The sequence below is a fragment of the Pseudarthrobacter sp. TE3704 genome, assembly GCF_056279405.1.
Genome location: NZ_JBWCCJ010000003.1, coordinates 169,536 through 223,807 on the forward strand (window position 1 = coordinate 169,536; position 54,272 = coordinate 223,807).

The following is a 54,272-nucleotide window of genomic DNA, read 5'->3' on the forward strand; positions in this document are numbered from 1 at the left end:
CACCGGTGATGAAGTCGGCCACCGGAATGGTGCGGCTGGTGCCGCCCGGGCCGAGGATTGTGGCGACGCCGCCGAGGCCGGCACAGAGAGAGATGATGGGCCCCGCAGGCAGCGAGGTGCACAGGTTGCCGCCGACGGTGGACATGTTCCACACCTTGAAGGACGCCACGAAGGAATCGCAGCACGGGCGGACCAGGTCCAGGCCCGGCCAGCCGCGGCCGGACACGTCAGAAGCGGCGGGGAGGCTGTACAGCTGGGCGATGGTGCAGGTGGCCGCGAGCTCGATGCCGTCATCGGTGACGGTGGCCGGTTCCCAGCCGGCGGTGCCGAGGTCCAAAAGGCGTTTGAGCGGCTGTGGGCCAAAGGCGTAGCTGCCGTAGGAGAAAAGGACCGTTCCGCCGGCCAGCCAGGCGTCGCCGTCGCGCCATTGTGCGGGGTCGGTGGTGGTGACCACCGCCTCGATGGTGTTCATGTCCATGCGATCTCCTGGGAAAGTTTTGTTGGCGCTGACTGCCGCGGTGCTTGATGCGGCGGCTGCTGCGCGGGGTGTTGATGGATGGGGCCGGAGGCCTCGCGAAGCGGAGTGCAGCTCGCGGCGCGGCTGCGGGACGCTATGAGCTCCGCCGTGATGGAGACAGCCACTTCTGCGGGAGTGACGGCGCCGAGGTCCAGGCCGATGGGTGAATGCAGTTGGGCGATCCGCTCAGGCGCGACGCCCGCGCTCAGGAGGTCATCCACCCGCTGGAGGTGGCTGCGGCGGGACCCCATCGCGCCGACGTAGGCGAGGTCCAGGGCGAGCGCGGTTTCCAGCAGCGGAAGGTCGAATTTGGGGTCGTGGGTGAGGACGGCCGCCACGGTGCGGCTGTCCAGGTGTCCGGCATCTGATTCGGCTGCCAGGTAGCGGTGCGGCCAGTCCGTCACCACCTGGTCAGCGGCGCCGAAGCGCGGCTGCGACGCGAACGCCGGCCGCGCGTCCACCAGGGTGACGTGGTAGCCCAGCAGCTTGGCGGCCGGTAGCAGCGCGGCGCCGAAATCATTGGCGCCGAACACCAGCATCCGCGGCGGGGCGAGCCGTGATTCCACCAGGATGGCGGCCGCGCCGGAATCCTGGGGCCGGTCACCTTGCAGGCGGTCCGGCAGGCAGCCGCCGGCTCCGGCCAGCCGGACCATCCCGGCGCCGCCGTTGCGGACCAGGGCTTCCACCTGAAGGAGGGACTCTCCCTCAAGAAGTCCGGCCAGTTCCGGCGACGCTGCCGCACGGAAGTTTGCCTCATGGAGTACGACGGCGGCGCCTCCCAGGGTGCCCACGCGGCGTACCAGCGCCACGGGCTGGCCAGAGCCCGCGTCCGCGAGTTGCCGCAGCGCGGTCCGGAGCGGGTGCGGCGCGGTTTCACCGGCCACAGCCGCGGGCACCGGCTCAATATGGATGTCCAGCTCTCCCCCGCAGGTGAGCCCGGCGGCGAATGCGTCGGCGGCACTGAAGCCGAAGGTCTTCCGGCGGGTTCCGCCGTCGTCCATTGCCTCGAGCGCGAGCGCCACCACGGCGCCTTCCACGCAGCCGCCGGAGAGGCTGCCGAGCACGGAACCTGATGCGGTGACGATCATGGACGTGCCCACCGGCCGCGGCACGGAACCGGTTGCGCCCACGATGGTGGCGACCGCGAACTGTTCGGCCGCACCCCGCTGCGCCCAGGAGTGGAGCGAAGGGATCAGGTCAAGCATGGCGGCACTCCTTCTTCCGCGCGGCGGTGGTGTCCATTGTCGTTCCTATCGGGAGGTTCGGAAAGCAGGGCGTGAATAAGCGTGTTGTCCGGAAAGCCTGCCGGCCCGGACATCCGCAGCCGGTTGCGGGTGCGGATGTCCGGATCGGGCGCCGGCAAGGGCTGTACTTAGGCCCCGAGCAACAGGTTGATGGGTCCGCGGGCGAAGTACACCAGGAAGCCGGCGCTGACCACCCACATCAGCGGATGGATCTTCTTTGCCTTCCCGGATGCGGCCCCGATGATGGCCCAGCTGACGAAGCCCACACCGATGCCGTTGGCTATCGAGTAGCTCAGCGGCATGGTCACGATGGTGAGGAACGCCGGCAGGGCCACGCTGAACTTGCTGAACTTGATCTCGCGGATCTGCGCCATCATCATCGCGCCCACCACCACCAGCGCCGCGGCGGCGACCTCGAGCGGCACCACGCTGGTGAGCGGGGTGAGGAACATCGAGCCCAGGAACAGCACTCCGGTGACCACGGAGGCCAGGCCGGTGCGGGCGCCTTCGCCGATCCCGGCCGCGGAGTCGATGTATACCGTGTTGGAGGAGCCGGAGGTGGCTCCGCCGGCCACGGCGCCGATGCCTTCCACGATGAAGGCCGACTTGAGCCGGGGGAAGGTGCCGTCCTTGTGGGCCACACCGGCGCTCTTGGCGAGGCCGGTCATGGTGCCCATGGCGTCGAAGAAGTTGGTGAACACGAGCGTGAAGACCAGCATAGTGGCGGCCAGTCCGCCGATCCTGGCGAACGAACCGAAGAGGTCGAACTGGCCAACGAGTGCCAGGTCCGGCGCCGAGACGAGCTGTCCGGAAAGGACCGGGGTGTTCAGGTGCCAGCCGCCGGGGTTGGTGGCGCTGGCCGGGCCGATCTTGAAGATGGCTTCCACGACGGCGGCGAGCACGGTGGTGCCCACAATGCCGATCAGCAGGCCGCCCTGGACCTTGCGTGCCACCAGGATGCCCATGGCCAGGAGGCCGACGACGAACACCAGGGTGGGCACGGAGGTGATGGAGCCGCCGTCGCCCAGCTGGACGGGGGGCCCGCCCGCCGTGGCCCGGACGAAGCCGGAGTCCACGAAGCCGATGAAGGCGATGAACAGGCCGATGCCGACAGTAATGGCGGCCTTCAGTTCCTTGGGCACGGCCCTGAAGATGGCGGTCCGGGCGCCGGTGACGCCGAACAGCACGATCAGGATGCCGTTGATCACCACCAGGCCCATGGCCTCGGCCCAGGTGACTTCCTGGATCACCGAGACGGCCAGGAAGGAGTTGATTCCGAGGCCGGCTGCGAGGCCGAACGGCAGGTTGGCCACGAGGCCGAAGAGGATGGTCATGACGCCGGCTGTGAGGCCGGTGACGGCGCCTACCTGGGCGGCGGAGAGCCAGCCCCCGGCAACGTCGGTGGGGGCGTTGTCCGCGCTGAACCCGCCGAGGATCAGCGGGTTCAGGATGACGATGTACGCCATGGTGAAGAAGGTGACCAGGCCGCCGCGGAATTCACGGGCCAGCGTTGAGCCGCGCTGGGTGATGTGGAAGAAGCGGTCAAGGATGGAGTTCGACGCCGGCGGCCTGGGGGTGCCTGACGCCGGCTGGGGGGTGCGGGGGGATGGAGCCGAATGCTCGTCGTGGGAGGAATCCAGGATGGTCATGGTGAGCCGCCGGGCCTAGTAGTCGATCCTGGATTCGAGCGTGTTCCAGGTGTTGAACGGCTCCAGCGGGGCCGGTGCCTGGGGATCGCCCAGCTCCAGCTTGGATACCGGCATCAGGGAGTCCCTGTCCTGGTTGTTGAAGTATTCGTAGAAGACGGCGTCATCGAAACCGACGGAGGCGGCGTCGTGGCGGTCGGCCGCGAAGACCACCCGTTCCACGCGGGCCCAGAGTGCCGATGCCAGGCACATGGGGCACGGTTCGCAGCTGGTGTAGAGGACGGCGCCGCTGAGGTCGAAGGTGCCGAGTTCGCGGCAGGCGGTGCGGATTGCGGTAACTTCGGCGTGGGCCGTGGGATCGTTGTCCGCAGTGACGCGGTTGACGCCGTCGAACGTTTTGCCGTCCGCGGTGACGATCATGGCGCCGAAGGGGCCTCCGCTGTTCAGGACGTTGGCCGTTGCCAGCCGGATGGATCTGGCCAAAAATTCCTCGGCCGTGACGGTGGTACTCATGATGCGACTTCCTTATTGCCGGGAAGCCTGTTGCCGCTTGCAGGACCAGTAGAACCAGGTGCGACGGTTACCAGGCTTCAGCATGTGCTGTGAAGGTTAAGTTGCGCCTGGTAGATAGCTTCCCGGGGTCCGGGTGCCCGCCTTTGGCAGAATCGAGATTAGCACCGGATTGTGGTCCGCGCCATAGTTTTTTGAAAACTTAATTTCGCGATGTGAAATTCATGTTTCGCGTTCTTCACCGGGCAGGCCGGAGGCGGTCACAATTCGGGGACGTTGACGCAGGTCAAGCTTGTTCCCTACTCTGATGGCACCCGACGCTGCCCGCAGCCGCCGGTACCTGGATCAGCAGACAGGGCCTCACTGAGCTGGAATTACCGCACCTGCGCTCAGACAAGGACAGCCAATGACCCACCCTCCCGCTCCTGCCGCCGCACCCCGCCTCTGGATCCGGAATCCACAGGCCGCCTTCACCGCAAACTCCCTGGACGCCTCCGGCGGGCTGGTGGTCAGCGGCGGCGTCATTGTCGAGGTGCTTTCCGCTGGGCAACAGCCGTCAGCCCCCTGCCAGCAGACGTTCGACGCCGGCAACCACGTGCTGCTGCCGGGCCTGATCAACACCCATCACCACTTCTACCAGACCCTCACCCGCGCCTGGGGTCCGGTGGCAAACGCCCCGCTGTTCCCCTGGCTGCAGAACCTGTACCCCGTGTGGGCCCGGCTCACGCCACGCGACCTGGAGCTCGCCGCCACGGTGGCCCTGGCCGAACTGCTGCTCTCCGGCTGCACCACCGCCGCCGACCATCACTACCTCTTCCCCGGCGGGCTGGAAAACGCCATCGATATCGAAGTGGAGGCGGTGCGGCGGCTGGGTATGCGTGCCACGCTGACCCGGGGGTCCATGACATTGGGAACGGACGACGGCGGCCTGCCGCCGCAGTCCACAGTGCAGGCTCCAGAGGTAGTGCTGGCCGACAGCGAACGGCTGGTGGGCCAGTACCACGAGCGCGGCGGGGATGCGGTGATCCAGATTGCCCTGGCCCCCTGCTCGCCGTTTTCGGTGACGAAGGAAATCATGGCCGAAAGCGCGGCCCTGGCAGGGCGGCTGGACGTCCGGCTGCACACGCACCTGGCGGAAACCCTGGACGAGGAAGACTTCTGCCGCGAAATGTTCGGGCTGCGGACCGTTGACTACCTGGACAGCGTCGGCTGGCTGACAGACCGCACCTGGCTGGGCCACGGCATCCACTTCAGCGACGCGGAGATCGCCCGCCTCGGCGCGGCGGGGACCGGCGTCGCGCATTGCCCTACCTCCAACATGCGGCTGGCATCCGGGACTGCCCGCGTCCTGGAACTGGAAGACGCGGGAGTTCCGGTGGGGCTGGGAGTGGACGGCTCGGCGTCGAACGATGCCTCCAACATGATCCTCGAGGCCAGGCAGGCACTGTATCTCCAGCGGCTGCGCTACGGGGCCGACGTGCCCGTGGAGCGGGCGCTCGGCTGGGCAACACGGGGCTCGGCCGCCGTGCTGGGCCGTCCGGAACTGGGCCAGTTGGCGCCGGGGATGCAGGCTGACCTGGCCTTGTTCCGGCTGGATGACCTGCGTTTCTCCGGCAGCCATGATCCCATCGCGGCGCTGCTGCTCTGCGCCGCGGACCGGGCGGACCGGGTGATGGTCGGCGGGCAATGGCGCGTGCTGGACGGGCAGATTCCGGGCCTGGACGTCGCCGGGCTCATCGCCGAGCACTCGGCCGCGGCACGCAGGCTGGTGAACGGCTGACGTCAGCCACTGTTATGGCTGGTCAGCCGCTGCTAGCGTGGCGGCATGACTCCGTCAAAGACGCCGGCCGAGATCCTGGACATCGAGGGTGTTGAGGTCCGCATCTCCAGCCCGGACAAGCTGGTGTTTCCCGGGCCTGGGCTGACCAAGCTGGACCTGGTGCGCTACTACCTGGCCGTCGCGGAGGGGGCACTGCGCGGCGCGGGCGGCCGGCCGATGGTGCTCAAACGCTTCCCGAAGGGCATCGACGCCGAGCCGTTCTTCCAGAAGCGTGTGCCCGAGAACCATCCCCCGTTCATCGACACCACTACGCTGCACTACGCCTCCGGGACGTCGGCCGAGGAGGCCGTCATCCGGGATGCGGCGGGGCTGGCGTGGGTCATCAACCTCGGCTGCCTGGACCTCAACCCCCACCCGGTGCGCGCGGAGGACCTTGAGCATCCTGACGAGCTGCGGGTGGACCTCGATCCCATGCCGGGGGTGGACTGGTCACAGATCGTGGACGTCGCGTATGTGGCCCAGGAAGTGCTGGAGGACGTGGGACTGGTGGGCTGGCCGAAAACCAGCGGGTCGCGGGGTCTGCATATCCTGGTGCGCATCGCCCCGGAGTGGTCGTACCGCGATGTCCGGCTGGCGGCGGAAACCCTCGCGCGCGAGGTTGAGAACCGGGCTCCCGGCCTCGCCACCGCACGGTGGTGGAAGGAGGAGCGCGGCGAGAGCGTGTTTGTCGACTTCAACCAGAATGCAAAGGACCGGACCGTGGCGTCAGCGTACTCGGTCCGGTCCCTGCCCGACGCCCGGGTGTCCACGCCGCTCGCCTGGGACGAGGTCCGCTCCATTCGGCCCGAACAATTCACGGTGCCCACGGTGCTCGAGCGTTTCGCCGACGTCGGCGATCCCCACGCCGGCATCGACACAGCCGTTGGCTCACTGGAAGGACTCCTCGCACGGGCAGCCGAGCTTGGCCCCGCGGAGAAAGCCCCGCGCTCGGGTGACGGCTCGGGCCGCCGGCAGTCCACCATGCCGCTGATCGAAGTGGCGCGTACCAAGACCAAGCTGGAGGCGCAGTCGGCCCTCGAGGAGTGGAAGGTTCGCCATGCGGACGTGGTTCCCGCCCTGCACCCGGCGGACGTACTCATTGACGGGATGCGGGGCTCGAGCTCGCTCTGGTACCGGGTGCGGGTGAACCTGCAGCACGTTCCCGAGGCTGAGCGTCCTCCACAGGAGGAGCTTATTGCCGACTACGACCCCTGGGCCGGGAAGGAATGGCCGGGCTAGCTGGAGCCAGCCCTGTTACGGCCGCCGGCCGAAGCCCGGGAGGGCGTGGATCCAGCGCGAGAAGCGGCTGGGCTCATGCACCCGGTCTGCCGGCAAGTAGAAGTCCGGGTCCGTGCCGCCCCCGAGGGGAAGGTAGAACTCCGGGACCGAGGGTGCCGCCGCGTTCGCCGGTGCAACCGGCTTCGTGTCCTGCTGGTACATCTGATCCTCCTCCAGAGGTCGCTGCTTGGTTTTTGGGATTCCATGAAGTGGAAAATAAGTTTTGCTATACGAAAAGCTTAGGGGGACGCCCCGCTTACCGTCAACGGGTCCGGTCACAATTTGATTTTTCAACTTGTGATGTACACCACCGGCTTGCGGGGGTACGCTGATAGGCAACTCGTGGCGCACGTCACGTAACCTGGGAGCAGCAGGCAGGGTCGTAATGAGCTGGCATCAATGGATGCCGGCTCTTTTTTGTTGGGTCGGCTCCACCGGAAACGCGCTTGTAACACGCGCTTAATTTCAGTGATGGAACCTATGTTCCACATACCGGAAGTTGGGAACAGACCATGAGCAGCAAGATCATCCTCGGCGAAAACCAGTACGGCAAGGCGGAGGTCCGGGTCGTCAAGATCACCCGGGACACGAACCGCCACGAGATCGAGGACCTCAACGTGACCTCGCAGCTGCGGGGCGACTTCGCCGCGGCCCACCTGGAGGGCGACAACGCCCACGTGGTGGCCACGGACACCCAGAAGAACACCATCTACGCCTTCGCCCGCGACGGCGTCGGCTCCCCCGAAGCGTTCCTGCTGCGCCTCGGCGAGCACTTCACATCCAGCTTCGACTGGGTCACCGGCGGCCGGTGGGAAGCCGAGTCCTACAGCTGGGACCGCATCCAGGCCCACGGCAGCGAACACGACCACTCCTTCGTCCGCAACGGCCAGGAAGTCCGCACCGCCGTCCTGGTCCGTGACGGCGCCACCAGCCACCTGATCTCCGGGCTCAAGGACCTGACGGTCCTGAAGTCCACCCAGTCCGGCTTCGTCGGCTACCCGAAGGACCGCTACACCACCCTGCCGGAAACCACGGACCGCATCCTTGCCACGGACGTCTCCGCCCGCTGGCGCTTCAAGACCGGAACCGACTTCAGCACCCTGGACTTTAACAAGAGCTACGAGGACGTCAAGGCACTCCTGCTGGAAGGCTTCACGGAGAAGTACTCCCACGCCCTGCAGCAGACCCTGTTCGACATGGGCACCAAGGTCCTTGAGGCCCACAGCGAGATCGACGAGATCAAGTTCTCCATGCCCAACAAGCACCACTTCCTGGTGGACCTCTCACCCTTCGGCCTGGACAACCCGAACGAGGTCTTCTTCGCCGCCGACCGTCCGTACGGCCTGATCGAGGCCACCGTACAGCGCGACGACGCGGCCCCGGCTCCCGCCGCCTGGTCCGGCATCGCCGGCTTCTGCTAAACCGCACCGCCACCGGTGGTTGAGCCGTCGAAACCCTCGACGGGCTCAACCACCGGGCCTTCCCCAAAGTTTTTGCCACACCTGTTAGCCAGACAACGTTAGCCAGACGATGACGTCTGCCATGAACCAAGAAAGTCTGCCATGAACACCAAGAAGAAGCTGGCCGCTGCGGCCGCCGGCAAAAAGCACCAGCAGGCACGCCCGGAGGACCAGCGGCTCCCCATCGCCAGCACCTTCGCCTATGGCTTCCAGCACGTCCTCACCATGTACGGCGGCATCATCGCCCCGCCGCTGATCATCGGCGCCGCCGCGGGCATGAGCTCACAGGACATCGGCCTGCTGATTGCAGCCTGCCTGTTCGTCGGCGGCCTTGCCACCATCCTCCAGACCGTCGGCGTCCGCTTCTTCGGTTCCCAACTCCCCCTGGTCCAGGGTGTCTCCTTTGCCGGCGTCTCCACCATGGTCGCCATCGTGCACGGCGGCGGGGGAATCCAGGCAGTGTTCGGATCGGTCATTGCGGCGTCCCTGATCGGCCTGCTGATCACCCCGCTCTTCTCGAAGATAATCCGGTTCTTCCCGCCGGTGGTCACCGGAACGGTCATCACCACCATCGGCCTGACGCTGATGCCGGTGGCCGCCAACTGGGCCATGGGCGGAAACAGGACAGCCGAGAACTACGGCAGCATGGCCAACATCGGCCTGGCCGCAGCCACCATGGCCATCGTCCTGCTCCTGAGCAAGGTGGGCAGCGCCGCGATCTCACGGCTCTCCATCCTGCTCGCGATGGTCCTGGGCACCGTGATTGCCTTCGCGTTCGGCATGGCCGACTTCTCCAAGGTTGGCCAGGGCGAGATCGTCGCCTTCCCCACCCCGTTCGCCTTCGGACCGCCAGTGTTCGAGATCGCCGCCATCATCTCCATGCTGATCGTCATCCTGGTAACGCTCACGGAAACCTCCGCGGACATCATCGCCGTGGGCGAGATCGTTGGCACCAAGGTGGACTCCAAGCGGATCGGCGACGGCCTGCGTGCGGACATGCTCTCCAGCGCCATCTCCCCGCTGTTCAACTCCTTCACCCAAAGCGCCTTCGCCCAGAACGTGGGCCTCGTGGCCATCACCGGCGTGAAAAGCCGCTTCGTGGTCAGCGCCGGCGGCCTGATCCTGGTGATCCTCGGCCTGCTGCCCGTGCTTGGCCGGGTGGTCGCAGCGGTGCCCACCCCCGTCCTGGGCGGCGCCGGCGTCGTCCTCTTCGGAACCGTGGCCGCCAGCGGCATCCGCACGCTGTCCAAGGTTGAGTACAAGAACAACATGAACCTGATCATCGTGGCGGCATCCATCGGGTTCGGCATGATCCCCATCGCCGCACCGGCCTTCTACGACCAGTTCCCGTCCTGGTTCGGCACCATCTTCCACTCCGGCATCAGCTCCGCCGCCGTGATGGCCATCCTCCTGAACCTGCTGTTCAACCACCTCAAGGCCGGCAACTCGGACAACCAGTCCGTCTTTGTGGCCGGCACCGAACGCGTGGTCCGGGAAGAGGACCTGAAGTGCCTGGCCGACGGCGACCGCTTCGAAGGCGGCAAGCTCATCGACTGCGACGGCAAGGAAGTCCGGGTCGAGGCCGCGGAAAAGGCGGCAGAGCACTAACCAGGCAGCCAAATGACGACGGCGGCCCGCTCCGGGAAGGAGGGGCCGCCGTCGTCAGCGTGTTGGCAGGGCCGTTACGGCCAGGGAGGTCAGGTGCGGTTCAGTTCGTCCGAGATGGCCTGGGCGGCCTCGCGGAGGACCGGGACGGCTTTGTCCGCAAAGTGTTCGTCAACCCGGGAGACCGGGCCGGAGACAGAGATTGCGGTGGGCGTGGGAGCGTTGGGCACCGCCATGGCGAAGCACCGGACGCCGAGCTCCTGCTCCTCCTCGTCAATGGAGTACCCACGTTCGCGGATGAGCTTGAGGTCGGCCAGCAGCTCGTCGATCTCGCCGATGCTCTTGATGGTGGGAGTCGGCATCCCGGCCCGGGTAACGATGCCGCGGACCACGTCGTCGTCCAGCTGGGCGAGGATGGCCTTCCCGACGCCGGTGGCATGGGTGTGGGCGCGGCGCCCCACCTCGGTGAACATCCGCATGGAGTGCAGGGAGGGCACCTGGGCCACGTAGATCACCATGTCCGAGTCCAGCACCGCCATGTTGGAGGTTTCGCCCAGCCGGTCCACCAGGGTTTTCAGCTGCGGACGGGCCAGCGCGCCCAACTGCTTGTTGGCACCTTCGCCCAGCCGGATCAGCCGGGGACCCAGGGCGTAGCGGCGGTTGGGCAGCTGGCGGATATAGCCAAGTGCCACCAGGGTGCGCAGGAGCCGGTGGATGGTGGGCAGTGGCAGGTCCGTGGACGAGGACAGTTCGCTGAGGGTGACGTCGCCGCCCGCATCAGTGATCAGTTCCAGAAGTTCGAAGACGCGCTCAACGGACTGCACGCCTCCAGCGGCTTTTTCAGCCATGTACCAGTCTCCTGTGACTCGGATTCCGACAAGTCTTATCCGCATGGTGAAAAGAATTGCCCTAGTGGTCCCAAGATACAGCACGGCCCCGCCCGGCGCGATGAAACTGTTCAAGGGCTTGTAATTCCACAAAGTAGATAATAATATCCATAATACGAAAACATTCGGACGAGCAAGCCGCCCGGACAAGGCCCAACAGGAGGACATTCAATGGCGAACCCCAGCCCCGGAAATTCGATCACCCTGCGCGTGGAAGCACCCTCGAGCTTCAGCGCCACCAGCGAACTGGCCGCGGCGGTCGGTGCTGCCGGAGCCGCGATCACGGCCCTGGATGTCAGTGAGTCCCACCACGAGACGCTCGTGGTCGACGTCACCTGCAACACCACGGACGATGCCCACGCCGAAAGGGTCAAAGACGCCCTGAACGCGCTCGACGGCGTCACCGTCCAGCATGTTTCTGACCGCACCTTCCTGATGCACCTCGGCGGCAAGCTCGAAGTCGTCCCCAAGGTAGCCCTGCGCAACCGCGACGACCTGTCCCGTGCCTACACTCCCGGCGTCGCCCGCGTGTGCCTCGCCATCGCCGAGGACCCGGCAGCGGCCCGGAACCTGACCGTCAAGCGCAACACCATCGCCGTCCTCACCGACGGCTCCGCGGTCCTGGGCCTGGGCAACATCGGCCCGGCTGCCGCCCTGCCGGTCATGGAGGGCAAGGCTGCGCTGTTCAAGCAGTTCGCCAACGTTGATGCCTGGCCGGTCTGCCTCGACACGCAGGACACCGAGGAGATCATCATGATCGCCAAGGCCATGGCCCCCGTCTATGGCGGCATCAACCTCGAGGACATCGCCGCGCCCCGCTGCTTCGAGATCGAGAACCGGCTCCGCGAGGAACTGGACATCCCGGTGTTCCACGACGACCAGCACGGCACCGCGATCGTCACCCAGGCCGCCCTGGTCAACGCCCTGCGCGTAGTGGGCAAGAAGCTCTCCGAGGTCAGGATCGTGGTCTCCGGCGTGGGCGCCGCCGGCTCCGCCATCATCCAGCTCCTGAAGGCCCAGGGCGCGCAGCACATCATCGCCGCCGGCCGCTCCGGAGCCATCCACGCCGGTGAGAAGTACGACGACGAGCACCGCAGCTGGATTGCCTCGAACACCAACGAAAAAGGCTTCTCCGGCACCCTGCACGATGCACTCAAGGGTGCGGACGTGTTCATCGGCGTCAGCGCCCCGCACGTGATCGGCGAGGAGCAGGTGGCCTCGATGGCAAGGGATGCCATCGTGTTTGCCATGGCCAACCCCACCCCGGAGATCGATCCCGTCATCGCATCCCGGCACGCCGCCGTGGTGGCCACCGGCCGCAGCGACTTCCCCAACCAGATCAACAACGTGCTGGCGTTCCCCGGCTTCTTCCGCGGCCTGCTGGACGCAGGAGCCTCGGACATCACGCCGGACATGCTGGTGGCCGCCGCCGAGGCGATTGCCAACCGGGTGGCTGACGACGAGCTCAATGCCAGTTACATTATCCCCAGCGTCTTCGATCCCCACGTGGCGGCCGACGTTGCTGCAGCTGTAGCCGCGGCCGCACGTTCCGCCAACGTGGCAGCCACGGCCGAACCGGCCGGGGATGCCGCCGCGGTTCCCGTTGCCGCCCTGGCCAGCGCCTGATTCACCGCCCCGCTTCCAGCCAAAGGAAAGGACCAGAAATGGCCATCACAGTCACAGATCCCCGGCCGATCGACCGCGCAGAGGAGATCCTCACTCCCAAGGCGCTGGCGTTCGTGGAGGAGCTTCACACGCGCTTTGCCGGCACCCGCAACGAGCTCCTGGCGGCCCGCGCCGTCAAGCGCCAGCGCGTGGCCGAGACCGGAAAGCTGGACTTCCTGCCGGAAACACAGGACGTGCGCGACGGCGACTGGAAGGTCGCACCGGCGCCGGCAGCCCTGCAGGACCGCCGTGTTGAAATGACCGGCCCCGCTTCCCCGGCAAAGATGGCCATCAACGCCCTCAACTCGGGTGCCAAGGTGTGGCTTGCGGACCTCGAGGACGCCAGCACGCCTACCTGGGGCAACGTCATCGACGCCATCCTGAACCTCCGTGATGCAGCCCAGGGCACGCTGAGCTACACCTCGGAGGAAGGCAAGGAGTATCGGCTCCGCACGGACGCGCCGCTCGCCGTCGTGGTGGCCCGCCCCCGCGGCTGGCACATGCAGGAAAAGCACATGATCATCGACGGCGCACCTGCAGTGGGCGCCCTGGTGGACTTCGGACTGCACTTCTTCCACGTGGCCAAGCAGCTGGTCCTCAACGGGCAGGGACCGTACTACTACCTGCCCAAGATGGAAAGCCACCTTGAGGCACGGCTGTGGAACGACGTCTTTGTGTTCGCGCAGGACTACCTCGGCCTGAACCAGGGCACCATCCGCGCCACCGTACTGATCGAGACCATCCCGGCCGCGTTCGAAATGGACGAGATCCTCTACGAACTCCGGGACCACGCCTCAGGCCTGAACGCCGGCCGCTGGGACTACCTCTTCAGCATCATCAAGTACTTCCGGGACGCCGGCGAGGAGTTCGTCCTGCCGGACCGCGCGTCGGTGGCCATGACGGCACCGTTCATGCGCGCCTACACCGAACTGCTGGTCAAGACCTGCCACAAGCGCGGCGCCTTCGCCATGGGCGGCATGGCGGCCGTGATCCCCAACCGCCGCCACCCCGAGGTCACCGAGGCCGCCTTCGCCAAGGTCCGCGCGGACAAGACCCGCGAAGCCAACGACGGGTTCGACGGATCCTGGGTGGCCCACCCGGACCTGGTCCCCACCTGCCGCGAGGTGTTCGACGCCGTCCTCGGCGACAAGCCCAACCAGCTGGACAGGCAGCGCCCGGAGGTCAACGTCACGGCTGAGCAGCTCCTGGACGTCACCTCCGCCGAGGGCCAGGTCACCGAGGCCGGACTGCGGCTGAACCTCTACGTCGCCGTCGCCTACACGGCCGTGTGGCTGTCCGGGAACGGTGCCGTGGCCATCCACAATCTCATGGAGGACGCGGCAACCGCCGAGATTTCCCGCTCGCAGGTATGGCAGCAGATCCGGAACAAGTCGGTCCTGGCTGACAGCGGCAACACCGTGACCAAGGAGCTCGTGGAACGGATCCTGGGTGAGGAAACCGAACGGCTCCGCACCGAGGTGGGCGACGAAGCGTTCCAGCGCTACTACCAGCCGGCCAGCGGACTGATCGCGGATATCTGCCTCTCGGACGACTACACCGATTTCCTCACCACCCCGGCCTACGAACTGGTGGGCTGAGGCATGGCGGCAACATCCAAGCCCTCACTGTCGCCCGGGGACCTGGCACAGATCGACGGGCAGCTGGCCGCGACGGACCGGCTGCTGGAACGGAACTACCCGGGCGACGACGGCTCCCGCCAGCCCGTCCACACCGTCTACGTCCCCGCGGACCGCTTCACGCCGTCGCTCGCGTCCGACTGGGGAGCGGAAGCTCAGGCCGCCGTCGCCGCGCACGGCGGTTACGGGAAGCTCGGCGCCCTGCTGGGCCAGGAGCCCGGCCTCGCAGAAGCTGTGGCGTCCCGCGTGGAAGCCAAGCTGGCCAGCGAACCCATCGAGGACCTCCGGCTGGACTTCGAGGATGGCTTCGGGGACAGGGGCGACGACGCCGAGGACGCCGCCGCGGTTGCCGCGGCCTCCGCGGTGGCCGCCGCAGCCGCGGCCGGCTCTGCGCCTCCGTTCATCGGCATCCGCTTCAAATGCTTCGAGGCCCCCACCCGGGCCCGCGGACTGCGCACCCTGGACCTCTTCGTCTCCGGCCTGGCGGCCGCCGGCGAACTGCCGGAGGGGCTGGTCCTGACCCTGCCCAAGGTCACCACCGTGGCCCAGGTCCAGGCGATGGACTACGCGGTGTCCCGGCTGGAGGAAGTGCACGGGCTGCCCGCGGGCCGGCTGCGCTTCGAGGTCCAGGTGGAAACGCCGCAGCTGATCCTCGGACCGGAGGGCACCTCCCCCGTAGCCCAGCTGCCGCATGCCGTCCCGGGCCGGATCAGCGGCCTGCACTACGGCACCTACGACTACTCGGCGTCGCTCCAGATTTCCGCGGAGTACCAGTCCATGGAGCACCCGGTGGCCGACTTTGCCAAGGAGGTCATGCAGCTGGCAGTTGCCGGCACGGGCATCCGGCTGTCGGACGGTTCCACCAACATCATCCCGGTGGGCGACAACGTCGAGAACGCCTGGCAGCTGCACGGCCGGCTGGTCCGGCGGTCGCTGGAGCGCGGCTATTACCAGGGCTGGGACCTGCACCCCGCCCAGCTGCCCAGCAGGTTCGCGGCCACCTACGCCTTTTACCGGCAGGGCCTTCCGGCCGCCGCTGCACGCCTCCGCAACTACGTGGAGCAGACCGCAGGCGGCGTGATGGACGAACCCGCAACGGCCCGGGCGCTGGCCGCGTTCGTGCTGCGCGGCGTCCAGTGCGGCGCCGTCGGTGCGGACGAAGTGCAGGCGCTGGCCGGCGTCGGACTCCCCCAGCTCACCGGACTGGCGCACCCGCGGCTCGCCACCACTTCCAACTCCTAAGTAAGGATCTCTTCCATGGGCAAGTACTACTCCCCCACCGGCGGACTGCCGCCGCAGACCCACCTGACCACGGAGCGGGCCATCGTCACCGAGGCGTACACGGTGATCCCGAAGGGCGTTATGACGGACATCGTCACGTCCAACCTGCCGGGCTTTTCGAACACCCGCTCCTGGATCATCGCCCGCCCCATCTCGGGCTTCGCCACCACGTTCTCGCAGCTGATCGTGGAGATCGGCCCGGGCGGCGGCGCGCCCAAGGCCGAATTCGAGGCCGGCGTGGAAGGCGTCGTCTTCGTGACCCGCGGCAGGGTCAACCTCACCCTGGACGGGGAACTGCACCAGCTGGAGGAAGGTGGCTACGCCTACCTGGCTGCGGGTTCCGAGTGGGGCCTGGAGAACGTGTCCGACGACGTTGTTTCCTTCCACTGGATCCGCAAGGCCTACGAACGCCTGGAGGGGTTCGAAGCCAAGTCCTTCGTCACCAACGAAAACGACGTGGAGCCGACGGCGATGCCGGACACCAACGGCGCCTGGAAGACCACCCGCTTCACGGACTCCAACGACCTGGCCCACGACATGCAGGTGAACATCGTGACGTTCCAGCCCGGCGGCGTCATCCCGTTCCCGGAAACCCACGTGATGGAGCACGGCCTGTACGTCCTGGAGGGCAAGGCCATGTACCTGCTGAACAACGACTGGGTTGAGGTGGAGGCCGGCGACTTCATGTGGCTGCGCGCCTTCTGCCCGCAGGCCTGCTACGCCGGCGGCCCGGGCGAGTTCCGCTACCTGCTCTACAAGGACATGAACCGGCAGGTCCGCCTCACCTAGGCGCTCCGCCGCCACCCAAGGGTCCCGGCCCAACTGGGTAGCAGTAACTGTCGTTTTGGAGGCTCAAAACGGCAGTTACTGCTACCTGGTTGGGGGAAGAATAGGTCCATGGGTACACACCCGGCCTGCAGGTGGACGCGGATCACAGCCGTCCTGTGCGCAGCCCTGCTGGCGGTATCCACTGCGGGCTGCACCGGAGATCCCCCGCCGCCCCCGGACCAGGACAAACCCGCTGCCTACGCTCACCTCGAGGCCTTCAGCGCCCGGATGATTGAGGAGGGCGCCCCGGCGGTCCTTATTGCCGTCAGGAACGGCGACAGTACCTGGACCCACGCGGCCGGCGTCCGGAGCGTTGAGACCCGGGAACGGGCAACGGTTGATGATCCCGTCCACATCGGCGGCATCACCGAATCGTTGGTGGCTGTCTCAGTTTTGAAGCTGGTGGAGGAGGGCAGGCTTGACCTCGATGCCCAGGTCAGCGCCTACCTCCCTGAATTCGGAACGGTGCTGCGTCCCCCCGGGCCGGTCACCGTGCGGCAGCTCCTGACCCATGAATCAGGAATCCCCGATTTCTCCATTCCCTTGCTGGCGTCAGGCAGGTGGGAGGAGACGATGAACCGCCCGCTCAACCTCGAACAGCAGCTGGCTTTGGCGGCCACCGTACCTTGGCAGGGCAGGCTGGCGAACGTTTTCGACTACTCGCGGTCCAACTACACGGCACTCGCCCTCATCGTCCAGCGCCTCCGCGGACAAGCGATTGGGCGGGTACTGGCCGCCGACGTCGCCGGGCCCCTGGGCCTGGACGCCACCCGGCTGGGGAACGGGCACCCGCCGCCCGCAATGGTCCACGGCTTCATCACGGTCGAAGGGAAGCACGTGGACGTGGCCCGGCCGGCGTGGCTCGGGGAACTGCCCTCCGCCGGCGCCGTCTCCACGGTGGAGGAAGTAAACGGGTTCTATGGCGCGCTGCTGGAGGGCAGGCTGCTGGCACCGGAATCAGTTGAGGCCATGAAGGGCAGCTACACGCAGTATTACGGTTTTGCCCTGCGTCGCTGGAATGACACCTGCAATAACCGTTTCTACTATGGGCTTCCCGGGGACGTGGACGGCTACGGCACCATCTCCATGACCAGCGAGGACGGCAGGAAGCAACTGACAGTGTCAGTTGCCTACCCGCCGGCACCGCCCACGCTGGACCTCAACCCGCTGATCCCTGAACTGCAGGACGTCGCCCAGGCGGCGTTGAACAGCCTGTGCTGACGGAGCAGCCGCCCGCCCCCTCGGGACTTAAGCGCGGGACTCAGGTACCGGGTTTGAGGACCACCTTGATGCAGCCGTCCTCTTTCTTCTGGAACTTCTCATACAACGCCGGCGCGCCCTCCAGGCCCGAACGGTGGGTGACGAGGTCCATCACACCCAGCGGATCGGCGTCGTCCTCCACGAGCGGCAGCAGGTGATCGGTCCAGTTCCGCACGTTGCACTGGCCCATCCGCAGCTGGATCTGCTTGTCGAACATGGTGAGCATCGGCATGGGGCTCGCCTGGCCGCCGTACACGCCGCTCAGTGACACGGTCCCGCCGCGCCGCACCGCGTTAATGGAGGTGTGCAATGCTGCCAGCCGGTCCACGCCCGCGGTTTCCATAGCCTTCTGCGCCAGCTTGTCCGGCAGCAGCCCCAGTGCCTGATGCGCGAAGCCGGCGACAGGGGACCCATGGGCTTCCATGCCGACGGCGTCAACGACGGCGTCGGGGCCCCTTCCGGACGTCATGTCCCGCAGTTCGTCCGCAATGGTCTTGGTGTAGTCGAACGTTTCCACGCCGTGCCGCGCGGCCATCTCCCGGCGTTCCGGAACGGGGTCCACTCCCACCACGCGGTAGCCGCGCTGTACGCCGATCCGGCCGGCGAACTGGCCCACGGGTCCCAGCCCGAAGACGGCAAGGGTTCCGCCGGGCGGGACGTTGGCGTACTCCACGGCCTGCCATGCTGTGGGAAGGATGTCGGAGAGGAACAGGTAGCGCTCGTCGGGGAGCTCTGTTCCCACTTTTATGGGGCCGTAGTCGGCGTGCGGTACGCGCAGGTACTCCGCCTGGCCGCCCGGGACGGAGCCGTATAGCTCGGAGTAGCCGAACAGGGCGGCTCCGGAGCCCTTGTCCTTCACCTGGGTGGTTTCGCACTGGGACTGCAGCCCTTGGGAGCAGAAGTAGCAGTGGCCGCAGGAGATGTTGAAGGGAATGACCACCCGGTCGCCCGGGCGAAGGTTGGTGACCGCGCTTCCCACTTCCTCCACGATGCCCATGGGTTCGTGGCCGATCACGTCGCCCTTGTGCATGTAGGGGCCGAGGACCTCGTACAGGTGCAGGTCGGAGCCGCAGATCGCCGTGGACGTGATCCGGACGATCGCATCGGTAGGCTCCTGGATGACGGGATCCGGTACTTCTTCCACGCTTACCGAGCGTTTTCCTTGCCAGGTCAGTGCTTTCACAGTTTCCCTTTCTCTGATGCTCATGCAGGAGGGCGGAAGGCCCGTCCTTCGACGCTATCGGCTTCGGGCAAAAAAAGTAAGCAGGCTGATCAAATACTTGTCGTCCCGGCCGGTGGCTTCTAGCGTAGGAAGGGCCAGATCCGAACACGCCCGAGTGAAAGAGGAACACCATGTCGCTGTACCAGCCGGAACCGGTCGAGATCTCCACACGCATGCGGCCCGGCGAATGGACGGAAGCAAGCCTCGAAGAACTCGTCAACAGCTACCGCACCAGGATCGTTGAGATGGGTGCCAGCGCGTCCGACGTCGTGACGGACATCGAACGGAACGACGACGGATCGGTGCGGGTTGCGGTGTCCTGGGACAAGCCGGCGAATGCCGGTGACGAGGACGCCGTCACCGGCGGGCAGATCGTCTAAGCCTGCCCGGGGAAGCTAGGGCTGGTCCGCGAGCAGCCGGCCGATGGCGCTTGAGGTCAAGTTATTGAGGAGGTCACGCGGCCCCTCATAGATTTCGATAGCTCCGGCATCACGCAGCTTTGCGGCACTGATCCCGCCACACGTGACTCCCACCGACGGGATGCCAAGGGCCGCGGCAGCCTTCATGTCCCACACGGCATCACCCACGAAGACGGCATTACCGGCATCCACGCCGATGGCCTCCAGCGCTGCCACCAGGATGTCCGGGGCGGGCTTGCTTTCCTTGGCGTCGTTGGCGCTGGTGGCCCCGTCGATAAAAGCGTCGGCGTCGAGCGTGGCCTTCATGACCTGCAGGTCCTTCATCCGTGCGGAGGAGGCGAGCGCAACCGCAAGCCCACCGGCGTGGCACTGGGCGAGCAGGTCCTTGGCACCGTCGAAGGCGCGCAGGGCGGGCCAGTGGGAGGCGTACAGGGCGCCGTGGCTGGACATGATGTCCCCGTCCGCCTCGCGGTCCCGGTCGGATGGCAGCAGACTGTCCACTAACCGGTCGCCGCCCATGCCCACGAAGTGGTGGATCGATGCCATCGGGATGTCGTAGCCGTACTGGCGGAAGGCGCCCCACCAGGACATGGTGTGGATGTAGGACGAGTCGATCAGCGTCCCGTCAACGTCAAAGAGAACCCCCCGGCGCAGTCCGCCAGGGGGTGACATGCGGGTGGGGGCCATCAGCTGACCGCAGCCCGCCGGGCTTCCGGAGCCTTCTTGCGCCGGGCCGCTTCTTCCTTCGGCGTGGCGACGGGCCGGACACGCTCCCGGATCACCGTCCCGGCGCCGTCGTGGCTCTTGTCCCGGATAAGCCCCGTACCGGCAATCTCGCGGGCCATCGCCACGCCGGCAGCAGCCGCCCTTTTGGTAGGAAAGGTCACCGAAATGGCCATCAGGTTCCCGGCCCCGTCCATCATCTTGACCCGATAGCCGCCATCAGGCGCATCCACGAGCTCAAAGTACCCGGCCATATAAATCACTCCTCCGTCGATTCACGGCGCTGTGCTTCTGGGAGCACTCCCATGAGGTGTTAGTAAGTATACTTATCTAATTCGCGAAGGAGAAGCCACACCCCGGCACGCGCCGCCTCAGCGCGTTTCCGCAGACTCCTGCGGTATGGGGGTATCACTCCGGCGAACCGTATCCTGATGGAGCTCCAAAGCGCTAGTCACAAGCGCGAAGTGGCTGAAGGCCTGGGGTGTGTTGCCCAGCTGGCGGCCGGCTTTGACCGCCCACTCCTCGCTCAGCAGCCCCACGTCATTACGAAGTTCCAGCAGGCGTTCGAACAGTTGCGTGGACTCCTCGTGCCGGCCCGCGCCGAGCAGGGCTTCCACCAGCCAGAAGGAACACGCCAGGAAGACGCCCTCATCACCCGGCAGCCCGTCGTCGCTCTCGGCGGGACGGTAGCGCAGCACAAAACCGTCCTCCGTGAGCTCGCGCTGGATGGCCTCGATGGTCCCGATGACCCGCGGGTCATCGGGCGGGAGGAAGCCCACCCGCGGAATCAGGAGGAGGCTGGCGTCCAGCTCCGGCCTGCCGTAGGACTGAACGAAGGTATTGCGCGCGGCGTCGAACCCGTTCTCCATAACGTCCCGGTGGATGGTGTCCCGCAGCGTTTCCCACCGCTCAACAGGGCCGGGAAGCCCGGATTCCCGGACGCCCTTCACCATCCGGTCCGCGGCAACCCAGGCCATCACCTTGGAGTGCGTGAAGTGCCGGCGCGGGCCGCGCATTTCCCACAGCCCGTTGTCCGGCTGGTCCCAGATGGTTTCGAGGTGGGACATCAGGGTGCACTGGAGGTCCCAGGCCTCATCGGTGTGCTTCAGCAGCGAGTTGCGGGTTAACGCCAGGCAGTCCAGCACTTCGCCCCAAACGTCCAGCTGGAGCTGTTCCGCCGCCCCGTTGCCGATGCGCACCGGCGAGGAGTTCTCATAACCCTTCAGCCAGGCCAGCTCCATCTCCGGCAGGCGCCGTTCACCGTGGATCCCGTACATGATCTGCAGGTCCGCCGGATCACCGGCCACGGCGCGCAGCAGCCAGTCCCGCCAGGCCGCCGCTTCGGCGGTATACCCGGCGGCCAGGAGCGCCTGGAGCGTCATGGTGGCGTCGCGCAGCCAGCAGTACCGGTAGTCCCAGTTGCGCGGCCCGCCCAGCTGTTCCGGCAGCGATGTTGTGACGGCGGCTACGATGCCCCCGGTGGGCGCGTAGGTGAGGGCCTTCAGGGTCACGAGGGAACGCACCACGGCGTCCTGGTATTTCCCTTTCACGGTGCACTGCGAGGCCCAGCCGCGCCAGAAGGCGTACGTGGTGTCCAGGACTTTCTCGGCGTCCACCGTGTGGGGCCGGCCCACGTGGCTGGGTGCCCACGTCAGCACGAACGGGACCCGTTCACCGGCGCTGACGGTGAAGTCGCTGACGGTGTGCATGTTCTCGCCGTGCAGGGGCGCGGGGGTGACAAAGTAGACGGCGTCCGGACCGGCGATGGCGTGCAGCCCGCGCTTGTCCCTGCGGACCCAGGGAATGATGTGGCCGTAATCGAACCGCAGCGTCAGTTCGCCGTGCATCTTCACCGTGCCGCTGACGCCCTCCACGATGCGGACGATGTCCGCCACGGCGTCGCGGGGCGGCATGAAGTCGATGACGCGCACCGTCCCGTCCGGTGTTTCCCACTCGGTCTCCAGGATCAGGCTCCCGTCCCGGTAGCTCCGCCGGGTGCACGGCCCGCCGTTTTCCGGCGCCAGCAGCCAGCGGCCGGCCTCGGGCGTGTCCAGCAGCGCGTTGAAGCATGCCGGGGAGTCGAAGCGTGGCAGGCAGAGCCAGTCGATGGAGCCTTCGTTGCTCACGAGTGCCCCGGTTTGAAGGTCACCAACTACCGCATAATCTTCAATGAGCGCCATGACCTTACATTGCCACAGTATGGCGCCGGTCACGGGCACAATCCGATGTAGCCTGCAGGAATGGCAGTCCACATCGGCACCTCAGGCTGGAGCTACGACCACTGGGAGAACGTCCTCTACCCGCCCAGGCTGCCTGCCAGGGACCGCCTGCAGCATTACGTTTCCCGGTTCAGCACCGTTGAACTGAACGCCAGCTTCTACCGCTGGCCACGCGACACCACCTTCGCCGGCTGGAACCAGCGCCTCCCCGCCGGTTTTACCATGTCCGTCAAGGCCCCGCGCGGGCTCACCCATGCCAGGAAGCTGTACTCGCCGGAGGTATGGCTGGAGCGCATTGAGCGGTGCTGGCATGAACTGGGCGACAAGAGGGCCGTCCTCCTGGTCCAACTGCCCCCGCAGATGGAGCGCGATGACGCCCGGCTGGACTACTTCCTGGCGGCGGTCCCCTCCTGGATCCGGGTGACAGTGGAATTCCGGCACCCCACGTGGGACTGCCCGGAGGTGTTCGCCCTCCTGGAGCGGCACCAGGCGGCCTACTGCATCATGAGCGGGGCAAACCTCCCCTGCATCCTGCGCACCACGGCGCCGTTCACCTATGTCCGGCTGCATGGACCCGACCACCAGCACCTTTACGCCGGCTCCTATTCAGACGCGGACATGCACTGGTGGGCAGACCGCATCCGTGGGTGGGAGGGTGACGGCCTGGACGTGTACGCCTACTTCAATAACGACGGCGGCGGCAACGCAGTGCGGAACGCCCAGACCCTGCGCGGGATCCTTGGGCAGGGCTGACGTCATAGAGCATCCTCCACGCTAAGGAGTCTCCTCGCCGGCTGCCGCCCTGTGGCAGAGTGGACCCATGGACAAGGCTCCGCAGAATTCGCCCCACAACGCAACACACCCTCCCCGGCAGGACCTGGACAGCGGGAACGGAGTGTCCGGCAACCAGGTCTTCCGGCTCGCGCACCGGGTTTCCGACACTTTCAACAGTGTCCGGATCCAACTGGCCAGGCGCTGGAAGTTCGTTCCGCAGACCATCGCCTACCAGGGCTACGGATCCACCACCCAGGTCAGGGTGCTGGGCCGGGTGCTGATGACCCAGAAGCCGTTGCCCGGCAGCAAAGCCGAACACGAAGCCCGGAACGGCAACCAGAACGTGCGCGGCTGGCGTGCCTTCACCGGTGTGCCGCTGCAGTTCACCGACGTCGAAATCACCATTGGCGATGTGGTCACCCACGTCCAGGCAGACCGCGGCGGCCTGATCGACACAGAGGTGGACGTCCAGCTCACGCCGGGCTGGCACACGGCGCTCCTCAAGGCGGAAGGGACCGAACCTGTCGAAGCGCGGATCCGGGTGATCGCACCGGACGTGAAATTCGGCATCGTGTCCGACATCGATGACACCGTGATGGTGACTGCGTTGCCCCGGCCGTTCCTGGCACTGTGGAACACGTTCGTCCTGAGCGAGCGCGCGCGCATGGCTACCCCCGGGATGGCCGTGCTGCTGGACCGGCTGACCATCGAGCACCCCGACGCTCCGGTCATCTACCTGTCCACCGGTCCCTGGAATGCGGCGCCCACCCTGGCCCGGTTCCTGAACCGCAACATGTACCCTTCCGGTGCCCTGCTGCTGACGGACTGGGGCCTGACCCAGGACCGCTGGTTCCGCAGCGGCCAGGACCACAAGCACCGCAACCTGGAACGGCTCAGCAAGGAGTTCCCGGACATGCAGTGGCTCCTGATCGGGGACAACGGCCAGCATGATGAGGCCATCTACTCCGGCTTCGCGACAGAAAACCCGGAGAAGGTTGCGGCCATCGCCATCCGCCAGCTGTCCGTCAGCGAGTCAGTATTTGCCGGCGGCCATTCCGAAGACGGGGACCACACTGCCTCCAGGGTGCCGTGGATCTATTCCCCGGACGGTGCAGGCATGGCCAAGCAGCTGGCCACGCTCGACCTGCTCTAAGCCTCCCTACGCGGTGGCACCCAGCGGGGCCACGCCGTCGTCGGGCGCTTCCGTAACGAGGTCATCCGCGGCTGCCGCCTGGGCGATGGCGGCACCGGCTGCGTCGGCGAGGTCGCGTTCCTCGATGAGCTCCTGCAGCCAGAAGTAGGAGGCCTTGGGCGTCCGCTCCAGGGTTTCGAAGTCCACGTGCAGCAGCCCGAAGGGCTGGTTATAGCCTGCGGACCACTCGAAGTTGTCCAGCAGGGACCACACGTAGTAGCCGCGCAGGTCCACGGACTCCGCCACGCCGCCGGGAGCCGTTGCCCGGAGCGCCGTTTCCAGGTGGTCCGAAAGGTACTTCAGCCGGCGCTCGTCAGGAATGAACCTGGTGTTGGTGGACTTGTCCCGCACGATGATGTCCTCAAAGCTGGCACCGCCCTCGGTGAGGATCACGGGAGGCAGGTTGGGGTACCGCTCCGCCATCTCCTTCAGCGCCACGGCCATGTACTCGGGTTTCACGGGCCAGCCGTAGGACGTGATGTCCGCTTCCGGCCACGTCTCCACGTGGAACGGGGTTCCGCCGCTGCCGGCTGCGCTGAGGTCGCTGCCCATGGCTTCCGCCATGCTGGCAGGGACGGCGCCGCCGCCGGGACCTACCGCCACCTTGGTGGGCATGTAGTAGTTGAGCCCGTAGAAATCCAGCGGCTGGGAGATCAGGGCCATGTCCTCCTCCGGGTGGTCGAAGGAGCTGAAGAACTTGGCCGCCCGGATCAGGTCCGGGTATTTGCCGGTCAGCACTGGATCGGCATAGAGCCGGTTCTGGGCGAGGTCCATGAGGCCGGCGCTGATCCGGTCCAGGGGGTTGATCGAGTTCGGGACCATGGGCGAGTACACGTTGGTCATTCCGATCTCGCCCGGCACGCCGGCCGCACGCAGCGCCTGCACGGCCAGGCCGTGTCCCAGGAGCTGGTGGTGGACCGTGGGGAAGGCACCCAGGACCAGTTCCTTGCCCGGTGAGTGCAGGCCCAGGGAGTAGCCGTTGGTGCTGACGGTTGCGGGTTCGTTGATGGTGACCCAGCGGGCTACGCGGTCGCCAAAGGCTTCAGCCAGGATGGCTGCATACTCCCCCAGCCGGTAGGCGGTGTCCCGGTTCATCCAGCCGTCCGCCTCGTCCAGCGCCAAGGGCGTGTCCCAGTGGTAGATGGTGGCCATCGGTGAGATTCCGTTTGCCAGCAGTTCGTCCAGGAGGCGGTCGTAGAAGGCCAGGCCTGCCCGGTTGGCCGGCCCCTTGCCCGTTGGCTGGATCCGCGGCCAAGCGAACGAGAACCGGTAGGAATCGACGCCCAGCTGCTTCATGAGGGCAACGTCCTGGGGCATGCGGTGGTAGTGGTCGCAGGCCACCACGGGACTGTGGTCCTCCACGATGGCGCCGGGCTTTGCGGCGAACACGTCCCAGCCGGCGGGCCCGCGGCCGTCCTCATCCAGGGCCCCCTCAATCTGGAAGGCTGCGGTGGCAACTCCAAGCGTGAAACCCGGCGGGATCAGTGCTGCGAGGTCCTTGGCGGTGATGTGCATGGGGCGGGCCTTTTGTTCACGTATGGATAAGTACGTCTCAGGATGGCACATCGTAAGGTTGCTGACGAGTCGCCACTGCTAGGGTCTGGGCATGGATGAAAAACTGGGGAAGTTCATCGACGATTTTGCCGATTTGGTGCAGCTGGCACAGGAAGGACGCCATCAGCGCCAGGCCGGAACACAGCTGCTGGACACACTCACGGAGCATTTGGGAGTGGCCGCGGCGGACCTGGCCATGGTGGAGGAGCAGATTCCGTTCCACCGGTTCGTGGACGCGGACATTGTCCTGGCAGAGCTCGCGGTCCTTGATCCGGGCAACAGGCTGGTGGGAATTGGCGGCGGCGGTCAGCGCCATCACGCCTCCCTCAGTGACATGGTGCAGCAGTCCCAGCTTTTCCCGCAGTTTCCGTTGTCCCAGCCGGATTACGTCAATCTGGCGGTCGGTCCGGACACGCAGCGCCAGGCGGTGGGCTTCGGGCTTCGGCTCTTGACGTTCGACGGCGGCAGGATAGCGGTCCTGCAGCGCGCCGCGGATCCGCGCTCCGGGCGGCAGACGGCATCCCTGGAGGTCGTGGCCGCCGTCGCAGAAACAGGGACCGCATTCCTTGCCGAATACCGGCGGCGGATGGACAGCCAAAGCGTCCTGAAGGGCCAGGTGGTCTCGCTGGCGATGGGCGAGTACGGTCCCAGCAGCGGCGGCGTGACCTTCCACCACCGGCCGCGCCTGGACGCCACGGAAGTGATCCTGCCGGCTGGGCTCCTGCAGAAGGTTGCCGACCATACGGTGGGCATTGCCACCCACCGGGAATCATTGCGGGCCCACGGGCAGCACCTGAAGCGGGGAGTTCTGCTCTACGGCCCGCCGGGTACGGGAAAGACGCATACGGTGCGGTACCTGCTGGGCCAAAGTACGGGCGCGACGGCGGTCCTCCTCTCGGGCGGTTCGCTCGCCAGGATTTCCGAGGCGGCGCGGATGGCAAGGGCGCTGCAGCCTTCCATCGTGGTCCTTGAGGACTGCGACCTGATCGCTGAGGACAGGAGTTTTGGCCACGGCCCGCAGCCGCTCCTGTTCGAGGTTCTGGATGCCATGGATGGCCTGGACAACGATGCCGACGTTGCCTTCGTTCTCACGACGAACCGGCCGGACCTGCTGGAACGCGCCCTCGCCCAGCGCCCGGGGCGGGTGGACCTGGCGGTGGAGATTCCCCTGCCCGCACATCAGGAACGCCTTGAGCTGCTCCGGCTCTACGCCCGCCAGGCGGCGTTCAGTTCCGGGGCCATGGAGGCTGCCGCCGAACGCACTGCGGGCACCACCGCTTCCTTCGCCCGCGAACTGGTCCGGCGGGCAGTGGTGGCGGCTGCCCTGGCCAACAGCCCCGTTGGGGATGCGCATCTCGCGAAGGCGGTGGAGGAGCTGATGGCGGATGCGGAGTCGCTGACGCGCAGCCTCCTGGGCAGCGGCAGCTAGCGCTACTGCGAGCCGAACAGGAACTCCTTGGCGTGGGCCACGGCCTTGCGGAAGGCATCGTTGCGGAGGGTCGCCAGGTGCTCGGTTTCGCCGTCCGCCGGTTCCAGGTAGCCGGTGTAGCCAGGACGCAAAACCCAGATGTCTCCGGCCGGCGGGAGGTAGAACACGCCGAAGGACCGCTGCTGCCTATCCTCGGTTGTCCATACCGGCACCACCGCCAGGGCGGCACCGGTGGCGGGGTTGATCCACTGGGCACGCGGCAGCGGCTCCTCATGCGCTTCCGGGTCAAGGAACGGTGCGGTTCCGGCGCCCCACCGCTCCTCAAAGCGTTCGTGGAATGCCGAAATCAGGTGTGAATCGTAGCGTCGCCAGTCGCTCATGCAGTTCTCCGCCTCCTTGCGGTTGTTGTTGCCAGGGCCGCGTCAAAACTAGGACCAGGGCCCGCTTTCCCAGCGCACGGGGGTGATCCTGATGGTGTGCCCGGAAGTCCCGCCGCGGGTGTGGACCTTCCAGACGGGAATCGCCTGCGGCGCCGACGCCGCCCGCTGCTTGTCGTAGGCCGCCCGCCGTTCCGGATCCCGCAGGACGTTGAACGCCTGCATGATGCGCAGCAGTTCGCCTTCGGGTGCCGCGCCGCCGTCCACATCCGGGTGGTGGCTGCGCATCAGTGCGCGGTAGGCCCGGGATATCTCCTGCTGGCCGGCGTCCGGCCCCACGCGCAGGATGGCGTAGTAATCAGGGGTCTCGGTCATCTCAGCCCTTTCCACTCCGCCCGTGCAGGAGGAATGCCGGGTGCGGGCTGTGCCGGGGCACCGCCCGCACCATGCCGCCTCGCTATGTTCCGATCTGCTGCCTCTGGGCCTGCTGCGTCTCAACCTCGATCTTGCGCGGCTTGGCGCGTTCGGCCACGGGAATCCGCAGGGTCAGGACGCCCTGGTCGTAGCTTGCCTTGATGTTGTCCGTGTCCAGGGTGTCACCCAGGATCAGTTGGCGGCTGAAAACACCGCGGGGACGCTCGGCAGCCACCAGCTCCACATTGGGCTGCGTGGGGTCCTGGCGTTCCGCCCGTACGGTGAGGACATTCCGTTCGACATTCAGGTCCAGCGAGTCGGTCTTGACGCCCGGAAGGTCAAACGCCACCACGAACTCGCCGTCTTCCTGCCATGCGTCCATCGGCATGGCGGCCGGCCGGGCTGCAGTGCCAAAAACCTGCTGCGTGAGCCGGTCCAGCTCACGGAACGGGTCCGTGCGCATCAACATCATTTCCCACTCCTTCAGCTTTGTCAGTGTTGGATCGGTTCCTAATCCGCTCACCGATCTATGGTGGCGGATATAGATTTTTTATAGCACCCGTGGGAAACTGAGGCAAGACCGCGCAACGACGATTTTGGAGGCCACCATGGCAGACCCCGGAGCAGGACGGGGGCCCCGGCCCGCCGGCGGACATGCACTCTACGCGATCTCCGTTGCGGCCAAGCTGGCCGGGACAGGACAGCAGAACATTCGGCTCTACGAGACAAAGGGCCTCCTGACCCCGTCACGGACGGCCGGCGGTACCCGCCAGTACAGCGACGACGACGTCGCGGTGCTGCTGCGGATCGGGGAACTCCTAGACCAGGGCCTGAACCTCGCCGGAGTGGCCAAAGTACTGGAACTGGAGGCGGCCAACGTCAAGCTCCACCGTGCCCTGAAACGGGCTCGGTCAAAGCCTGGAGCTTAATCCCCCGGCGAGTCAGCCTTGGACAGCTCCCCGGTGATCCTCTCCCCCGGCACCCTGGCGGTCCGCCACGTATCCACGGCTATCACGCCGCCCAGGATGATCAGGGACAGGGACACCGAAGCAAGGGCGTCGCTGAGCCAGTGGTAGCCCAGGTACAAACGGCTCAGGGCCGCCAGCACGATTCCCACCCCCGCACCGACGAAGCCGAGCACGGCGGCCCGCGGGTTCCTGCGCCGCGAGAAAATCAAGAAGGCTCCCACCAGGAGGAAGTCACAGGCACCCAGGACATGCCCGGAAGGAAATGAGAAAGTGTGGTCGATCCCGAAGAGCATCTGGTCCACCGGCGGGCGGGACCGCCGGACAATCTGGAGGATGATCTGCGAAATGATGACACCGGTGAGCATCGCCGACGCCAGCAGGATGGGCCGCCAGGCGTGCTTGGCGGCGAACCCCCATACCAGGATGACCACCAGCACAATGATGGGCAGGGCAATGGGGCCAAACACGACGGCAAGGAAGATCATGATCGCCGTAATGGTGTCGGACCGCAGGCCCAGGAGCCAGTCACGGACAGGCCCATCGGCCGCGGACAGCCCATCAGCCTGCACCACACTGATGAGGGTGGCGATGAAGAGCGCCACGCCCGCAGCCACCAGGATGACCGAAGCACGGTAGAGCGCGCGCCGGTCCCCCGGCTCCAGGTAGCGCTCCTCCACCACGAACTTGTCGTGGAAAGCGCGCCACCGGCCGTTCTTTTTGGCGGTTGTCCCGGAAGCTCTTCCAGAGCCTGACGATTCCTGCTGTCCCACTGTGACCATCCCTGCGCCGTGAAGTTTGCTTAGGGTGAAGGTTATCCCGGTTGGTGCCTGCGCGGGCGGTAGCCTGACTCCATGGGCGTGATGAATGAACTCATCGATGCGCAGGCGGTGAAAACGCTGGCCTGCATCCTCACGGCGGCTGCGCCCGACGTGACATGGGAACGCACCGCCGCTGCCGCTTCGCTGCTGGGCGATCTCAACCTTCGCGCCCGCACTGATCTTGTTGCCGGTGCCCTGGTGGATGACATCAGAAACAGCCCCGGAGGTGGATATCCGACGGCGGCGGCCAGCTTCCGTGCGGCACTGTCAGTTCCGGAGTTCACCGGCTGGACCCTCTGGCCGGTTTCCGAGGCTGCTGCCACCCTGTGCCTCGAGTCCGGTTCCGGCCAGGACTTTGACGACGCCCTGGCGCTGCTGACCGAGCTGACGCCCCGGCTTACCGGCGAGTTTGCCATCCGCCGGCTGATCGCCAGGGATCCGGACCGGGCTCTGGCAGCTGTACTGGGCTGGACGTCCCATCCGGATGAGCATGTCCGGCGACTGGCCAGCGAGGGCACCCGGCCATACCTGCCGTGGGCGGTGCGCGTGCCTGCCCTCGTCCAGCAGCCAGAGGCCACCGTCCCCATCCTCGATGCGCTCTACCGCGACCCCTCCGAGTACGTCCGGCGTTCGGTGGCCAACCACCTTAACGATATTGCCCGGCACGCCCCGGACCTGGTGGTGGCAACCGCCCGGAAATGGCTCGGGGCAGCAGACAACAACACCAGGTGGGTGGTGCGTCACGGGCTCCGCACGCTCGTCAAGAAGGGGCAGGCCGGTGCCCTGGAGGTGCTGGGCTTTACGCCGGCGTCCGTGGCGGTTACCGGGCCCCACCTGGACCGGGACGTCCTCACGATTCCCGGGGAACTGACGTTCGCCTTCGAAATTTCCAATACGGGTGCCCGGGATGCGCGGCTTGCCCTTGACTATGTTGTCCACTACCAAAAGGCCAACGGCACCCAGTCCGCCAAAGTCTTCAAAATCTCGACCCTGACTCTGGCGCCGGGCGAGAGCAGGAGCCTCTCCAAGCGCCACGCGTTCCGTCAGATGACCACCAGGGTCCATCATCCCGGCCTGCATGCCCTGGAACTGCAGGTCAACGGAGCCCTGCACGGCCGCGCGGAGTTCCGGCTGGAGACGGGCTAGAACGAGCCGGTGGCGAACTGCCAGGTACGGGTGGCCAGCTGGTTGCCCGCGAGGTCGCGGACTGCCGTTCCGCCGCCGGTCACCGTCACGGTGTATTTGGTCTTGGCTCCCAACGACTGCTGCGGATCGAGGATCCACTGGTTGGTGGTGCCGTTGCGGAAGACGGCGGCCGCCACCACCGCCCCCGTGGCTGCGTTCTTCACGGTGAACGTGGTGCCGTTGACACCCTGGACTGCCTCGTTGAAGGTCACGCTGATGTTGTTGCCGCGGCGCACCAGCAGCGCGTTGCTGCCGGGGGTTGTGCCGGTGACGACCGGAGCCGGGCCCGTCAGGAAGGTCCAGCCGACGGAGGCCAGCGGGGTTCCCGTGGCGCCGCGGATGGCCGAGCTTCCGCCCACCAGCGTTGCGGTATAGGTTGCATCCGCGGCCAGGCCGGCGGCGGGGTCGAGGGTGGCCGTCCGGGTAGTTGCGTTGTAGGTGACGCTGGCGGGGACGGTGGCGCCGGCAGCATTCTTGAGCACGAACGTTCCTGACGTCAGTCCTTGTACTGCCTCGTTGAAGGTAGCGGTCACGTTGGCGCCGGCCGGCACGGACGTGGCGTTGGCCCCGGGACTCAAGGCACTGACGGTGGGGGCTGGCGCGGGAGTGGGGGCAGGCGCGGGAGCGGGGGCTGGTGCAGGCGCTGGAGCAGCAGCCACGGCGCCGGCGTAAAGCAGCCGGTTAGGCGTTCCGCCGGTGGCGCCGGTGACGGCCCCGGACGTTGCACCGGACACCAGGGTGCCCGCAACCTGGGCCGGCGTAAGGGCCGGATTCTGCGACAGCAGCACGGCGGCGGCCCCGGCTGCGTGGGGCGCGGCCATCGAGGTCCCAGACATGGAGGCCGTTGCGGTGGCGGAGGTGTGGAGCGCGGAGGTGATCCCTACGCCCGGGGCGTAGAGGTCCACGCACGTGCCGAAGTTGGAGAAGGAGGCCTGGCGGTCGGCGGAGTCGCTGGCGGCGACGGTGACGGCGCCGGGAACCCGGGCGGGGGAACCGCCGCACGCATCCACCGCGGAGTTGCCGGCGGCAACCACTGCCGTCACGCCGTCGTTCATCACTGCCTGGATGGCTGCGTCCACCGAGGTGCTGGCGCCGCCGCCCAGGCTGAGGTTGGCCACGGCCGGCACGCCGGCGGGGTGGTTGGCGGCCACCCAGTCAAGTCCTGCCACCACATCGGAGTTGTAGCCGGAGCCGTTGCAGTCGAGAACCCGGACCGGCACCACGGTGGATGCCTTGGCTACCCCGTAGGTGGCACCCGCCACCGTCCCGGCAACGTGGGTGCCGTGGCCGTTGCAGTCGCCGGAGCCCCTGCCATCGGCCACCGCGGTCCAGCCCGCCGTCACCCTGCCGCCGAAATCGGCGTGCGATGCGAGGACTCCGGTGTCCACCACGTAGGCCGTCACTCCGGCCCCGGCCGCTGTCCAGGAGTACGAGCCGGAGAGCGGCAGGGGCCGCTGGTCCACCCGGTCCAGGCCCCATGGCGCGGGCTGCTGCGTTGCGGAGATGCTGACGGGGGCGTCCGCCTCCACTGAGAGCACACGGCCGGAGCGGGCAAGCGCCTCGGCCTGGGCAGGATTGGCGGTGACCACGGCGCCGCGGAGGGCGTGTTTGAAGGTACGCCCGACGGCGAGGCCCTGCCCGCGCAGTTGGGCAGCCTCAGCATCCACATCGGCATTGGCGGCGTACTGCACGATGTAGCGGCCGGCTGCCCCGGCATCCGCTTTTGGCGCGGCGGCGGCAGGCACGGCGGAAACGGAAAGTGCGACGGCGGAGACCAGCGCTGCGGCGGCGGGCAGCACAAAGGATGAAGTGCGAATTTTGGGGTCCTTGGTGTGGCGTTGGGAGCTGCGGGGGGCGGGGAAATCCACCGCTCTACCAACAGGATAGGAGCCCGGAATGCGCCGCCGGCGGGTGCTTGCAGGATCCTGTGGGAACCCTTGGGGATTCCTGCGGCCGGGACTATTCCCGGTGGTTCCGCCAGCTGTGTTCAGGTTCGAAGCCCAGCAGCCGCCGGGCCTTGTCGATGGACAGCATGGTCTCGTGCCCGCTCAGTTCCCGGGTGACCTTCACATCGGGAAACACCTCGGCAGCGAGGCTTGCACTCGACCGGCTCATGACGGTGTCCGCGTTTGCAATGATGAAGGCTTCAAACCCCGGCCTGCCGTTTTCCAGGGCCCGCACCACTGCCTGCGCGCCGTCCCGGCCGTCGATGTAGCCCCACAGGTTCCATTTTCGAAGACTCGGGTCAGCGTCGAAGGACGGGAACCTGGCGTAGTCCTCCACGTCCATGACGTTCGAGAACCGCAGCCCAACAATGCTCAGTTCCGGGTCCCAGCGTGTGAGTTCCGCTGCCATCTGCTCCTCCAGATGCTTGACCAGGGAGTAGGTGCTTTCCGGCCGGGCGGGGTATTCCTCGTCCACGGGGATATAGGGCGGGTCCGTGTCGAACGGCAGTCCCAGCACCGTCTCGCTGGACGCGTACACCACTTTTTTGATGCCGGCCCGGCGGGCAGCCTGGAAGACGTTGTAGGTGGACAGCATGTTGTTCTCGAACGTCGCGGCGTCCGGAAGGATCCCCGGCGCCGGGATGGCGCCCAGGTGCACCACGGCGTCAAAACCGCTGTGCCTGTCATCCACGCCCAGCAAGGCATCCAGAACCTGGCCGTAATTGCGCAGGTCCACCACCAGGAGCCCGGGACTCCGTGTGCCTTCCCGGTCCAGGTTGAGGACCTGGTGGCCGTCGTCCACGAGCCGCCGGACAACGTGCCGGCCCAGTTTTCCGCTTCCGCCGGTGACGGCAATTCTCATCAGGAGGTCCTTCTGTTGGAGGGGCGCACCGGCTCAGGCTCCGGTGCGGGTGGCCAGGAACTTTTCGACGGCGACGATCGCCAGTGCGGTAATCTCGCCCGGATCGCCGCTGCCGTTCACGGAGACAAGGATCCCCCGGCCGGCATAGACCGAGACAACTTCATGGGTTTCGCGGTGGTAGAGGTCAAGCCGGCGCCGGAACACGTCCACGGTGTCGTCCGTCCGTCCCTGTTCCTCCGCCCGTTGGCGCATGCGCTGCTCCAGTTCGGCGTCGGGGGCACGCAATTCAATGACGGCGTCCAGGGCGACGCCCTGGGAGGCGAGCATGTTGTCCAGTTCCATCACCTGGGGCGCGGTACGGGGGTAGCCGTCCAGCAGGAAACCCGACTGGACGTCACTGTCCAGGAGGCGGTCCTTTACCAGGGCATTGGTGAGGTGGTCCGGGACGAAGTCGCCGCCGTCGAGGTACTCCGCGGCCTGGCTGCCCAGTTCTGTCTGCTGGCTGACGTTGCTCCGGAAGATGTCGCCGGTGGAAACGGCCGGGACGCCGAAGTGCCGGGCAAGGTGCTCGGCCTGCGTCCCCTTGCCCGAGCCTGGCGGACCGATGATGAGCAGTCTGGTCATGTTCCTGTCCCTCCACGGCGCAACGGCCGCTGGTTTCCGGGTCCTCCGCCGGCAGCCCCGGCGCCTGCTTCATTCTGCCGGTTACCCCCGGCCGGCGCCAGCGGCCCGCCCGCCGGGAAGCCCCAAATGACGCTTTCACGCGCCAGGGGATGTATATACTTCTGGGTATCGGTTTAGCAGCAGGCCGTTGGAAAGTTCGTCGATCCAGCGACCTTCACCGGCTCCCCGCCTCTCGGGCGGGACGGTTGGGTGTTGCCGGCTCGTTTTGACCTGAGCGAATGGCACCAAAACCCGTGGCCAGCGAGTCAACAGCAAAATCCGATACATCCATAGCCGAACACCTGAATGAACTGGTCCTCAACAGCTCTGACGTTGAGGACTTCCTTAACGAACTGGCACAGGTGTCTGCGCGCAACCTCTCCGAGCCCGGAGACGAGATCCTGTGCGCCATCACCCTGCTCCGGAAGCGGAAAGCCGCCACTGTGGCCAGCAGCAGTCCGGAAGCCAGGGCAATCGGCCAGCTTGAGAACGAATTCAGCGAAACACCCAGCATGACGGCCTACACGGCGCAGGAGACCATCCACGTCCCCGACGTGCAGGACGACGGCCGCTGGCCCGAATACTCGTCCGCCGCCTTCACACAGGGTGTCCGCTCCGTCCTGGCACTGCCCTTCGAGCTTGAAGGCGAGACCAAAGCTGCCCTGGTCCTGTACTCGCGCCGCCCCCAGCGCTTTGAAACGCGCGACCTTGAGTTCGCCGAGGATTACGTCAGCCAGACGTCCCTCGCCCTGCGGCTGGCGGTGCGCTTTGCCCACTACAGCGAGACGGCGGCCAACCTGCGTGCAACCCTGGAATCCCGGACCGTTATCGACATGGCAGTGGGCATCATCATGGCCCAGAACCGGTGCAGCCAGCATGACGCCTTCGAGATCCTGAAGACCGCGTCCAGCACCCGCAATTCAAAGCTGCACGATGTGGCCGCCGCCGTGGTGAACGCCCTGGGCCAGGGCCCGGCGCGCACCCACTACGACGGCTAGCCGGTCCCTCGGCTGCGCAGTTGTAGCGGTGCACGTGGGAACAAGCCTGCGGGCTGTAGACTGGGGCCAACTTTCTGCCGGGGGGCTTTGATGGAAAACAAACGCGTCTGCCTCGTGGTGGAAGACGACAACGATATCCGCGGACTCATCAGCGTGGTCCTGCAGCGCGCGGGTTTTGAGGTGCGGGCTGTTTCGACCGGTGCCGACGGAATCGCCGCGGCGGCGGACCCCGCCGTCGCACTCGTGACCCTGGATCTTGGCCTGCCGGACATGGACGGGCATGTGGTGGCGCGCGCCATCCGTGCGCTGAGCGCGGCTCCCCTGCTTTTCCTCACGGCAAGGTCGGAGGAGGACGATGTGCTGGCCGGCATGGCCTCAGGGGCGTCCGCCTACCTCACCAAGCCCTTCCGCCCGAAGGAGCTCCGGGAGCTCGCACTGCAGTTATGCCCCGTACCCGTTCCGCAGGCCCCTCACATATCCGGCAAGTCCCTCTGCTAGCAGCGCCGCGGCTCTATCCGATGCCGGCCGTCGCCTCGGCGTAGGCGGTGGCCTGGTCACGGACCTGGACCTGGTACGTATCCGACTGGTTGTAGGAGTAGATGGCCCCGGTCCATCCGTTCGCGGTGGTGAGGTCACGGCCGTGGCCGCACAGGTAGCCGGCTGCACTGTGCGCAGCGTCGTCGATGTTGAAGGGATCCGCTGTCCCGTCACCGTTTCCGTCCCGCCCCGCCAGCTCCCATGTGGAGGGAATGAACTGCATGGGGCCTACGGCACGGTCCCAGCGTGCATCGCCATCCAGGGCTCCGGCATCCGTATCAGCGATGGCGGCGAAACCGTTTCCGTCCAGGCTTGGGCCAACAATGGGTCCGGTGGCCTGTCCTGCGGAGTCCAGGCTCCCGCCGCCGTAAGCGCCGTGGCGGGATTCGACGAAGCCGACCGCCGCCACGGTATTCCAGCCGACCCCGCAGCCCGGAGAGGCCTGGTTGGCCGCACCGGCCGCAGCCACGTAGGCCCGGAGCGCCCGCGAGGGAATGCCGGTCTTCGCGGCAGCCTCTGTGAGCCACGCCGCGTCCGCGTTCCGGGTGATGTTCACGGCGGGCGTGATCCCGGTGGACAGCATTTCAAGCTTCGCCTCGGACCGCGGCGGCGGATCGAGAACCACGCGGGCGTCCGCGCCTGACTGCTGCAGTGCCCAGAATGACAGGGCCGTGACGACGCAGACCGCGAACACGGTGAACACCAGGAGACGCCTGAGGCGCAGCACGGTGTCACGGGAGACAGTCACGGGTTTGATCCTATCCATCGAAGCCCGCCGGGAACGCCACCTGCCTGCTGCGGCCCGGGCCCGGAGTGCCTCCACTGCGGCATTCCCGGCCACAAGGCCAAAGCACTTCCGGCGGCGGCCGGATCCCGCCGTCGCCGGAGGTGCTTAGCTGGCCCCTACTTGGCGAGGAAGCGCAGCAGTGCTTCGTTGACCTCGGCGGCGTGGGTCCACAGCAGGCCGTGCGGGGCACCTTCGATCTCCACGTACTCTGCGCTGGGCAGGGCCTTGGCGAACAGGCGGCCGGTGGAATCGATGGGGAGGATGTTGTCCGCGGTGCCATGGAGGATCAGGGCGGGAACGTCGATCTTGGGGATGTCCTGGCGGAAGTCCGTCAGCCAGGTGGGCTGGGCGGCGACGGACGCGGTTGCCCCGGAGTTGACTGCCAGGTTCCAGCTCGCGTTGACCAGCTCCTGGCTCAGGCGGGGAGTGCCTAGGAAGGTGTCCGAGTTGTAGAAGTTCTTGAAGAATTCGGTGAAGAAGGCGTAACGGTCTGCCGTGGCTGCTTCCGTCAGCCCATCGAAGACCTCCTGCGGGACGCCGTCCGGGTTGTCGTCGGTCTTGAGCAGGAAGGGCTCCAGGGAACCGAGGAAGGCGGCCCGGGCCACGCGCGTCGAACCGTAGTTGGACAGGTAGCGGGCAACCTCGCCCGTACCCATGGAGAAGCCCACCAGCACCACGTCATTCAGGTTGAGGGTGGTCAGCAGCTCGTTAAGGTCGGCAGCGAAAGTGTCATAGTCATAGCCTTCGGTGGTCTTGCTGGATTTGCCAAAGCCCCGGCGGTCGTAGGTGATGACGCGGTAGCCGGCCTCCAGGAGGGCAGCGGTCTGTTTTTCCCAGGAGGACCCGTCCAGGGGGTAGCCGTGGATCAGGACCACCGGCTGGCCTGAGCCGTGGTCCTCGTAGTAGAGCTCGATGTCAGTGCTGTTTTCAGTTCCAACGGTAATGAAAGCCACGCGGCAATTCCTTTCGAGACTGATCGGAGCGGGCGGACGTTCGTGCCCGGCCCGCGCACTCCCTACTCTAGGGCTGTCGCCTGGAAGGTGCCGCCAGTGCCACTGCTGCTACTGGGACGGCTGCGGAAGTTCGCAGGAGATCTGCGGGTTGGCCCCCATGTAGTTCAGGGGTCCTGCGGCGATGGTGAGGACCACGGTCCCCGCCTCCGCGCAGGAGCCCGGCGCGCCGCCGAAATAACCGCGCTGCCAGGCAGCCACACCGCCGATGATCAGCCAGATGACAACGAGTGCTCCCAGGATCCGCATGATTCCTCCAAAGGCCGCGGCGGCTGTGGGTTCAATTATGCGTCGACGGCTGCCATCACCATAGTGCGTGAGGCCTTCCCCATGACATTATGTGCGCATGAATGCAGATAATAGGAGTTGCTTGCTGGGAACGGACAGCCAGTATGTGGAGCTGGCCGTTGAGGTCTTCTCGATGCTGGCCGATGCCACCCGCGTCCGGATCATCCTGGCACTCCGAGGCGGCGAGATGGCCGTGGGCGCCCTGGCCGACGCCGTCGGCAAATCACCGGCCGCCGTGTCCCAGCACCTGGCCAAGATGCGGCTGGCGCGGATGGTCTCCACCCGCCAGGACGGGACCCGGGTGCTGTACCGCCTGGAGAATGAACACGCACGGCAACTGGTGGCCGACGCCATCTTCCAGGCCGAGCACGCACTTGGCGGCCAGCCGGCCCACCACCGCCTGGACGGGGCCAATCCGTGAGCGGGCAGCCGCGGGAGGCCGGACAAGAGACGTCCCACGAACATATGCACGACGGCGGGCATCACCAACACACCGACGTGCACCACAGCGAAGACCATGGGCACGGGCATCATCATCACCACGGCTTCAAAGGCTGGCTGCTGGAGCTGTTTGTCCCGCACACCCACGATTCAGCGGACTCCATCGACGACGCGATGGAAGCCAGTACCGAGGGCATCCGCGCCCTGAAGATCAGCCTCTTCGTCCTGCTGGCCACCACGGTGCTGCAGTTCGCCGTGGTCCTGTTCAGCGGCTCCGTGGCCCTGCTGGCGGACACCATCCACAACTTTTCGGACGCCCTCACAGCCGTGCCGCTGTGGATTGCGTTCATCCTTGGCAGGAAGGCAGCCACCCGCCGGTACACGTTCGGGTTCGGCAGGGCCGAGGATCTGGCAGGCCTGTTCATCGTGGCAGTGGTGGCGCTCTCCGCCATCGTGGCGGGCTGGCAGTCAGTGGACCGGCTCATCCACCCGCAGCCTCTTCAGAATCTTGGGTGGGTGATGGCGGCCGGAATCATCGGCTTCGCCGGAAACGAGGCGGTCGCCATCTACCGGATCCGGGTGGGCCGCAAAATCGGATCGGCGGCCTTGGTGGCTGACGGCGTCCACGCGCGTACCGACGGTTTCACATCGCTGGCCGTGGTGCTCGGTGCGGCGGGCGTTATGCTCGGATTCCCGCTGGCGGACCCGATTGTTGGGCTGCTGATTTCGGCAGCCATCGTGGTGCTCCTGTGGGGCACGGTCCGCAGCATAGGCCGCCGGCTGATGGACGGCATTGAGCCGGACCTGGTGTCACGCGCCCAAGAGGCCCTGGAAGGAACCCCGGGTGTACTGGCCGTCAGGCGGCTGCAGCTGCGCTGGAACGGCCACCGGCTGCAGGGTACGGCCATAGTTGTGGTTGGGGACGGCAGCCTGTCGGCCGCCGAGGACATTCTGCACCAGGCGGACCACCGGCTGAGGCATGCCCTGCCGAAGCTGGACGACATGGTCCTGTCGCCCAGCTCGCGGCGGTAGCGGGAATCAGGCCTTGGCAGCCTTGCCCGGAAGGGCCAGCTTGAAGACCTTGGCCCAGGACGAGCCCACCTGCTTCAGCAGCGGCCCGGTGGTGTACTTCAGGCCGTAGCGCTGGCAGATCTCGCGGACCCGGGGTGCCACTTCGGCGTACCGGTTGGAGGGCAGGTCCGGGAACAGGTGGTGCTCGATCTGGTGCGACAGGTTTCCGGTCATGGTGTGCATGAACTTGGAGCCGGAGATGTTGGCCGAGCCGATCATCTGGCGGACGTACCAGTCACCGCGGGTCTCCCCTTCGACCATGTCCTCCGTGAAGGTGTCGGTGCCCTCCGGGAAGTGGCCGCAGAAGATTACGGCGTGGGCCCAGACGTTGCGGACGGCGTTAGCGGCAAGCGTGCCGTACAGGGCCTGCTTGCCGGAACCGGTGAGCATGGCAACGGCCGGGGTTGCTGCGTAGTCCTTGGTGAACTGCGTGACAACCTTCTTGCCCAGGGCCTTGAGGTCCTTGAGCAGGGCCTCCTTGGACTTGGTGCCTTCCTTGTACTCGGTCAGCTCGAGGTCATAGATAGCGATGCCCCACTCGAAGACCGGCGCCAGGATGGCGTTGAACAGCGGGTTGGCCAAGTTGATGGGCTTCCACGGCTGCTCTTCGTCCATGCGCAGGAGGTTGTATCCGACGTCGTTGTCCTTGCCCACAACGTTGGTCCAGCGGTGGTGCAGGTCATTGTGGGTGTGCTGCCAGGAGCGCGAGGGGGTAACGAAGTCCCACTCCCACGTGGTGGAGTGGATGTCCGGATCCCGCATCCAGTCCCACTGGCCGTGCAGGATGTTGTGGCCCAGCTCCATGTTTTCCAGGATCTTGGCAAGGCTCAGCAGGGTGGTTCCAGTGACCCAGGCAGCCTTGTTCTTGCTGACCAGCAGTGCGGCGCGGCCGGAAATCTCCAGCCCGCGCTGGATCTTGATCATGCGGCGGATGTACGCGGCATCTTCGGCGCCGCGCTTTGCCAGGATTTCGTCGCGGATCGCGTCGAGTTCACGGCCGAGCTCCGCCACCTGTTCGTCGCTGAGGTGTGCCGCGGCCGGCGGGCGGACGGTGGGGCTGCCGGATTCGGCGAGCTTTCCGGGGCGCGTCCTTGAGCTCTTGGGTGAACTGCCGCCGGCAGGAGTGACCTTGCTGGGTGTTATTACAGACATACCTTGATGCTCCTCAGATTTCGAGGTTGACGGGTCCGGCGGCTGCCGAGACACACGTTTGGATCAGTTGGCCGGGTTCGCCATGGATTTCCCCGGTGCGGAGGTCGCGGACCTGTCCGGACAGGAGCGGGGTGAGGCAGCTGTGGCAGATTCCCATCCGGCAGCCGCTCGGCATCAGCACCCCGGCGTCCTCGCCGACGTCCAGGATGGGGGTGTCGCCGTCGGCTTCCACCTCACGGTCGGACGCTTCGAAGGTGACCAGCCCGCCGTCGTGCCCCACGCCGGCGTCGAAGGTGGTGTTGAAGCGCTCGATCATGAGGTTTCCGGCGCTGCCGGCCACCGCGACGTCCGTTCCGGGCGCTGCCGTTGTGAGCGCGGCGCGCTTCCACAGCGCTTCGGCGTCGTCCAGGAAGCTGTCCGGGCCGCAGGCGTAGGCCGCGCGTTCCTTCCAGTCCGGGCAGATCTCGTCCAGCTGGGAGGTGTTGGTGAGGTCCATGCGGCCCTGCTCGCCGGTAAACCAGTGGGCAAGCCGGAAGTTGGGGAACTGGTCGGCAAGTTCGGCGAGTTCCTCGCGGAAGAGGCTGTCACCCGGAGTGCGGGCTGAGTGAACCAGCACGACGTCGGCATCCGGACGCCGGGGAACAAGGGTGCGGATCATGGACATCACCGGAGTGATGCCGCTGCCCGCGGTCACCATCAGCAGGGGCCGCGGGTGCTCCGGAAGCACAAAGTCGCCCTGCGGGGGTGCGAGGAAGAGGACGTCGCCGGGCTTGGTGGTGCGCACCAGGGTGCCGGAGACTGCTCCGACGTCGGTCACGGTGATGGCCGGGTCCTTGCCCGCCGGGGCACTGAGGGAGTAGGACCGCCAGTGGCGGACGCCGTCGAGTTCGACGCCGATGCGCGCCCACTGCCCTGCCAGGTGGGAGTGCCAGCCGCGGCCGGGGCGGAAGAAAATGGTGGCCGACTGCGCGGTTTCCTGAACCACGCGCGTCACCACACCGCGAAGCTGCCGTGCCGAGTAGACGGGGTTGAAAAGCGCGAGGATATCCTCCGGCGCCAAAGGCGTAGTGAGCACAGAGGCCGCCTGGGCCAGCTGTCGTAACCGGATCATGCGATTAAGCCTAGAGCGGCGCGAGCCATAATTCTCTCTCTCCGTCATATGACCGTTCCGCAGTCACGCTGTAATGGTGGCGCTAAGCCCCCAAAGCCGCACTCTAAGAGTAACGGCTGCGGTACGCAGATGGTTCCTCCACAAATCAGTAAGCGTGCTTAGTGTATCCCTGGAGCGCACGGTGCAGGCAACTTTGGCCCCGCGTCCGGAATATTACGGCTGGTCAGGAGCGGGACGGGCTCCAGCCCAACGCCGGGGCGATGTGGCGGGCCACGTTGCCCAGGAGCTTGGCGTTGAATTCCAACCCCAAGCTGGTTGGGAACGGTCAGCAGCAGGGTGTCCGCGGCCTGGACGGCGGTGTCGGCGGCGAGCTGTTCCGCGAGCCGGTCCGGCTCACCCACATAGCTCTTGCCGAACCTGGCGGTGAGCCCGTCGATAATGCCCACCTGGTCCCGGCTGTCGCGTAAGGCGCTGCCGGCGAAATACCGGCTGTCCTCGGCGTCCACGATGGGAAGCACGCTGCGGCTGACCGACACCCGGGGTACGTGGCTATGGCCTGCAGCGGACCAGGCGTCCCGGAACAGCTGGATCTGCTCCGCCTGCAACTCGTGGAAGGGCACACCTGTGTCCTCCGTCAACAGGGTGGAACTCATCAGGTTCACGCCCAGTTCCGCAGCCCAGACCGCAGTTTTGCGGCTCCCGGCTCCCCACCAAATGCGTTCGGCAAGGCCGGGTGACTGGGGCTGGACGGGCAGGAGCCCAATGGCACCGCCGGCATACCGGGGATCCGCTTCAGTCACCCCTGCTCCGCTGATCGCCTTACGAAAGAGTGCCGTGTGCCGCCGGGCCATGTCGGCATCTGATTCCCCGGCGTCCGGCACGTGGCCGAAAGCCGCGGCTCCGTTGCGCGCAGGCTCGGGTGAACCGCGGCTGATGCCCAGCTGCAGCCGGCCTCCGCTGATCAGGTCCGTTGCCGCCGCTTCCTCCGCCATGTACAGCGGGTTTTCGTAACGCATGTCGATCACGCCGGTGCCGATTTCGATCCTGCGGGTGCGTGCTGCAATAGCGGAAAGCAGCGGGAACGGTGAGGCCTGCTGGCGGGCGAAGTGGTGGACGCGGAAAAACGCTCCGTCCACGCCGAGCTCCTCGGCGGCTACCGCCAGCTCGATGCCCTGGAGCAATGCCTCGCCGGCAGTCCTGGTGCGGGAGCCCTGGCCGGGGCCCCAATGGCCGAATGAAAGGAATCCTATGCGCTCCATACCTGCCCCAACCCGTGCGGCTCTGCCGGCATTCCCGGCTGGCATGATGGCTGTGTGGCTACTCCTGATGAGACCGTGACCATCGGCAAGACCGTCCTGCTGTTCGCACTGGCGGCAGCGGCGGAGATAGGTGGCGCCTGGCTTGTATGGCAATCCGTGCGCGAAGGCAAGGACTGGTGGTGGGCCGGGCTGGGCGTCATAGCCCTTGGCGCCTACGGCTTCGTGGCCACACTCCAGCCCGACGCCCACTTTGGCCGGATCCTGGCGGCCTACGGCGGGGTGTTCGTCGCCGGCTCGCTGGCCTGGGGCATGATCTTTGACGGCTTCCGCCCCGACCGGTGGGACGTGGCCGGGTCCCTGATTTGCCTGCTGGGCGTGGCGGTCATCATGTTTGCCCCGCGGGGCGGAAGCTAACCCCGGCCCCCACTAAACTGGCACCGTGACGAACAGGCAGCAGGGACCCGGGGAACCCGTGCCGCCGTCGCGCGGAAAAATTGCCGAGCGCCTGCTGCCGGGCGGGGAGGAACCGGACCCGCGGTTCACCCTCGCCAACGAGCGCACCTTCCTCGCCTGGATCCGGACGTCCCTTGCACTGCTCGCCGGCGGCATCGCCATTGAGGCGTTCACCGCCGACCTGTTTTTGGAGCCGGTCCGCAAGGGACTGGCCGTGGTCCTGCTGCTGCTCGGCATGCTGCTCAGTGCCGGCTCGGCGGTGCGATGGCTCCGGGTGGAACGCAGCATGCGCAATAAGGCTCCCCTGCCGCTGCCGCTCATTGTGCCCCTCCTCGCCGGGGCAGGGGCCCTGGCGGCCGCCGTCGTCCTGGTCTTTATCCTCTGGCGCTGACGCATGGGACGTTCCCGCCACCCTGCCGGCCCGCACGGGGATCCGGGCCTACAGCCGGAGCGGACCACGCTGGCATGGGGCCGGACCATGATGGCACTGGTAACGGTCAGCGCCATTTTCCTGCGCTGGCTCCCTGCCCACGGGTTCCCCATCCTGCTGCTGTTCGCCGTTTCCGCAGGCGCTGCGCTGGCCATCTACCTCACCCAGCGCCGGCGCTACAGTGCCAGTTCCCGGGGCATCCATCAGGAAAGTGTCGACGCCGACATCCCCGCGGTGCTCTTGACGGCCTTTGCGGGGGTGGCGCTGGGTGGCCTGGGCATCGGCGTCGTCCTGGCCGGTTAGGAGCCGGGGAAACCACCAGCTTTGACGGATCCGGCGCTAAAACATGGGCAGGACAAAGCCTGCCAACAGTGCCACCGCCCCGATGGCGGTCAGCGCGCGGCCCAGCAAGGAGGCCGTTTTGCCGGCTTCCTCCGGTGCGGCCATCTGCCACTGTGTGGGGCGTTTGGGGTGGTAGTAAATGGGAAGTGTGTCGCCCACCGCCAGGTCCTTGATGTCGTGCGGGGACATGGGGGCGTGGTGCACCTGGTATTTCCGGTCGAACCAGCGGAAACCCACGCCCGTGGTGTCGGAGTAAACCACTGCCTCGGCCACGTCCCAGGGGTGCACGAAGCGGCGGAGGAACCCCGTGTAGAACAGCAGGCCCAGCCCGGCAGGCAGGCACAACCAGGTCAGCATTTCCAGGATTGGACCTGCCATTTCAAGCACAGTGGGCATGAACTTGATGGTACCGCCCAGGGGTGGTGACTTCTGCACGCACTACGTACCCTGAGGGAACCAAAGTGACCGGTCCGGAGTAAGGGGAAAGTTATGGACGATCAGGATCTCTTGGCGCGTATCCAGGCCCTGGTGGAGGAGGAACATTCGCTCCGCGAGGGCCCGGGCGACGGCCAGGCGCCGGACCAGGCCCGGCTCAAGCAAGTAGAGGAAAGCCTCGACCAGTGCTGGGACCTGTTGCGCCAGCGCAGGGCCAAATCGGAGTCCGGCGAGAACCCCAACGAGGCCGAGACGCGGCCCGTCAGCGAGGTTGAGAACTACAAGCAGTAACCCGCCCAACGCCTGCCCGGTCCCGCCGCTTTTACTCCAGCGCGACCGGGCAGGACACCGTTTTATGCGCGTTAGCCGATGGCCTCGGGCATCTGCTCCACTACGTACTGCACGTCCACGGAAAGCCCGGTGACGGGATCGCTCATTTCGACTTTCCAGCTGCGGGCAAACTGGTTCACTCCGCCCGTCATGGCAACAGTGCCCGAAATCAGCACGGTTCCGGGCTGGTTGAGACCCCGTTCTTCAAGCACCTCAAGCCAGTAGTCCGGGGTGAGCAGCGCCTCAAGTGAGCTGTCCTGGATGAGCGTGTCCGGGGTATCCCCCTCCCCCACCCAGCCCTTCAGCGTGATCCTGTCCAGGTGGCCGCGAACATCATCCAGCCGCCACGCCTTCCGCCCCAAAACGTCCGGACTGGCGTTCTTGCTCCACGCCACGCCATGCACTTCCAGCTCCCGGTCCGTGTGGTCGCAGGCAACGGTTAGCAGCACGCCGTCATCGGTGATCACCAGTGCCCATTCGGCTTCGCCCGACGTCCGCGCGTGCTGTACCCGGACTTCGGACACCTGCTGTGCGAGGTAGGGCGACACGGGGTAAAGGGCCGGTGTGGTTGCGGGACCCGGGACCCCCAACTCCGCCAGTTCGGCGATGTGCGCCTGGACTTCATCCTGCTCGCGGCCTGCGTAACCGGCGTTCAGGAGGTGCTTGACCTCCACTTCCCTGGTGCTGCCATCGGGCAGTTCGAAGCTGAGAACCGTCATGGTGGATCCGTCCTTTTCTTGTGCTGCAGGAAAAATTAACAAACCGGAAACCGGAAAGGGTCGCCAATGTACAACCAGTATGCGTAATGTATACATTTAACGCCAGCGTGACAGGCGTCACCCTGAAATACTCCAGTGGAGGACACAATGAGCAGCTCCCCAACCCCGGCTCACGGTGCAACGCCGCACCCGCCTATCCATCCCAAAGGCCTGTACAAGGCCTTTGCCGCCAGCCTCACCGGGACCGCCCTCGAGTGGTACGACTTCGCCGTCTACTCAGCGGCGGCCGCCGTCGTCTTTCCCATCGTCTTCTTCCCGGCCTCCGATCCCCTGACCGGCACGATCCTGGCGTTCTCCACGTACGCCGTCGGCTATGTTTCCCGCCCTGTTGGCGGCATTATTTTCGGCCGCCTGGGCGACCGCATCGGCCGCAAGAGGGTCCTGGTCACCACGCTGATGATCATCGGTGTGGCCACCGTGCTCATCGGTGTTCTGCCGGGGTATGACGCCATCGGCATCACGGCGCCCATCATCCTGGTGCTCCTGCGGTTTGCCCAGGGCGTGGGTGTCGGCGGCGAATGGGGCGGCGCCGTCCTGCTCTCCAGTGAGTATGGCGACCCGCACCGCCGCGGCTTCTGGGCCTCGGCCGCACAGGTGGGACCTCCCGCCGGCAACCTGCTCGCCAACGGCGCCCTCGCAGTCCTGACCCTCATGCTGACCGAGGAACAGTTCCTAAGCTTCGGCTGGCGCATCGCGTTCCTGGTTTCCGCGCTGCTGGTCGCGTTCGGCCTCTGGATCCGGCTAAGGCTGGAGGACACGCCCGTCTTCAAGGCGATCGCAGCCCACGGCGAGCAGCCGCATGCTCCCATCCGCGAAGTCTTCAGCCATGAACTGCGCCCACTGATCGCCGCCATCCTCTGCCGTGTGGGACCGGACGTGCTGTACGCCCTGTTTACCGTCTTTACCCTTACCTACGGCATCCAGACCCTGGGCTACGAGCGCAACCAGGTCCTCACCGCCGTCCTGATCGGCTCCGCTTTCCAGCTCTTTATGATCCCGCTGGCCGGCGCCGTTTCGGACCGGTTCAACCGCCGCCTGGTCTACGGCGTGGGCGCGGTGGTCGGCGCCGTCTGGACCTTCATCTTCTTCGGCATCCTGGGCGGCGACAACCAGCCCATGCTGATCGTTGGCATCGTCCTGGGGCTCGCGGCACACTCGTTCATGTACGGCCCGCAGGCCGCCTTCATCGTGGAACAGTTCTCCCCCCGGCTGCGTTCCACCGGAAGCTCCCTGGCCTACACCTTTGCCGGCGTGATCGGCGGCGCCATCGCCCCGCTGATGTTCACGGTGCTGCTCTCCCAGTTCGGCACCTGGACCCCGGTGGCCATCTACGTTGCCGTTGCCGCCGTCGTGACCCTGGTGGGTCTGGCCATGGGCCGCGACAACGACACCGTGGAGGACCAGGACTACCGCCTCCTCCTGGAAGGCGCGGCCGAAGCCAAGCGGGCGTCAGGAGTGGGCGACTCGCGCTGAACTGTCAGGTGCGCAGCAGGATATCGCGGGTAACTGCCAAGTGCTCGTCGATCGCCTTCTGCGCCTGGACGGCGTCGCCGGCCACCAGGGCATCAAGGATGCCCTGGTGTTCGGCGCACACGTCCTGGCGCCGGCCGCCTGTCCGGAACAGGGCGGCAACGCCCACCAGGATCTGGCGGACGTGAAGCTTGCTGTAGGTCCGGGAGATGAGTTCATTTCCGGCGGCGTCGATGAGCTGCTGATGGAAAAGAGTGTCCAGCCGGATGAATTCGCGGGCATCTCCCGGGCTTTCGGTGTCCGGAATCCTGGCCTGGAGGTCCAGCGTTTCCTGCATCAGACCCGCGGGCACGCGCTGCTCGGCGATGACCAGCCGCGCAGCGTAATTCTCCAGCACGCCGCGCAGTTCCATCAGCTCGGAAATCTCCCTGCCGGTGATGGCCGGGACGTACGCACCGCGCTGCGGAATCAGCTCCACCAGCCCGTCGGATACCAGGAGGAGCAGGGCTTCACGGACCGGCGTGCGGGAAACACCGATGTCTGCCGCCAGCTCTGTCTCGTTAAGGAACCGGCCCTGAAGCTCCGGATCAGTCAGGACGTTCTCGCGCAGGTGGATGTACGCCTTCTCGCGACCGGACGCCGCCGTTCCCGGCATTTTTCCCATACATTATGTATACAACAGATTGGAGTTCTTCCATGCGCCTTGCAGTCGCCCAAATCATCAGCAGCGCAGACCTTGCTGCCAACCTGGAGCTGATCCGGGAGTACGCAACGGAGGCCAAAGCCGCCGGCGCGGAACTGGTGGTCTTCCCCGAGGCAGCCATGCGCGCTTTCGGCCATTCCCTGAAGGACGTCGCCGAGCCGCTTGACGGACCGTGGGCGGAAAAGGTCCGCGGCATTGCCCGGGAACTGGACATTGCGATCGTAGCGGGGATGTTCACTCCCGGGAAGGACGGCCGCGTCCGCAACACGCTGCTGGTCACCGGCCCCGGCCTCGACACCTCCTACGACAAGGTGCACCTCTTCGACGCCTTTGGCTTCATGGAGTCCAAGACAGTGGATGCGGGAGAAAGCCCTGTGACGTTCGAACTCAACGGCACGGTCTTCGGACTTGCCACGTGCTACGACGTCCGTTTCCCTGCCTTGTTTACCGCCAATGCCAAGGCCGGCGCGCAGGTCAACATCGTGTGCGCGTCCTGGGGCGCCGGCGAGGGCAAGGCCGAGCAGTGGGACCTGCTGGTCCGGGCCCGCGCGCTGGACAGCACCACCTTTGTGGTGGCCTGCGGCCAGGGCGACCCCGAAACCACCGGGGCAGGTTCGGCCGGAGCCGCCCCCACCGGGATCGGGCACAGTGCCGTCATCTCCCCGCTGGGATCCGCGCTGGCGACGCTGGACGGAAAGCCCGGGCTCGCCGTCGTTGACATCGATCCCTCACTCGTGGACGAAATCCGCACCAAGCTTCCCGTCCTGGCCAACGCCCGCCAGTTCTGAACCTGCCGGTGCACGCCCCCGCCGCTTTAGCCAGCAGGGTGCAGGAAACTGCGGAGGGCGTGCACCCATTCTTCAAACGCTTCCAGATGCCCATCGTGAGAGCCTCGCGCAAAAGATCGGACGCCCAGTTGCTACAGGTCCCATCCCTCTGAGTCATCGCACTGCAGGCGCTGAGACAGCGTGAGTCCTCGTTCACAGGCAGGAAACGCAGCCAGGAACGACGCGCGACGGCGGCTCCTCACCTTCCCAACAGGCAGTCGCCTGTGGGTTCGCCTGCAAAAGGGACGGCGGGCTTTTGTTGAGAGGTGCGGGATGGCACCCGTTAACACTGCCGAAACAAAGCCGACACGCGAACTTCACGCAAAGCCGATTTGTGTAACGTCACGGCAACTTTGAGCGGTCTTTTCCGAAACACAACCAACGAAAGATGGACGGCGGGGGAAAGGCAAGGGGCTGCAGCGCCCCGTCAAGCTCACATCCGAAGGGACCTGCCGGTGGAAATCTCTGCCCAACACGTCTGGCTGATGATTTCAGCCGCGATGGTACTGCTGATGACGCCCGGGCTCGGACTCTTCTACGGCGGCATGACCCGTGCCAAGGCCGCGCTGAACATGATCATGATGAGCTTCATCTCCGCCGGCATCGTCGGCGTGGTGTGGGTCCTGTGGGGCTACTCCATGACCACCGGCGACGGCGTCCTGGGCGTCTTCGGCAACCCCTTCGCCAACTTCGGGCTGCAGAACCTCATGGGCTCCCCCGACATGATTAAGGCTGGCTACAGCGCCACCTTCGCCATCATCACGGTGGCACTGATCAGCGGCGCCATCGCCGACCGCGCGAAGTTCAGCGCATGGGCCCTGTTCGTGCCGGTGTGGATCACCCTGGTTTACTGCCCGCTGGCCTACATGATCTGGGGCGGCGGCCTGATGAGCGCCGGTGGAGCAGTCACCGCCATCTTCGGCCAGGTCATCGATTTCGCTGGCGGCGCTGTTGTGGAGATCAGCTCCGGAACAGCCGCACTGGTTCTTGCCCTGATCGTTGGCCAGCGGCACGGCTTCGCCAAGGATCCCAACCACCGCCCCCACAACGTGCCCTTCATCATGCTGGGCGCCGCCATCCTCTGGTTCGGCTGGTTCGGCTTCAACGGCGGTGCTGCAACCACGGCCGAGCAGGCCGGCCTGATCTGGGTCAACACCCTGGTCACTCCGGCGGCCGCCATGCTGAGCTGGCTGGTCACCGAGAAGCTTCGGCACGGCCACCCCACTTCCCTCGGCGCGGCATCCGGCGTGGTGGCCGGACTCGTGGCCATCACCCCCTCCTGCGCCAACATCAGCCCGGTGGCCGCAATCGGCCTGGGCCTGGTGGCGGGTGCCGCCTGCGCGGTGTTCGTTGACCTCAAGTACCGCTTTGGGCTGGACGACTCCCTGGATGTGGTGGGAGTCCACCTGGGCGCCGGACTCATCGGCACCCTGGCACTGGGATTCATCGCCCTCCCCGTGGACGGCCAGGGTGGCGGGCTCTTCTACGGCGGCGGGGTCCAGCAGCTCATCGCCCAAACCGCGGCCGTTGTGATCACCCTGCTGCTGTCCGGCCTGGGAACCCTGGTCATCGGCCGGATCATCAACAAGGCCATTGGGTTCCGGGTCAGCCACGAGGCTGAAACTGCCGGCGTGGACCTCTCCGAGCACGCCGAGAGCGCCTACGCGTTCGGCGAGCTGGGCTCCGGCTTCAACCCCCTGCGGCCCGCCGCTTCCCATCTCCCGACCGCTGGCGTTCCCGCCGCCGCCAAGGATTCCACTGCCAGGGATTCGACTGCCAAGGATTCCGCCGAACTCCACGCCAAGGAAGACTCCTTCGCATAGCGGGCCGCGCCTGCGGGTTCCCTGAACCTAGTCGGCCAGGATTTTGTACAGTGCACGGCGGGTCTCATCCAACTTTTCGATGGCAGCCGCACGCTGTTCTTCTGTGACGCCGCTGCGGAATTGGTGAATGACGCCCATCAACTTGCCGATGCTCTGGTGGAACTCCCGGTCTGAGCTGTCCGGACCGGCGTTCCACGCATTTTCCATCTCCTCGGCATGCTCTGCCACGTAGGCCCTGCCGGCGTCGGTAAGCGCAAACTCCGTGCCGCGGCCTTCGCTCAGCGCGGTAATCAGGTCCTCGTCCACGAGCTGCTGCAGGGTGGGGTAGATGGATCCGGGACTGGGCCGCCAGGCTCCGTCCGTCTTTTCGGCAATGGTCTTGATCAACCCGTAACCGTTCGAGGGTGCTTCGGCCAGGAGCGACAGGATGGCGGCGCGCACATCCCCGCGGCTGGCCCGCCGGGAGCCACGTCCGAAACCGGGACCAAAGCCGGGCCCGAATCCCGGACCAAAACCAGGCCCAAAGCCAGGACCGAACCCGCCGCCGCGGTGTCCGTGCGGGCCCCTCCGGCCCCGGCCCCGCTCAAACCGGCCCCTTGCAAATTCCGGCCCGGGAAATTTTTCGTCAGAAATGCCTTTCATGGTGGCATCGTCCTTTCAATCTTTACGCTGACTTCTTCAGCGATAGTTAACGATATGTCGTTAACTATCGCTGAATCAAGCAATTTTCGTGACCATATCCTGACCTGCCGGGCTCTGGCCCGCCTTGATATAGGGGCGTATCCTCGATTCACACCTCCGAGTTCGAGGGCTGATGAATGGCGAAGAAGCGGAAGCGCAAGCGCGGTCCCGGACGCGCCCTGGGACAACTCCTGGGGTTCCTTGCCGCGAGTATCATGTGCGGGATCCTGGTTGCCAGCCTGGTGGCCCCTGCCCTGGCAGCGGCCAAGTTTGGGGTTAGCAACTCCGTCGGATTTTTTGAAGGCCTGCCCGCGGAGCTGACCGTGGAGCCGCCGTCGCAATCCACCAAAGTCCTGACCTCCGACGGCCAAACCATCGCCACGTTCTACGCCGAGAACCGCGTCAGGGTACCGCTGGATCAGATGTCCCCGTATATCAAGGACGCGGTCATCGCAATCGAGGACAGCCGGTTCTATGACCACGCCGGCGTCGACCCGCAGGGGATCGTGCGGGCCTTGGTCTCGAATGTGACCAAGGGTGACAGGCAGGGCGCCTCCACCATCACCCAGCAATACGTTACGAATGTCATCAACGAGGCGCGGCTTTCGCAGGACCGGCCGGACGAGGTGATCCTCAGCGGGCAAAAGGACCTTGGCGACAAACTGCGGGAGATGAAACTCGCCCTCGCCCTGGAAAAGGAGTTCAGCAAGGAGCAGATCCTCGAGGGCTATCTGAACATCGTGTTCTTCAACAGCGACGCCTACGGTGTTGAGGCTGCTGCACGCTACTTCTTCAGCACCACGGCCAAGGACCTCAACCTGCCCCAGGCCGCCCTGCTGGCGGGGCTCGTGAACAGCCCCACGTTCTACAACCCGGCGCTCAACCCGGACAACTCAATGGTGCGGCGCAACCAGGTGCTTGGCGAGATGCTCCGCCTCGGCAAGATCACGCAGGCCGAACACGATGAAGCAGTGGCCACCCCGATCGAGCTCAAGATCAGCCCGGAGCGGCAGGGCTGCGCCAATGCCACGATGGCCCCGTACTTCTGCGACTACATCTCGCATCTCATCCTGAACAACCCGGCGTACGGGCCGAACGAGACGGAACGGCAGCGCAAGCTGTACCGCGGCGGGCTCACCATCGTGACCACGCTGGACAGCAGGCTCCAGGCGGCGGCGCAGGCCCAGGTGGACGGGACTGCGGGACCCAACCCGGACCGGTGGGGTGCGGCACTGGTGACGGTGCAGCCAGGAACCGGGAAGATTCTGGCGATGGCACAGAACACCGTGTTCCTTGCGGAGCCGGGCAAGTTCGATACCCATTTGAACTTCAATGTTGATGCCAAGGACCCGCAGGGCAACAACCTCAACGGCGCCGGCGGGTTCCAGACCGGTTCCACCATGAAGCCCTTCACGTTCGCTCAGTGGCTGAACGAGGGCAAGCCCTTGACCGCGGAAGTGGACGCATCACGCCGCGTCTACCCGTTGGGGTTCCCGTGGAGGTCGAGCTGCGGCAAGGTGTTGGGCGCCTACAGCACCGCGCAGAACAATCCTGAACTGGGTGCCGCCGATGACCTGCAGAACGCCGAGGAGGGCTTCTACCGGAAGATGGCCATCAACTACGGCCTGTACAACTCCATCAACACGGCTACCTTCGCTTCGGCCACTCAACTGGACTTCTGCGGCATCCAGAAGATGGTGGACGCCGTAGGACTGCACAACGGGCTGGACGGCTCCCCCATCAACATGCACCAATTGGGCAACCTGCTCGGTGCCACCAACGTCGCTCCGCTGCATATGGCGAACGCTTTTGCCACCTTCGCCAATGACGGCCGCTACTGCACCCCCGTTGCGCTCCTTGAGGTCACTGAAGCCTCGGGCGGAAAGCTTCCGGCTCAGCCTGTCGAGTGCAGGGATGCCGTAAAGCCGGACGTTGCCCGAGGCGTGAACAACGTGCTGCAGGACGTGCTTGTGAGGGGCTCCGGCTTCTGGATCAACCCCAAAGTCCATGACAAGGTGCCCACGGCTGCCAAAACCGGCACGTCCAACAACAACGGTGCAACCTGGATCGTCGGCTATACCAGTGGACTTGCCACTGCCTCCTTCTTCGGGGACCCACTTGAGAGCCAAAAGCGCCCCGGCCAGAACGTCACCATCAACGGGACGTTCTACCCCCGGCTCGACGGCTACATGATCGCAGGACCACAATGGGCCAACTACATGCTGAAGGTGGCACCTCTCTACCCGGCCGGTCCGTTCCCGCCGCCTCCCCCATCGATGGTGGGCCCCAACCCGTCACCGAGCCCTAGCCCGAAGCCCTGACGGCTGCAGCCGCCGAGCGACGGCTTGGCGTGGCGGCACTACCCTGAAGGCCCCGCCCTGCCCAGCACGTGAACGGTGTGCTTCATTGCCTCCTGGCACCGAACCGGTTCCCGGTCTGGGTTATGGACGGTACGACGGCGGATGGCCGGCTTCGTTCCAGCTCCCGCCTGCGTGCCGGGCACCGCTTTTCGATCGGCCGACTCTGGCGGCAGCGGCGCCTGATGGTGAGGAGTCTCGGGCAGAGGGGCCACATCCCGTAAAGTCCCTGGCAGTGGGGGCGCGGTGGACTGATAGGTGTGGCCTGTTGGTGTCCGGGTTTCGACGGTGTGGCGACCCCCGGGGATGGGTTTGGCGGTCCAGCCGGGGTTTTCCTTGGTGTGGTTGCAGGCTTCGCAGAGCCCCTGGCCGCTGATAATGCTGGTTGGTCCGTCGTTGTGCCAGGGGATGATGTGGTCGTCATGCCTAATGGGCGCGTCGCAGTAGGGGGTCCGGCATGTGTCGTCCCGAATTTGGAGGAACCGGCGGAGCCCGGGCGGGAAGAACCTGGCCTTTGAGTCCATCGCGACCAGCTCGCCGGTGCCGGGTGCTGTGTAGAGCATGCGGAGCCAGACGGACAATTCAT

Annotated in this window: 55 protein-coding genes and 1 pseudogene (2 of these 56 cut by a window edge); 27 read left to right on the plus strand and 29 right to left on the minus strand. The window is 66.2% G+C overall.

The genetic code is table 11. The features are described 5' to 3' along the window. The 4 genes from ACZ9BC_RS08480 to ACZ9BC_RS08495 form a co-directional block, all read right to left on the minus strand. A protein-coding gene (locus ACZ9BC_RS08480) for an FAD binding domain-containing protein (protein ID WP_476245542.1) crosses the window boundary here: on the minus strand, window positions 1-478 show its 5' portion. It extends 461 nt beyond the left edge of the window; only the first 478 of its 939 coding nucleotides appear in the window; its start codon is at window positions 476-478; its stop codon lies beyond the left edge, outside the window. Next, entirely contained in the window at window positions 469-1,722 is a 1,254-nt protein-coding gene (locus ACZ9BC_RS08485) for an XdhC family protein (RefSeq protein WP_476245543.1), read from the minus strand. Before ACZ9BC_RS08485 ends, ACZ9BC_RS08480 begins: the two co-directional genes overlap by 10 nt. Before the next feature lie 167 nt (window positions 1,723-1,889). Then, entirely contained in the window at window positions 1,890-3,410 is a 1,521-nt protein-coding gene (locus ACZ9BC_RS08490; protein ID WP_079598868.1) for an NCS2 family permease, read from the minus strand. Between the two features lie 15 nt (window positions 3,411-3,425). After that, window positions 3,426-3,920, minus strand: a complete 495-nt coding sequence (locus tag ACZ9BC_RS08495) for a nucleoside deaminase (RefSeq protein WP_079598867.1) — start codon at window positions 3,918-3,920, stop codon at window positions 3,426-3,428. A 403-nt stretch (window positions 3,921-4,323) separates the two neighbouring features. Here ACZ9BC_RS08495 and ACZ9BC_RS08500 point away from each other — a divergent pair, with 403 nt between their 5' ends. Beyond that, window positions 4,324-5,697 (plus strand): 8-oxoguanine deaminase, encoded by a 1,374-nt coding sequence (locus tag ACZ9BC_RS08500; protein WP_476245544.1) that lies wholly within the window; start codon window positions 4,324-4,326, stop codon window positions 5,695-5,697. A 45-nt stretch (window positions 5,698-5,742) separates the two neighbouring features. Next, window positions 5,743-6,975: a non-homologous end-joining DNA ligase gene (gene ligD / locus ACZ9BC_RS08505; RefSeq protein ID WP_476245545.1), complete on the plus strand. Its 1,233-nt coding sequence runs from the start codon at window positions 5,743-5,745 to the stop codon at window positions 6,973-6,975. Between the two features lie 15 nt (window positions 6,976-6,990). On the opposite strand, the gene ACZ9BC_RS08510 is transcribed toward ligD, so the two are convergent. Further along, window positions 6,991-7,176 carry a hypothetical protein gene (locus tag ACZ9BC_RS08510; protein ID WP_079598864.1) on the minus strand — a complete coding sequence of 62 codons (186 nt, stop codon included), beginning with the start codon at window positions 7,174-7,176 and terminating at the stop codon, window positions 6,991-6,993. Window positions 7,177-7,526: 350 nt separating this feature from the next. Between ACZ9BC_RS08510 and pucL the strand changes: the two genes are divergently transcribed. Together pucL and ACZ9BC_RS08520 are read left to right on the plus strand one after the other, a co-directional pair. Further along, a complete protein-coding gene (gene pucL / locus ACZ9BC_RS08515; RefSeq protein WP_476245546.1) occupies window positions 7,527-8,435 on the plus strand; it encodes a factor-independent urate hydroxylase in 909 nt (302 codons plus the stop codon). Between the two features lie 141 nt (window positions 8,436-8,576). Continuing rightward, window positions 8,577-10,082, plus strand: a complete 1,506-nt coding sequence (locus ACZ9BC_RS08520) for a nucleobase:cation symporter-2 family protein (RefSeq protein WP_476245547.1) — start codon at window positions 8,577-8,579, stop codon at window positions 10,080-10,082. 89 nt (window positions 10,083-10,171) lie between these two features. Here ACZ9BC_RS08520 and ACZ9BC_RS08525 read toward each other — a convergent pair whose 3' ends face one another. Beyond that, window positions 10,172-10,927 (minus strand): IclR family transcriptional regulator, encoded by a 756-nt coding sequence (locus tag ACZ9BC_RS08525; protein WP_079598861.1) that lies wholly within the window; start codon window positions 10,925-10,927, stop codon window positions 10,172-10,174. Between the two features lie 210 nt (window positions 10,928-11,137). Between ACZ9BC_RS08525 and ACZ9BC_RS08530 the strand changes: the two genes are divergently transcribed. From ACZ9BC_RS08530 to ACZ9BC_RS08550, 5 genes are all read left to right on the plus strand, one after another. Continuing rightward, window positions 11,138-12,592: an NAD-dependent malic enzyme gene (locus ACZ9BC_RS08530; RefSeq protein WP_476245548.1), complete on the plus strand. Its 1,455-nt coding sequence runs from the start codon at window positions 11,138-11,140 to the stop codon at window positions 12,590-12,592. Window positions 12,593-12,630: 38 nt separating this feature from the next. Then, window positions 12,631-14,229 (plus strand): malate synthase A, encoded by a 1,599-nt coding sequence (aceB, locus tag ACZ9BC_RS08535; protein ID WP_115523913.1) that lies wholly within the window; start codon window positions 12,631-12,633, stop codon window positions 14,227-14,229. 3 nt (window positions 14,230-14,232) lie between these two features. After that, the gene (locus ACZ9BC_RS08540; RefSeq protein ID WP_476245549.1) at window positions 14,233-15,510 is read left to right on the plus strand and encodes a DUF6986 family protein; all 1,278 of its coding nucleotides are present in this window, start codon (window positions 14,233-14,235) and stop codon (window positions 15,508-15,510) included. A gap of 15 nt (window positions 15,511-15,525) precedes the next feature. Next, window positions 15,526-16,338: a bifunctional allantoicase/(S)-ureidoglycine aminohydrolase gene (locus ACZ9BC_RS08545; RefSeq protein WP_476245550.1), complete on the plus strand. Its 813-nt coding sequence runs from the start codon at window positions 15,526-15,528 to the stop codon at window positions 16,336-16,338. 108 nt (window positions 16,339-16,446) lie between these two features. After that, window positions 16,447-17,598, plus strand: coding sequence for a serine hydrolase domain-containing protein (locus tag ACZ9BC_RS08550; protein WP_476245551.1), 1,152 nt, complete (start codon window positions 16,447-16,449; stop codon window positions 17,596-17,598). Window positions 17,599-17,638: 40 nt separating this feature from the next. Here ACZ9BC_RS08550 and ACZ9BC_RS08555 read toward each other — a convergent pair whose 3' ends face one another. Beyond that, the gene (locus tag ACZ9BC_RS08555) at window positions 17,639-18,820 is read right to left on the minus strand and encodes a zinc-dependent alcohol dehydrogenase (protein ID WP_476245552.1); all 1,182 of its coding nucleotides are present in this window, start codon (window positions 18,818-18,820) and stop codon (window positions 17,639-17,641) included. Window positions 18,821-18,990: 170 nt separating this feature from the next. Here ACZ9BC_RS08555 and ACZ9BC_RS08560 point away from each other — a divergent pair, with 170 nt between their 5' ends. Beyond that, window positions 18,991-19,239 (plus strand): hypothetical protein, encoded by a 249-nt coding sequence (locus ACZ9BC_RS08560; RefSeq protein WP_476245553.1) that lies wholly within the window; start codon window positions 18,991-18,993, stop codon window positions 19,237-19,239. A 15-nt stretch (window positions 19,240-19,254) separates the two neighbouring features. On the opposite strand, the gene ACZ9BC_RS08565 is transcribed toward ACZ9BC_RS08560, so the two are convergent. The 3 genes from ACZ9BC_RS08565 to ACZ9BC_RS08575 form a co-directional block, all read right to left on the minus strand. After that, entirely contained in the window at window positions 19,255-19,965 is a 711-nt protein-coding gene (locus tag ACZ9BC_RS08565) for an HAD family hydrolase (protein ID WP_476245554.1), read from the minus strand. Further along, complete coding sequence (locus ACZ9BC_RS08570; protein WP_079598852.1) at window positions 19,965-20,255, minus strand: hypothetical protein; 291 nt, start codon at window positions 20,253-20,255, stop codon at window positions 19,965-19,967. The genes ACZ9BC_RS08565 and ACZ9BC_RS08570 overlap by 1 nt, the downstream gene beginning before the upstream one ends. 117 nt (window positions 20,256-20,372) lie before the next feature. Then, a complete protein-coding gene (locus tag ACZ9BC_RS08575) occupies window positions 20,373-22,181 on the minus strand; it encodes a glycoside hydrolase family 15 protein (RefSeq protein WP_476245555.1) in 1,809 nt (602 codons plus the stop codon). 60 nt (window positions 22,182-22,241) lie between these two features. Here ACZ9BC_RS08575 and ACZ9BC_RS08580 point away from each other — a divergent pair, with 60 nt between their 5' ends. Together ACZ9BC_RS08580 and ACZ9BC_RS08585 are read left to right on the plus strand one after the other, a co-directional pair. Beyond that, a complete protein-coding gene (locus tag ACZ9BC_RS08580; RefSeq protein WP_476245556.1) occupies window positions 22,242-22,973 on the plus strand; it encodes a DUF72 domain-containing protein in 732 nt (243 codons plus the stop codon). A 67-nt stretch (window positions 22,974-23,040) separates the two neighbouring features. Continuing rightward, on the plus strand, window positions 23,041-24,147 hold the full coding sequence (locus tag ACZ9BC_RS08585) for an App1 family protein (protein ID WP_476245557.1): 1,107 nt from the start codon (window positions 23,041-23,043) through the stop codon (window positions 24,145-24,147). Window positions 24,148-24,153: 6 nt separating this feature from the next. Here the strand turns inward: ACZ9BC_RS08585 and ACZ9BC_RS08590 are convergent, their stop codons facing one another. After that, the gene (locus ACZ9BC_RS08590; RefSeq protein ID WP_476245558.1) at window positions 24,154-25,701 is read right to left on the minus strand and encodes a glycoside hydrolase family 1 protein; all 1,548 of its coding nucleotides are present in this window, start codon (window positions 25,699-25,701) and stop codon (window positions 24,154-24,156) included. A 91-nt stretch (window positions 25,702-25,792) separates the two neighbouring features. Between ACZ9BC_RS08590 and ACZ9BC_RS08595 the strand changes: the two genes are divergently transcribed. After that, window positions 25,793-27,169, plus strand: a complete 1,377-nt coding sequence (locus ACZ9BC_RS08595) for an AAA family ATPase (RefSeq protein WP_476245559.1) — start codon at window positions 25,793-25,795, stop codon at window positions 27,167-27,169. 2 nt (window positions 27,170-27,171) lie between these two features. On the opposite strand, the gene ACZ9BC_RS08600 is transcribed toward ACZ9BC_RS08595, so the two are convergent. The 3 genes from ACZ9BC_RS08600 to ACZ9BC_RS08610 all read right to left on the minus strand — a co-directional run bounded on the left by ACZ9BC_RS08600 (window position 27,172) and on the right by ACZ9BC_RS08610 (window position 28,429). Further along, entirely contained in the window at window positions 27,172-27,549 is a 378-nt protein-coding gene (locus ACZ9BC_RS08600) for a hypothetical protein (protein WP_476245560.1), read from the minus strand. Window positions 27,550-27,597: 48 nt separating this feature from the next. Next, the gene (locus tag ACZ9BC_RS08605) at window positions 27,598-27,921 is read right to left on the minus strand and encodes a J domain-containing protein (protein ID WP_476245561.1); all 324 of its coding nucleotides are present in this window, start codon (window positions 27,919-27,921) and stop codon (window positions 27,598-27,600) included. Window positions 27,922-28,003: 82 nt separating this feature from the next. Further along, window positions 28,004-28,429 carry an Hsp20/alpha crystallin family protein gene (locus tag ACZ9BC_RS08610; RefSeq protein WP_476245973.1) on the minus strand — a complete coding sequence of 142 codons (426 nt, stop codon included), beginning with the start codon at window positions 28,427-28,429 and terminating at the stop codon, window positions 28,004-28,006. 139 nt (window positions 28,430-28,568) lie between these two features. On the opposite strand from ACZ9BC_RS08610, the gene ACZ9BC_RS08615 reads away from it, so the two are divergent. Then, window positions 28,569-28,889 carry a MerR family transcriptional regulator gene (locus ACZ9BC_RS08615; protein WP_476245562.1) on the plus strand — a complete coding sequence of 107 codons (321 nt, stop codon included), beginning with the start codon at window positions 28,569-28,571 and terminating at the stop codon, window positions 28,887-28,889. Here ACZ9BC_RS08615 and ACZ9BC_RS08620 read toward each other — a convergent pair. Further along, on the minus strand, window positions 28,886-29,707 hold the full coding sequence (locus tag ACZ9BC_RS08620; RefSeq protein WP_115523904.1) for a phosphatase PAP2 family protein: 822 nt from the start codon (window positions 29,705-29,707) through the stop codon (window positions 28,886-28,888). The two genes, ACZ9BC_RS08615 and ACZ9BC_RS08620, sit on opposite strands and share 4 nt — an antisense overlap. A 72-nt stretch (window positions 29,708-29,779) precedes the next feature. On the opposite strand from ACZ9BC_RS08620, the gene ACZ9BC_RS08625 reads away from it, so the two are divergent. After that, window positions 29,780-30,892, plus strand: a complete 1,113-nt coding sequence (locus ACZ9BC_RS08625; protein WP_476245563.1) for a DNA alkylation repair protein — start codon at window positions 29,780-29,782, stop codon at window positions 30,890-30,892. Here the strand turns inward: ACZ9BC_RS08625 and ACZ9BC_RS08630 are convergent. From ACZ9BC_RS08630 to ACZ9BC_RS08640, 3 genes are all read right to left on the minus strand, one after another. Then, window positions 30,889-32,799 carry a S8 family serine peptidase gene (locus ACZ9BC_RS08630; RefSeq protein WP_476245564.1) on the minus strand — a complete coding sequence of 637 codons (1,911 nt, stop codon included), beginning with the start codon at window positions 32,797-32,799 and terminating at the stop codon, window positions 30,889-30,891. The two genes, ACZ9BC_RS08625 and ACZ9BC_RS08630, sit on opposite strands and share 4 nt — an antisense overlap. A gap of 91 nt (window positions 32,800-32,890) precedes the next feature. Beyond that, a complete protein-coding gene (locus tag ACZ9BC_RS08635; RefSeq protein WP_476245565.1) occupies window positions 32,891-33,739 on the minus strand; it encodes an NAD-dependent epimerase/dehydratase family protein in 849 nt (282 codons plus the stop codon). Window positions 33,740-33,772: 33 nt separating this feature from the next. Next, entirely contained in the window at window positions 33,773-34,363 is a 591-nt protein-coding gene (locus tag ACZ9BC_RS08640) for an adenylate kinase (protein ID WP_476245566.1), read from the minus strand. Window positions 34,364-34,656: 293 nt separating this feature from the next. Here ACZ9BC_RS08640 and ACZ9BC_RS08645 point away from each other — a divergent pair, with 293 nt between their 5' ends. Then, the gene (locus ACZ9BC_RS08645; protein ID WP_476245974.1) at window positions 34,657-35,400 is read left to right on the plus strand and encodes a GAF and ANTAR domain-containing protein; all 744 of its coding nucleotides are present in this window, start codon (window positions 34,657-34,659) and stop codon (window positions 35,398-35,400) included. Between the two features lie 90 nt (window positions 35,401-35,490). Then, on the plus strand, window positions 35,491-35,898 hold the full coding sequence (locus ACZ9BC_RS08650) for a response regulator transcription factor (RefSeq protein ID WP_476245567.1): 408 nt from the start codon (window positions 35,491-35,493) through the stop codon (window positions 35,896-35,898). 13 nt (window positions 35,899-35,911) lie between these two features. Here ACZ9BC_RS08650 and ACZ9BC_RS08655 read toward each other — a convergent pair whose 3' ends face one another. The 3 genes from ACZ9BC_RS08655 to ACZ9BC_RS08665 form a co-directional block, all read right to left on the minus strand. Beyond that, a complete protein-coding gene (locus ACZ9BC_RS08655; RefSeq protein ID WP_476245975.1) occupies window positions 35,912-36,664 on the minus strand; it encodes a lytic transglycosylase domain-containing protein in 753 nt (250 codons plus the stop codon). Between the two features lie 176 nt (window positions 36,665-36,840). Next, window positions 36,841-37,677 (minus strand): alpha/beta fold hydrolase, encoded by an 837-nt coding sequence (locus ACZ9BC_RS08660; RefSeq protein ID WP_476245568.1) that lies wholly within the window; start codon window positions 37,675-37,677, stop codon window positions 36,841-36,843. 108 nt (window positions 37,678-37,785) lie between these two features. Beyond that, a complete protein-coding gene (locus ACZ9BC_RS08665; RefSeq protein WP_476245569.1) occupies window positions 37,786-37,983 on the minus strand; it encodes a hypothetical protein in 198 nt (65 codons plus the stop codon). 97 nt (window positions 37,984-38,080) lie between these two features. Here ACZ9BC_RS08665 and ACZ9BC_RS08670 point away from each other — a divergent pair, with 97 nt between their 5' ends. Together ACZ9BC_RS08670 and ACZ9BC_RS08675 are read left to right on the plus strand one after the other, a co-directional pair. Further along, a complete protein-coding gene (locus tag ACZ9BC_RS08670; protein ID WP_476245570.1) occupies window positions 38,081-38,443 on the plus strand; it encodes an ArsR/SmtB family transcription factor in 363 nt (120 codons plus the stop codon). A gap of 44 nt (window positions 38,444-38,487) precedes the next feature. Then, on the plus strand, window positions 38,488-39,495 hold the full coding sequence (locus ACZ9BC_RS08675) for a cation diffusion facilitator family transporter (RefSeq protein ID WP_476245976.1): 1,008 nt from the start codon (window positions 38,488-38,490) through the stop codon (window positions 39,493-39,495). Window positions 39,496-39,501: 6 nt separating this feature from the next. Here the strand turns inward: ACZ9BC_RS08675 and ACZ9BC_RS08680 are convergent, their stop codons facing one another. The 3 genes and pseudogenes from ACZ9BC_RS08680 to ACZ9BC_RS08690 form a co-directional block, all read right to left on the minus strand. Beyond that, a complete protein-coding gene (locus ACZ9BC_RS08680) occupies window positions 39,502-40,686 on the minus strand; it encodes a fatty acid desaturase family protein (protein ID WP_079598829.1) in 1,185 nt (394 codons plus the stop codon). A 13-nt stretch (window positions 40,687-40,699) separates the two neighbouring features. Continuing rightward, on the minus strand, window positions 40,700-41,797 hold the full coding sequence (locus tag ACZ9BC_RS08685) for a ferredoxin reductase (RefSeq protein WP_079598828.1): 1,098 nt from the start codon (window positions 41,795-41,797) through the stop codon (window positions 40,700-40,702). A gap of 223 nt (window positions 41,798-42,020) precedes the next feature. Then, window positions 42,021-43,056, minus strand: a pseudogene (locus ACZ9BC_RS08690) (LLM class flavin-dependent oxidoreductase). Between the two features lie 75 nt (window positions 43,057-43,131). Between ACZ9BC_RS08690 and ACZ9BC_RS08695 the strand changes: the two are divergent. Genes ACZ9BC_RS08695 through ACZ9BC_RS08705 form a run of 3 tightly spaced genes read left to right on the plus strand, consistent with a single transcriptional unit; the run spans window position 43,132 to window position 44,242 of the window. Further along, the gene (locus ACZ9BC_RS08695; RefSeq protein WP_476245977.1) at window positions 43,132-43,470 is read left to right on the plus strand and encodes a YnfA family protein; all 339 of its coding nucleotides are present in this window, start codon (window positions 43,132-43,134) and stop codon (window positions 43,468-43,470) included. A 25-nt stretch (window positions 43,471-43,495) separates the two neighbouring features. After that, window positions 43,496-43,900, plus strand: coding sequence for a YidH family protein (locus ACZ9BC_RS08700; RefSeq protein WP_115523891.1), 405 nt, complete (start codon window positions 43,496-43,498; stop codon window positions 43,898-43,900). Window positions 43,901-43,903: 3 nt separating this feature from the next. Then, a complete protein-coding gene (locus ACZ9BC_RS08705; protein ID WP_476245571.1) occupies window positions 43,904-44,242 on the plus strand; it encodes a DUF202 domain-containing protein in 339 nt (112 codons plus the stop codon). A gap of 36 nt (window positions 44,243-44,278) precedes the next feature. Here ACZ9BC_RS08705 and ACZ9BC_RS08710 read toward each other — a convergent pair whose 3' ends face one another. Beyond that, on the minus strand, window positions 44,279-44,677 hold the full coding sequence (locus ACZ9BC_RS08710) for a hypothetical protein (protein WP_079598823.1): 399 nt from the start codon (window positions 44,675-44,677) through the stop codon (window positions 44,279-44,281). A 93-nt stretch (window positions 44,678-44,770) separates the two neighbouring features. On the opposite strand from ACZ9BC_RS08710, the gene ACZ9BC_RS08715 reads away from it, so the two are divergent. Further along, on the plus strand, window positions 44,771-45,007 hold the full coding sequence (locus ACZ9BC_RS08715) for a DUF2630 family protein (RefSeq protein WP_476245572.1): 237 nt from the start codon (window positions 44,771-44,773) through the stop codon (window positions 45,005-45,007). 71 nt (window positions 45,008-45,078) lie between these two features. On the opposite strand, the gene ACZ9BC_RS08720 is transcribed toward ACZ9BC_RS08715, so the two are convergent. Beyond that, window positions 45,079-45,765: a DUF2848 domain-containing protein gene (locus tag ACZ9BC_RS08720; RefSeq protein WP_476245573.1), complete on the minus strand. Its 687-nt coding sequence runs from the start codon at window positions 45,763-45,765 to the stop codon at window positions 45,079-45,081. Window positions 45,766-45,912: 147 nt separating this feature from the next. Here ACZ9BC_RS08720 and ACZ9BC_RS08725 point away from each other — a divergent pair, with 147 nt between their 5' ends. Continuing rightward, complete coding sequence (locus ACZ9BC_RS08725; protein ID WP_476245574.1) at window positions 45,913-47,298, plus strand: MFS transporter; 1,386 nt, start codon at window positions 45,913-45,915, stop codon at window positions 47,296-47,298. A 4-nt stretch (window positions 47,299-47,302) separates the two neighbouring features. Here the strand turns inward: ACZ9BC_RS08725 and ACZ9BC_RS08730 are convergent, their stop codons facing one another. Then, window positions 47,303-47,959 carry a GntR family transcriptional regulator gene (locus ACZ9BC_RS08730; RefSeq protein ID WP_079598819.1) on the minus strand — a complete coding sequence of 219 codons (657 nt, stop codon included), beginning with the start codon at window positions 47,957-47,959 and terminating at the stop codon, window positions 47,303-47,305. Window positions 47,960-47,991: 32 nt separating this feature from the next. On the opposite strand from ACZ9BC_RS08730, the gene ACZ9BC_RS08735 reads away from it, so the two are divergent. Beyond that, entirely contained in the window at window positions 47,992-48,786 is a 795-nt protein-coding gene (locus ACZ9BC_RS08735) for a carbon-nitrogen hydrolase family protein (protein ID WP_476245575.1), read from the plus strand. 494 nt (window positions 48,787-49,280) lie between these two features. Beyond that, window positions 49,281-50,648: an ammonium transporter gene (locus ACZ9BC_RS08740; protein ID WP_476245576.1), complete on the plus strand. Its 1,368-nt coding sequence runs from the start codon at window positions 49,281-49,283 to the stop codon at window positions 50,646-50,648. Between the two features lie 27 nt (window positions 50,649-50,675). Here ACZ9BC_RS08740 and ACZ9BC_RS08745 read toward each other — a convergent pair whose 3' ends face one another. Next, on the minus strand, window positions 50,676-51,290 hold the full coding sequence (locus ACZ9BC_RS08745; RefSeq protein ID WP_079598815.1) for a PadR family transcriptional regulator: 615 nt from the start codon (window positions 51,288-51,290) through the stop codon (window positions 50,676-50,678). A 176-nt stretch (window positions 51,291-51,466) separates the two neighbouring features. Here ACZ9BC_RS08745 and ACZ9BC_RS08750 point away from each other — a divergent pair, with 176 nt between their 5' ends. After that, window positions 51,467-53,650 (plus strand): transglycosylase domain-containing protein, encoded by a 2,184-nt coding sequence (locus tag ACZ9BC_RS08750; RefSeq protein ID WP_476245577.1) that lies wholly within the window; start codon window positions 51,467-51,469, stop codon window positions 53,648-53,650. Between the two features lie 38 nt (window positions 53,651-53,688). Here the strand turns inward: ACZ9BC_RS08750 and ACZ9BC_RS08755 are convergent, their stop codons facing one another. Continuing rightward, window positions 53,689-54,272, minus strand: partial view of an HNH endonuclease gene (locus tag ACZ9BC_RS08755; RefSeq protein ID WP_476245978.1) — the 3' portion only. Its footprint extends 901 nt past the window's final position; the window shows 584 of its 1,485 coding nt (coding positions 902-1,485); the start codon falls outside the window, past its right edge; it ends in the stop codon at window positions 53,689-53,691.

What these genes read in the sequence shown, in the direction of transcription:
- ACZ9BC_RS08485 (WP_476245543.1), bottom strand. Translation starts at nt 1,722, where the DNA reads ATGCTTGACCTGATCCCTTCGCTCCACTCCTGGGCGCAGCGGGGTGCG.
- ACZ9BC_RS08490 (WP_079598868.1), bottom strand. Translation starts at nt 3,410, where the DNA reads ATGACCATCCTGGATTCCTCCCACGACGAGCATTCGGCTCCATCCCCC.
- ACZ9BC_RS08495 (WP_079598867.1), bottom strand. Translation starts at nt 3,920, where the DNA reads ATGAGTACCACCGTCACGGCCGAGGAATTTTTGGCCAGATCCATCCGG.
- ACZ9BC_RS08500 (WP_476245544.1), top strand. Translation starts at nt 4,324, where the DNA reads ATGACCCACCCTCCCGCTCCTGCCGCCGCACCCCGCCTCTGGATCCGG.
- ligD (WP_476245545.1), top strand. Translation starts at nt 5,743, where the DNA reads ATGACTCCGTCAAAGACGCCGGCCGAGATCCTGGACATCGAGGGTGTT.
- ACZ9BC_RS08510 (WP_079598864.1), bottom strand. Translation starts at nt 7,176, where the DNA reads ATGTACCAGCAGGACACGAAGCCGGTTGCACCGGCGAACGCGGCGGCA.
- pucL (WP_476245546.1), top strand. Translation starts at nt 7,527, where the DNA reads ATGAGCAGCAAGATCATCCTCGGCGAAAACCAGTACGGCAAGGCGGAG.
- ACZ9BC_RS08520 (WP_476245547.1), top strand. Translation starts at nt 8,577, where the DNA reads ATGAACACCAAGAAGAAGCTGGCCGCTGCGGCCGCCGGCAAAAAGCAC.
- ACZ9BC_RS08525 (WP_079598861.1), bottom strand. Translation starts at nt 10,927, where the DNA reads ATGGCTGAAAAAGCCGCTGGAGGCGTGCAGTCCGTTGAGCGCGTCTTC.
- ACZ9BC_RS08530 (WP_476245548.1), top strand. Translation starts at nt 11,138, where the DNA reads ATGGCGAACCCCAGCCCCGGAAATTCGATCACCCTGCGCGTGGAAGCA.
- aceB (WP_115523913.1), top strand. Translation starts at nt 12,631, where the DNA reads ATGGCCATCACAGTCACAGATCCCCGGCCGATCGACCGCGCAGAGGAG.
- ACZ9BC_RS08540 (WP_476245549.1), top strand. Translation starts at nt 14,233, where the DNA reads ATGGCGGCAACATCCAAGCCCTCACTGTCGCCCGGGGACCTGGCACAG.
- ACZ9BC_RS08545 (WP_476245550.1), top strand. Translation starts at nt 15,526, where the DNA reads ATGGGCAAGTACTACTCCCCCACCGGCGGACTGCCGCCGCAGACCCAC.
- ACZ9BC_RS08550 (WP_476245551.1), top strand. Translation starts at nt 16,447, where the DNA reads ATGGGTACACACCCGGCCTGCAGGTGGACGCGGATCACAGCCGTCCTG.
- ACZ9BC_RS08560 (WP_476245553.1), top strand. Translation starts at nt 18,991, where the DNA reads ATGTCGCTGTACCAGCCGGAACCGGTCGAGATCTCCACACGCATGCGG.
- ACZ9BC_RS08565 (WP_476245554.1), bottom strand. Translation starts at nt 19,965, where the DNA reads ATGGCCCCCACCCGCATGTCACCCCCTGGCGGACTGCGCCGGGGGGTT.
- ACZ9BC_RS08570 (WP_079598852.1), bottom strand. Translation starts at nt 20,255, where the DNA reads ATGGCCGGGTACTTTGAGCTCGTGGATGCGCCTGATGGCGGCTATCGG.
- ACZ9BC_RS08575 (WP_476245555.1), bottom strand. Translation starts at nt 22,181, where the DNA reads ATGGCGCTCATTGAAGATTATGCGGTAGTTGGTGACCTTCAAACCGGG.
- ACZ9BC_RS08580 (WP_476245556.1), top strand. Translation starts at nt 22,242, where the DNA reads ATGGCAGTCCACATCGGCACCTCAGGCTGGAGCTACGACCACTGGGAG.
- ACZ9BC_RS08585 (WP_476245557.1), top strand. Translation starts at nt 23,041, where the DNA reads ATGGACAAGGCTCCGCAGAATTCGCCCCACAACGCAACACACCCTCCC.
- ACZ9BC_RS08590 (WP_476245558.1), bottom strand. Translation starts at nt 25,701, where the DNA reads ATGCACATCACCGCCAAGGACCTCGCAGCACTGATCCCGCCGGGTTTC.
- ACZ9BC_RS08595 (WP_476245559.1), top strand. Translation starts at nt 25,793, where the DNA reads ATGGATGAAAAACTGGGGAAGTTCATCGACGATTTTGCCGATTTGGTG.
- ACZ9BC_RS08600 (WP_476245560.1), bottom strand. Translation starts at nt 27,549, where the DNA reads ATGAGCGACTGGCGACGCTACGATTCACACCTGATTTCGGCATTCCAC.
- ACZ9BC_RS08605 (WP_476245561.1), bottom strand. Translation starts at nt 27,921, where the DNA reads ATGACCGAGACCCCTGATTACTACGCCATCCTGCGCGTGGGGCCGGAC.
- ACZ9BC_RS08610 (WP_476245973.1), bottom strand. Translation starts at nt 28,429, where the DNA reads ATGTTGATGCGCACGGACCCGTTCCGTGAGCTGGACCGGCTCACGCAG.
- ACZ9BC_RS08615 (WP_476245562.1), top strand. Translation starts at nt 28,569, where the DNA reads ATGGCAGACCCCGGAGCAGGACGGGGGCCCCGGCCCGCCGGCGGACAT.
- ACZ9BC_RS08620 (WP_115523904.1), bottom strand. Translation starts at nt 29,707, where the DNA reads ATGGTCACAGTGGGACAGCAGGAATCGTCAGGCTCTGGAAGAGCTTCC.
- ACZ9BC_RS08625 (WP_476245563.1), top strand. Translation starts at nt 29,780, where the DNA reads ATGGGCGTGATGAATGAACTCATCGATGCGCAGGCGGTGAAAACGCTG.
- ACZ9BC_RS08635 (WP_476245565.1), bottom strand. Translation starts at nt 33,739, where the DNA reads ATGAGAATTGCCGTCACCGGCGGAAGCGGAAAACTGGGCCGGCACGTT.
- ACZ9BC_RS08640 (WP_476245566.1), bottom strand. Translation starts at nt 34,363, where the DNA reads ATGACCAGACTGCTCATCATCGGTCCGCCAGGCTCGGGCAAGGGGACG.
- ACZ9BC_RS08650 (WP_476245567.1), top strand. Translation starts at nt 35,491, where the DNA reads ATGGAAAACAAACGCGTCTGCCTCGTGGTGGAAGACGACAACGATATC.
- ACZ9BC_RS08665 (WP_476245569.1), bottom strand. Translation starts at nt 37,983, where the DNA reads ATGCGGATCCTGGGAGCACTCGTTGTCATCTGGCTGATCATCGGCGGT.
- ACZ9BC_RS08670 (WP_476245570.1), top strand. Translation starts at nt 38,081, where the DNA reads ATGAATGCAGATAATAGGAGTTGCTTGCTGGGAACGGACAGCCAGTAT.
- ACZ9BC_RS08675 (WP_476245976.1), top strand. Translation starts at nt 38,488, where the DNA reads ATGCACGACGGCGGGCATCACCAACACACCGACGTGCACCACAGCGAA.
- ACZ9BC_RS08680 (WP_079598829.1), bottom strand. Translation starts at nt 40,686, where the DNA reads ATGTCTGTAATAACACCCAGCAAGGTCACTCCTGCCGGCGGCAGTTCA.
- ACZ9BC_RS08685 (WP_079598828.1), bottom strand. Translation starts at nt 41,797, where the DNA reads ATGATCCGGTTACGACAGCTGGCCCAGGCGGCCTCTGTGCTCACTACG.
- ACZ9BC_RS08705 (WP_476245571.1), top strand. Translation starts at nt 43,904, where the DNA reads ATGGGACGTTCCCGCCACCCTGCCGGCCCGCACGGGGATCCGGGCCTA.
- ACZ9BC_RS08710 (WP_079598823.1), bottom strand. Translation starts at nt 44,677, where the DNA reads ATGCCCACTGTGCTTGAAATGGCAGGTCCAATCCTGGAAATGCTGACC.
- ACZ9BC_RS08715 (WP_476245572.1), top strand. Translation starts at nt 44,771, where the DNA reads ATGGACGATCAGGATCTCTTGGCGCGTATCCAGGCCCTGGTGGAGGAG.
- ACZ9BC_RS08720 (WP_476245573.1), bottom strand. Translation starts at nt 45,765, where the DNA reads ATGACGGTTCTCAGCTTCGAACTGCCCGATGGCAGCACCAGGGAAGTG.
- ACZ9BC_RS08725 (WP_476245574.1), top strand. Translation starts at nt 45,913, where the DNA reads ATGAGCAGCTCCCCAACCCCGGCTCACGGTGCAACGCCGCACCCGCCT.
- ACZ9BC_RS08730 (WP_079598819.1), bottom strand. Translation starts at nt 47,959, where the DNA reads ATGGGAAAAATGCCGGGAACGGCGGCGTCCGGTCGCGAGAAGGCGTAC.
- ACZ9BC_RS08735 (WP_476245575.1), top strand. Translation starts at nt 47,992, where the DNA reads ATGCGCCTTGCAGTCGCCCAAATCATCAGCAGCGCAGACCTTGCTGCC.
- ACZ9BC_RS08745 (WP_079598815.1), bottom strand. Translation starts at nt 51,290, where the DNA reads ATGAAAGGCATTTCTGACGAAAAATTTCCCGGGCCGGAATTTGCAAGG.
- ACZ9BC_RS08750 (WP_476245577.1), top strand. Translation starts at nt 51,467, where the DNA reads ATGGCGAAGAAGCGGAAGCGCAAGCGCGGTCCCGGACGCGCCCTGGGA.